Source organism: Rhodovulum adriaticum (genome assembly GCF_004345735.1).
Taxonomy (GTDB): domain Bacteria; phylum Pseudomonadota; class Alphaproteobacteria; order Rhodobacterales; family Rhodobacteraceae; genus Rhodovulum; species Rhodovulum adriaticum.
This window is the reverse complement of the sequence record NZ_SLXL01000010.1, coordinates 1-56,064: the sequence shown is the minus strand read 5'-3', so window position 1 is coordinate 56,064 and position 56,064 is coordinate 1. Positions and strand designations below refer to the sequence as shown.

Annotated in this window: 50 protein-coding genes, 1 tRNA gene, 3 pseudogenes and 1 riboswitch (1 of these 55 only partly in view); of the genes and pseudogenes, 26 read left to right on the top strand and 28 right to left on the bottom strand. The window is 66.0% G+C overall.

Going from position 1 to position 56,064, the window contains the following annotated elements:
- Positions 1-570 carry the 3' portion of a ketol-acid reductoisomerase gene (gene ilvC / locus EV656_RS12480; protein ID WP_132604585.1) on the top strand. The gene continues 453 nt to the left of window position 1, outside the view, so only the last 570 of its 1,023 coding nucleotides appear in the window; the start codon falls outside the window, past its left edge; its stop codon occupies positions 568-570.
- Positions 571-652: 82 nt separating this feature from the next.
- A complete protein-coding gene (locus EV656_RS12475; RefSeq protein ID WP_242468985.1) occupies positions 653-1,567 on the top strand; it encodes a DMT family transporter in 915 nt (304 codons plus the stop codon).
- Between the two features lie 102 nt (positions 1,568-1,669).
- On the opposite strand, the gene glmM is transcribed toward EV656_RS12475, so the two are convergent.
- The 7 genes from glmM to EV656_RS12440 form a co-directional block, all read right to left on the bottom strand.
- On the bottom strand, positions 1,670-3,022 hold the full coding sequence (glmM, locus tag EV656_RS12470) for a phosphoglucosamine mutase (RefSeq protein WP_132604582.1): 1,353 nt from the start codon (positions 3,020-3,022) through the stop codon (positions 1,670-1,672).
- Positions 3,015-4,031: a dihydropteroate synthase gene (gene folP, locus EV656_RS12465; protein WP_132604579.1), complete on the bottom strand. Its 1,017-nt coding sequence runs from the start codon at positions 4,029-4,031 to the stop codon at positions 3,015-3,017. The genes glmM and folP overlap by 8 nt, the downstream gene beginning before the upstream one ends.
- Before the next feature lie 39 nt (positions 4,032-4,070).
- Positions 4,071-5,021: a dihydroneopterin aldolase gene (locus EV656_RS12460; protein WP_132604576.1), complete on the bottom strand. Its 951-nt coding sequence runs from the start codon at positions 5,019-5,021 to the stop codon at positions 4,071-4,073.
- 99 nt (positions 5,022-5,120) lie between these two features.
- Positions 5,121-5,789 (bottom strand): cell wall hydrolase, encoded by a 669-nt coding sequence (locus tag EV656_RS12455; RefSeq protein WP_132604573.1) that lies wholly within the window; start codon positions 5,787-5,789, stop codon positions 5,121-5,123.
- A 120-nt stretch (positions 5,790-5,909) separates the two neighbouring features.
- Entirely contained in the window at positions 5,910-8,489 is a 2,580-nt protein-coding gene (locus EV656_RS12450) for a putative PEP-binding protein (RefSeq protein ID WP_132604570.1), read from the bottom strand.
- A gap of 47 nt (positions 8,490-8,536) precedes the next feature.
- A complete protein-coding gene (glyS, locus tag EV656_RS12445; protein WP_132604567.1) occupies positions 8,537-10,789 on the bottom strand; it encodes a glycine--tRNA ligase subunit beta in 2,253 nt (750 codons plus the stop codon).
- A gap of 1 nt (position 10,790) precedes the next feature.
- Positions 10,791-11,735 carry a glycine--tRNA ligase subunit alpha gene (locus EV656_RS12440; protein ID WP_132604564.1) on the bottom strand — a complete coding sequence of 315 codons (945 nt, stop codon included), beginning with the start codon at positions 11,733-11,735 and terminating at the stop codon, positions 10,791-10,793.
- Positions 11,736-11,917: 182 nt separating this feature from the next.
- Here EV656_RS12440 and EV656_RS12435 point away from each other — a divergent pair, with 182 nt between their 5' ends.
- Positions 11,918-13,690, top strand: coding sequence for a serine protease (locus EV656_RS12435; protein ID WP_132604561.1), 1,773 nt, complete (start codon positions 11,918-11,920; stop codon positions 13,688-13,690).
- Positions 13,691-13,735: 45 nt separating this feature from the next.
- Here the strand turns inward: EV656_RS12435 and EV656_RS12430 are convergent, their stop codons facing one another.
- The 3 genes from EV656_RS12430 to metZ all read right to left on the bottom strand — a co-directional run bounded on the left by EV656_RS12430 (position 13,736) and on the right by metZ (position 17,587).
- Entirely contained in the window at positions 13,736-15,184 is a 1,449-nt protein-coding gene (locus EV656_RS12430; RefSeq protein WP_132604558.1) for a TrkH family potassium uptake protein, read from the bottom strand.
- Between the two features lie 41 nt (positions 15,185-15,225).
- Positions 15,226-16,326 (bottom strand): GTP cyclohydrolase FolE2, encoded by a 1,101-nt coding sequence (gene folE2 / locus EV656_RS12425; protein WP_132604555.1) that lies wholly within the window; start codon positions 16,324-16,326, stop codon positions 15,226-15,228.
- An 88-nt stretch (positions 16,327-16,414) separates the two neighbouring features.
- A complete protein-coding gene (gene metZ, locus EV656_RS12420) occupies positions 16,415-17,587 on the bottom strand; it encodes an O-succinylhomoserine sulfhydrylase (protein ID WP_132604552.1) in 1,173 nt (390 codons plus the stop codon).
- Positions 17,588-17,630: 43 nt separating this feature from the next.
- Positions 17,631-17,709, bottom strand: a riboswitch (SAM riboswitch).
- Positions 17,710-17,792: 83 nt separating this feature from the next.
- On the opposite strand from metZ, the gene EV656_RS12415 reads away from it, so the two are divergent.
- Entirely contained in the window at positions 17,793-18,494 is a 702-nt protein-coding gene (locus EV656_RS12415) for a glutathione S-transferase N-terminal domain-containing protein (RefSeq protein ID WP_132604549.1), read from the top strand.
- On the opposite strand, the gene EV656_RS12410 is transcribed toward EV656_RS12415, so the two are convergent.
- Both EV656_RS12410 and EV656_RS12405 read right to left on the bottom strand, forming a co-directional pair.
- Entirely contained in the window at positions 18,491-19,777 is a 1,287-nt protein-coding gene (locus EV656_RS12410; protein WP_132604546.1) for a homoserine dehydrogenase, read from the bottom strand. The genes EV656_RS12415 and EV656_RS12410 overlap by 4 nt on opposite strands.
- Positions 19,778-19,857: 80 nt before the next feature.
- A complete protein-coding gene (locus EV656_RS12405) occupies positions 19,858-20,115 on the bottom strand; it encodes a hypothetical protein (protein ID WP_132604543.1) in 258 nt (85 codons plus the stop codon).
- A 109-nt stretch (positions 20,116-20,224) separates the two neighbouring features.
- Between EV656_RS12405 and EV656_RS12400 the strand changes: the two genes are divergently transcribed.
- The gene (locus EV656_RS12400; RefSeq protein ID WP_132604540.1) at positions 20,225-20,812 is read left to right on the top strand and encodes a TetR/AcrR family transcriptional regulator; all 588 of its coding nucleotides are present in this window, start codon (positions 20,225-20,227) and stop codon (positions 20,810-20,812) included.
- A gap of 3 nt (positions 20,813-20,815) precedes the next feature.
- On the opposite strand, the gene purD is transcribed toward EV656_RS12400, so the two are convergent.
- Positions 20,816-22,078: a phosphoribosylamine--glycine ligase gene (gene purD, locus EV656_RS12395; RefSeq protein WP_132604537.1), complete on the bottom strand. Its 1,263-nt coding sequence runs from the start codon at positions 22,076-22,078 to the stop codon at positions 20,816-20,818.
- A gap of 71 nt (positions 22,079-22,149) precedes the next feature.
- On the opposite strand from purD, the gene xseA reads away from it, so the two are divergent.
- Positions 22,150-23,697, top strand: coding sequence for an exodeoxyribonuclease VII large subunit (gene xseA, locus EV656_RS12390; protein WP_132604533.1), 1,548 nt, complete (start codon positions 22,150-22,152; stop codon positions 23,695-23,697).
- Positions 23,698-23,829: 132 nt separating this feature from the next.
- On the opposite strand, the gene EV656_RS12385 is transcribed toward xseA, so the two are convergent.
- The 3 genes from EV656_RS12385 to EV656_RS12375 form a co-directional block, all read right to left on the bottom strand.
- Positions 23,830-25,101, bottom strand: coding sequence for an NAD(P)/FAD-dependent oxidoreductase (locus EV656_RS12385; protein ID WP_132604530.1), 1,272 nt, complete (start codon positions 25,099-25,101; stop codon positions 23,830-23,832).
- 172 nt (positions 25,102-25,273) lie between these two features.
- A complete protein-coding gene (locus EV656_RS12380) occupies positions 25,274-26,803 on the bottom strand; it encodes a cryptochrome/photolyase family protein (RefSeq protein ID WP_132604527.1) in 1,530 nt (509 codons plus the stop codon).
- Positions 26,797-27,462 carry an SDR family NAD(P)-dependent oxidoreductase gene (locus EV656_RS12375; protein WP_132604524.1) on the bottom strand — a complete coding sequence of 222 codons (666 nt, stop codon included), beginning with the start codon at positions 27,460-27,462 and terminating at the stop codon, positions 26,797-26,799. The genes EV656_RS12380 and EV656_RS12375 overlap by 7 nt, the downstream gene beginning before the upstream one ends.
- Positions 27,463-27,761: 299 nt before the next feature.
- Here EV656_RS12375 and EV656_RS12370 point away from each other — a divergent pair, with 299 nt between their 5' ends.
- The 7 genes from EV656_RS12370 to EV656_RS12340 all read left to right on the top strand — a co-directional run bounded on the left by EV656_RS12370 (position 27,762) and on the right by EV656_RS12340 (position 36,109).
- The gene (locus tag EV656_RS12370) at positions 27,762-29,321 is read left to right on the top strand and encodes a 2-isopropylmalate synthase (RefSeq protein WP_132604522.1); all 1,560 of its coding nucleotides are present in this window, start codon (positions 27,762-27,764) and stop codon (positions 29,319-29,321) included.
- Positions 29,322-29,573: 252 nt separating this feature from the next.
- The gene (locus EV656_RS12365) at positions 29,574-30,611 is read left to right on the top strand and encodes a rod shape-determining protein (protein ID WP_132604520.1); all 1,038 of its coding nucleotides are present in this window, start codon (positions 29,574-29,576) and stop codon (positions 30,609-30,611) included.
- A gap of 40 nt (positions 30,612-30,651) precedes the next feature.
- Positions 30,652-31,560 carry a rod shape-determining protein MreC gene (gene mreC, locus EV656_RS12360; RefSeq protein ID WP_132604518.1) on the top strand — a complete coding sequence of 303 codons (909 nt, stop codon included), beginning with the start codon at positions 30,652-30,654 and terminating at the stop codon, positions 31,558-31,560.
- Positions 31,553-32,092 (top strand): rod shape-determining protein MreD, encoded by a 540-nt coding sequence (locus EV656_RS12355; RefSeq protein ID WP_132604515.1) that lies wholly within the window; start codon positions 31,553-31,555, stop codon positions 32,090-32,092. The genes mreC and EV656_RS12355 overlap by 8 nt, the downstream gene beginning before the upstream one ends.
- On the top strand, positions 32,089-34,035 hold the full coding sequence (gene mrdA, locus EV656_RS12350) for a penicillin-binding protein 2 (RefSeq protein ID WP_132604512.1): 1,947 nt from the start codon (positions 32,089-32,091) through the stop codon (positions 34,033-34,035). Before EV656_RS12355 ends, mrdA begins: the two co-directional genes overlap by 4 nt.
- Positions 34,032-35,177, top strand: coding sequence for a rod shape-determining protein RodA (gene rodA / locus EV656_RS12345; protein ID WP_132604509.1), 1,146 nt, complete (start codon positions 34,032-34,034; stop codon positions 35,175-35,177). Before mrdA ends, rodA begins: the two co-directional genes overlap by 4 nt.
- Positions 35,177-36,109: a 2-hydroxyacid dehydrogenase gene (locus EV656_RS12340; protein ID WP_132604506.1), complete on the top strand. Its 933-nt coding sequence runs from the start codon at positions 35,177-35,179 to the stop codon at positions 36,107-36,109. The genes rodA and EV656_RS12340 overlap by 1 nt, the downstream gene beginning before the upstream one ends.
- A 110-nt stretch (positions 36,110-36,219) precedes the next feature.
- Here EV656_RS12340 and EV656_RS12335 read toward each other — a convergent pair whose 3' ends face one another.
- On the bottom strand, positions 36,220-37,002 hold the full coding sequence (locus tag EV656_RS12335; RefSeq protein ID WP_132604503.1) for an SseB family protein: 783 nt from the start codon (positions 37,000-37,002) through the stop codon (positions 36,220-36,222).
- Positions 36,999-37,589 (bottom strand): uracil-DNA glycosylase family protein, encoded by a 591-nt coding sequence (locus tag EV656_RS12330; RefSeq protein ID WP_132604500.1) that lies wholly within the window; start codon positions 37,587-37,589, stop codon positions 36,999-37,001. Before EV656_RS12330 ends, EV656_RS12335 begins: the two co-directional genes overlap by 4 nt.
- A gap of 100 nt (positions 37,590-37,689) precedes the next feature.
- On the opposite strand from EV656_RS12330, the gene EV656_RS12325 reads away from it, so the two are divergent.
- From EV656_RS12325 to EV656_RS12295, 7 genes are all read left to right on the top strand, one after another.
- Positions 37,690-38,967, top strand: coding sequence for a Na+/H+ antiporter NhaA (locus EV656_RS12325; protein WP_132604497.1), 1,278 nt, complete (start codon positions 37,690-37,692; stop codon positions 38,965-38,967).
- A 127-nt stretch (positions 38,968-39,094) separates the two neighbouring features.
- Positions 39,095-39,754, top strand: a complete 660-nt coding sequence (locus EV656_RS12320; RefSeq protein WP_132604494.1) for an ABC transporter ATP-binding protein — start codon at positions 39,095-39,097, stop codon at positions 39,752-39,754.
- The gene (locus tag EV656_RS12315) at positions 39,732-41,435 is read left to right on the top strand and encodes a KpsE/RkpR family capsule polysaccharide export protein (protein WP_132604491.1); all 1,704 of its coding nucleotides are present in this window, start codon (positions 39,732-39,734) and stop codon (positions 41,433-41,435) included. Before EV656_RS12320 ends, EV656_RS12315 begins: the two co-directional genes overlap by 23 nt.
- Before the next feature lies 1 nt (position 41,436).
- Positions 41,437-42,270, top strand: a complete 834-nt coding sequence (kdsA, locus tag EV656_RS12310; RefSeq protein ID WP_132604488.1) for a 3-deoxy-8-phosphooctulonate synthase — start codon at positions 41,437-41,439, stop codon at positions 42,268-42,270.
- 81 nt (positions 42,271-42,351) lie between these two features.
- Positions 42,352-42,426, top strand: a tRNA-Gln gene (locus tag EV656_RS12305).
- A 121-nt stretch (positions 42,427-42,547) separates the two neighbouring features.
- Positions 42,548-44,446, top strand: a complete 1,899-nt coding sequence (locus EV656_RS12300; protein WP_132604485.1) for a site-specific integrase — start codon at positions 42,548-42,550, stop codon at positions 44,444-44,446.
- A gap of 518 nt (positions 44,447-44,964) precedes the next feature.
- Positions 44,965-46,773 (top strand): DUF927 domain-containing protein, encoded by a 1,809-nt coding sequence (locus tag EV656_RS12295; protein WP_132604482.1) that lies wholly within the window; start codon positions 44,965-44,967, stop codon positions 46,771-46,773.
- A 167-nt stretch (positions 46,774-46,940) separates the two neighbouring features.
- Here the strand turns inward: EV656_RS12295 and EV656_RS16590 are convergent, their stop codons facing one another.
- On the bottom strand, positions 46,941-47,084 hold the full coding sequence (locus EV656_RS16590; protein WP_165919007.1) for a hypothetical protein: 144 nt from the start codon (positions 47,082-47,084) through the stop codon (positions 46,941-46,943).
- Between the two features lie 13 nt (positions 47,085-47,097).
- Here EV656_RS16590 and EV656_RS12290 point away from each other — a divergent pair, with 13 nt between their 5' ends.
- Complete coding sequence (locus EV656_RS12290; protein WP_165919006.1) at positions 47,098-47,349, top strand: helix-turn-helix domain-containing protein; 252 nt, start codon at positions 47,098-47,100, stop codon at positions 47,347-47,349.
- Complete coding sequence (locus tag EV656_RS12285) at positions 47,346-47,627, top strand: HipA N-terminal domain-containing protein (protein WP_132604476.1); 282 nt, start codon at positions 47,346-47,348, stop codon at positions 47,625-47,627. The genes EV656_RS12290 and EV656_RS12285 overlap by 4 nt, the downstream gene beginning before the upstream one ends.
- Before the next feature lie 421 nt (positions 47,628-48,048).
- Here the strand turns inward: EV656_RS12285 and EV656_RS12275 are convergent.
- The 5 genes and pseudogenes from EV656_RS12275 to EV656_RS12245 all read right to left on the bottom strand — a co-directional run.
- Positions 48,049-48,156 (bottom strand): annotated as a pseudogene (locus tag EV656_RS12275) (transposase domain-containing protein); the annotation flags it as partial.
- A gap of 223 nt (positions 48,157-48,379) precedes the next feature.
- The gene (locus tag EV656_RS12270; protein ID WP_274610534.1) at positions 48,380-48,931 is read right to left on the bottom strand and encodes an ATP-binding protein; all 552 of its coding nucleotides are present in this window, start codon (positions 48,929-48,931) and stop codon (positions 48,380-48,382) included.
- Positions 48,932-49,189: 258 nt separating this feature from the next.
- Positions 49,190-50,470 (bottom strand): type II toxin-antitoxin system HipA family toxin, encoded by a 1,281-nt coding sequence (locus tag EV656_RS12255; RefSeq protein ID WP_132604473.1) that lies wholly within the window; start codon positions 50,468-50,470, stop codon positions 49,190-49,192.
- Entirely contained in the window at positions 50,470-50,784 is a 315-nt protein-coding gene (locus EV656_RS16960; protein WP_425057182.1) for a helix-turn-helix domain-containing protein, read from the bottom strand. Before EV656_RS16960 ends, EV656_RS12255 begins: the two co-directional genes overlap by 1 nt.
- A gap of 443 nt (positions 50,785-51,227) precedes the next feature.
- A pseudogene (locus EV656_RS12245) lies at positions 51,228-51,521 on the bottom strand (transposase domain-containing protein); the annotation flags it as partial.
- Between the two features lie 273 nt (positions 51,522-51,794).
- On the opposite strand from EV656_RS12245, the gene EV656_RS12240 reads away from it, so the two are divergent.
- The 4 genes and pseudogenes from EV656_RS12240 (at position 51,795) to EV656_RS12225 (ending at position 53,326) form a co-directional block, all read left to right on the top strand.
- On the top strand, positions 51,795-52,103 hold the full coding sequence (locus tag EV656_RS12240) for a type II toxin -antitoxin system TacA 1-like antitoxin (protein ID WP_132604470.1): 309 nt from the start codon (positions 51,795-51,797) through the stop codon (positions 52,101-52,103).
- Positions 52,093-52,638: a GNAT family N-acetyltransferase gene (locus EV656_RS12235; protein WP_132604467.1), complete on the top strand. Its 546-nt coding sequence runs from the start codon at positions 52,093-52,095 to the stop codon at positions 52,636-52,638. The genes EV656_RS12240 and EV656_RS12235 overlap by 11 nt, the downstream gene beginning before the upstream one ends.
- Positions 52,639-52,745: 107 nt before the next feature.
- Positions 52,746-52,970: pseudogene (locus EV656_RS12230) on the top strand (type II toxin-antitoxin system RelE family toxin); the annotation flags it as partial.
- Between the two features lie 20 nt (positions 52,971-52,990).
- Entirely contained in the window at positions 52,991-53,326 is a 336-nt protein-coding gene (locus EV656_RS12225; RefSeq protein WP_243695704.1) for a helix-turn-helix transcriptional regulator, read from the top strand.
- Positions 53,327-53,499: 173 nt separating this feature from the next.
- Here the strand turns inward: EV656_RS12225 and EV656_RS12220 are convergent, their stop codons facing one another.
- From EV656_RS12220 to EV656_RS12205, 4 genes are all read right to left on the bottom strand, one after another.
- A complete protein-coding gene (locus EV656_RS12220) occupies positions 53,500-53,808 on the bottom strand; it encodes a type II toxin-antitoxin system TacA family antitoxin (RefSeq protein WP_132604458.1) in 309 nt (102 codons plus the stop codon).
- A 327-nt stretch (positions 53,809-54,135) separates the two neighbouring features.
- On the bottom strand, positions 54,136-54,825 hold the full coding sequence (locus tag EV656_RS12215) for an RES family NAD+ phosphorylase (RefSeq protein ID WP_425057181.1): 690 nt from the start codon (positions 54,823-54,825) through the stop codon (positions 54,136-54,138).
- Positions 54,822-55,235, bottom strand: a complete 414-nt coding sequence (locus tag EV656_RS12210) for an MbcA/ParS/Xre antitoxin family protein (RefSeq protein ID WP_132604455.1) — start codon at positions 55,233-55,235, stop codon at positions 54,822-54,824. The genes EV656_RS12215 and EV656_RS12210 overlap by 4 nt, the downstream gene beginning before the upstream one ends.
- A gap of 76 nt (positions 55,236-55,311) precedes the next feature.
- Positions 55,312-56,064 (bottom strand): BrxR family transcriptional regulator (locus EV656_RS12205; protein WP_132604452.1); only part of this gene is annotated, 753 nt, incomplete at its 5' end.

Sequence of the window (56,064 nt, the reverse complement as noted above, 5' to 3'; positions counted from 1 at the left end):
GCCGTGCACCAGGACGCCACCGGCAAGGCGCTGGAACTGGGCCTGTCCTATTGCTCCGCCATCGGCGGCGGCCGCTCCGGCATCATTGAAACCAACTTCCGCGAGGAATGCGAAACCGACCTGTTCGGCGAACAGGCGGTCCTGTGCGGCGGCCTAGTGGAACTGATCCGCATGGGCTTCGAAACCCTGGTCGAGGCGGGCTATGCCCCCGAGATGGCCTATTTCGAGTGCCTGCACGAGGTGAAGCTGATCGTGGACCTGATCTACGAAGGCGGCATCGCCAACATGAACTACTCGATCTCGAACACCGCCGAGTATGGCGAGTATGTGTCGGGTCCGCGCATCCTGCCCTACGAGGAAACCAAGGCCCGGATGAAGGCGGTTCTGACCGACATCCAGACTGGCAAGTTCGTGCGCGACTTCATGCAGGAAAACGCCGTCGGCCAGCCCTATTTCAAGGGCACGCGCCGCCTGAACGACGAACACCAGATCGAACAGGTCGGCGAAAAACTGCGCGGCATGATGCCGTGGATTTCCGCCGGCAAGATGGTGGACAAGGAAAAGAACTAAGCCTCTCTTTTCCATCACGTTTCGGATTGACCCCGGCCCGGCGCCGGGGTCATTTCGTTTCATCCCTATCGACGAGTCCCCGATGCAAAGCCCCCCCGATATCCGCCCCGCCGACTGGGCCATGGTCGCCACGCTGGGCCTGGTCTGGGGCGCCACCTTCATGGTGATCGAGATTGCGCTGCGCGGTATCACGCCCTTCTGGCTGGCCGCCGGGCGCATCGGCTTTGCCGCGGCGCTGACCGGGGCGATCTGGGCAATCCGTGGCGGGCGGCTTTACACTGGGGCGGCGCGGGCCTGGCCGTCGATCCTGGCCATCGGCGCGCTCAGTTCTGCGGTGCCCTTCATGCTGCTCAGCTGGGGGCAGCAGCATGTCACCAGCGGGTTTGCCGGCGTATCCATGGCGGCGGTGGCGTTGATGGTCCTGCCGCTGGCGCATTTTTTCGTCCCCGGCGAGCGGATGAGCCTGCGGCGCACCCTGGGCTTTGCCATCGGATTCGTGGGTGTGGTGGTGCTGATCGGCGGGCAGGCCTTTGAAAGTACGGGCGCCCGGCTAGAGGTCTTTGGCCGTCTTGCCTGCCTGGCGGCGGCGGCGTGCTATGCTGCGGGCTCGATCCTGACGCGCCGCCTGCCGCCGGTGGATCCGGTCGCGCTGGCGGCGGTGCTGCTGTTCATCGGAACGGCGGTGGTGGTGCCGGTGGCCTGGGCGGTGGAGGGGCCGCCGCCCCTGCCCGACACGCAGACGCTGGCCGCGCTGGCAATTCTGGGGCTGCTGCCCACGGCGGGGGCGAACTTCCTGCGCATCCTGGTGATCCGCAGCGCCGGTCCCACCTTTATGAGCCTGACGAATTACCAAGTGCCGGTCTGGTCGGTGATCTTTGGCGCCGTCCTGCTGGGCGAGCCGTTGCCGCCCGCCCTGTTGGCCGCGCTGGCCCTGATCCTGGCAGGCGTCGCGCTGAGCCAATGGGGCGCGCTGCGGCGGCTGTTCCGGTTGGGGTGACGCGGCGCGAGTTGCAGAAATCGAACCACTCGCGAAAACACCACATCCGAAATCGGCGCATTAGACGCCAACCCTTACCTGAAAACAGCACGAAACACGCAATCACGCCGCGTGGCTGACACCCTCAACCGCTGCCACGATGCTGTCCACCACCTCGACCAGCAGCGCGTCGTCCTCGCATTCGGCCATCACGCGGATCACCGGCTCTGTCCCGGATTTGCGGATCAACAGGCGCCCCTGCCCGGCCAGACGGGCCTCGGCGGCGGCAATCGCCTGCTGGACCGGCCCGGTTTCCAAGGGGGTGCTGCCAGGCCCGTAGCGCACGTTCTTCAGCAGTTGCGGCACCCGTTCGAACCGCCGCGCCAGGGCCGAGGCCGGTTGCCCGGTTTCGACCATGGCCGCCAGGAATTGCAGCCCGGCCAGCATGCCGTCGCCAGTTGTGGCGTAATCGGTCATCACGATATGGCCGGACTGTTCGCCGCCCAGGTTCCACCCGCCCGCGCGCATCGCCTCAACCACATAACGGTCGCCCACGCCGGTACGTTCCAGCCGCAGGCCCTGCGCCTGCAGGTGCCGTTCCAGCCCCAGGTTGGACATCACCGTCGCCACCAACGTCCCGTCGCGCAACCGCCCCTCGGCGGCCCAGCGTTCGGCGAACAGCGCCATGATCTGGTCGCCGTCGGCCACGGTGCCAGTTTCGTCGATCAGGATCGCGCGGTCCGCATCCCCGTCCAGCGCGATCGCCACATCGGCGCCATGGGCGCGCACGGCCTCGGCGGCGGCCTGCGGCCGGGTCGATCCGCACCCGTCATTGATATTGTCGCCGTTGGGGCTGACCCCCAGCGGGATCACCTCGGCCCCCAGTTCCCACAACACCTCGGGGGCAACGCGGTAGGCCGCGCCATTGGCGCAATCCAGGACCACCTTCAGCCCGTCCAGTCGGCGCCCGGCAGGAAAGGTCGTCTTGGCGTATTCGCCGTACCGCCACAGCCCGTCGTCGATCCGACGCGCCCGGCCGATATTGTCCGGATGCGACAAGCGGATCTCACCTTCCAGGATCGCCTCGATCTCGGCCTCGGCCTCGTCGCTCAGCTTGAACCCCTCGGGGCCGAAAAACTTGATCCCGTTGTCGTGATGCGGGTTATGGCTGGCCGAGATCATGATCCCCACATCCGCCCGCATCGAGCGGGTCAGAAACCCCACCGCCGGCGTCGGCACCGGCCCCAGCAGCAGCACATTCATCCCGGTCGAGGTCAGCCCGGCCGTCAACGCGTTTTCCAGCATGTAGCCCGAGCGCCGGGTATCCTTGCCGATCACCACCCGGTGCCCTGTGGACCCGTCGCGGCGGAAATAGCGCCCCGCCGCCGCGCCAAGGCGCAGCGCCAGTTCGGCCGTCATCGGAAAGCTGTTGGCCTGCCCGCGCACGCCGTCGGTTCCGAAAATCTTCCTAGCCATGGCTATCTACTCCCTTCAATGCAAGATCGACGCGCAAGGCCTGCCGGGTTTCGGCCGCGTCGTGCACGCGCAGGATCTGCACGCCCTGCGCCATCGCCGCCAACGCCACCGCGATAGAGCCGGGCGCGCGGCGCGCGGCATCTTCCTCGCCGGATACCATTCCAATAAAACTCTTGCGCGACGCGCCCAGCAAAATCGGGCACCCCAATCCGTGAAACAGGCTGAGGCCGCGCAGAAGGGCCAGATTATGGCCCACCGTCTTGCCAAACCCGATGCCGGGATCGACCACGATATGCGAACGCGGGATGCCGGCGGCCTGTGCCCGCGCGATCCGCTCGGCCAGGGCGTCGTAAATGTCCAGCAGCACGTTGTCGTAACGCGGATCGGCCTGCATCGTTTCCGGCGTCCCCTGCGCATGCATCACGCAGACCGGCACCCCCGCCCGGGCGACCAGCCCCGCAAGCGCCGGATCGAAATCGAACCCCGACACATCGTTGACCAGCCCCGCCCCAGCGGCCAGCGCCGCCTCGGCCACGGGGGCCTTGCGTGTGTCGATGGAGATCGGACAGGTCAGACCGGCGGCGCGCAACGCCTCGATCACCGGGGCGGTGCGGGCGATTTCATCGGTCAGCGGCACCTCGGCCGCGCCGGGCCGGGTGGATTCCCCCCCGATATCAAGGATGTCAGAGGCCACCGCCAGGGCACGCCCCTGGGCCAGCGCCGCCTCGGGCCGGTCGAACCGGCCCCCGTCGGAAAAGCTGTCGGGCGTGACGTTCAGGATGCCCATGATCCGCGGGCGGTCCATGGTCAGCCCCGCCACCGCCGGACGCGGCGCGGTCAGCGCGGCGCGCTCCTCGAACGGGATGGAATGTGCGGGAATGATACGCGGCGGCCCGTCCCGGCTCAGCTCCTCGGCCCGGGTGAACCAGGCCCAGCCACCGGCAATCGGCAGGGCATCGGAGGGGCGGGCGGGATCGTTCTGAACAATCGGACGGAAGTAACGACGCATGGGGGTTGCTTGACCGGAATTCTTGGTATTGGCAAGGGCTCAGGACCGGCTGTCCACACCCACGGGCGTGAAATGAGCAAGCTTCAGCCCATCGACCCGCGGCAAGGGCTGATCCCCCACGACCAGCATCTCGGCGGCCTCCAGCCCGCGCGCGAACCATGCCGACAGCGCCAGCGCGTCGCGCGGGCTGGCCGAGGGGCCGTCCACCGCATCCAGCACGATCTTGGACGGGGCCCAGACGGTGGCCTGCCCGTGTTTCATCGCCCAGTCGATTTCGGTGCGGCTGCCGCGCACCACGCAGCGCGGATCGCGGCCAGCCAGCACCCAGGCGTTCTGCTCTATCGCCAGCAGATCGATGCGGCGTTGCGCCGGCGGCACCGCCGATTGCGGCGCCGGCGTGTCGGCCGCCCCCACACAGATCACCAGCGGATGCGGCCCGGCCAGCCAGCGATCCAGCCAGCCCGACAGATCCGGCGCGGCGATGGCGGCATTGGACAGGAATACGACCAGCGGATGATGCGCAGCCTCGGCCAGGGGATCGATTGCTACAACCGGGCGGGGCATGTCAGCGGCCCGGTCGCGCACGATTTCCACCCCCAACGCACCGGGGCCGCGGTCCAGCTTCTCGATCCGGACGAAGGCACGCATCGCCTGCGGTTCGGCAAGGATGCGTTCGGCGATGCGTTCGGCCAGGGTTTCCAGCAGGTTCAGCCGTTCCGAGGACAGTTCATCCTCGATCGCCTCGGTGATCGTGTCGTAGGACAGGACACGGTCCACATCGTCGTCCAGCGGCGCGGGATGCGGGCGCACCTCGACCACCACGTTAAAGCGCACGCGCTGTGTCGTGCCCCGTTCGGGCTGAAAGGCGCCGATCTCGACCTCGACCACGTGGTCGCGCAGCGAAATGCGGTCGCGCAGCGGGCGCGCGGGGGCCAGCGTCGCGGCCCGTTCCGACGGGTGGGCGAAGGCCAGGCGAATATCGTCACTCATGGGGATCTCCGGGCGGTCGTTCCCGCCCTTGATAGGCAGCGCCGGTCACACTGACCGGCCGCAGGCGGCAGGACAGCGGCCACAAGCGACAGCAAACGCTCAGCGCGCGCGGCTGGCCTGGCGATAGAAATGATGCACACCGATGGTCGCCGTGCGCGGCAGACGGCTGGCCCAGCGGGGATTCACGGCGATGGTGTGATAGTGGGTGGCCCCGCCGGTCAGGCGGCGCGGCGCCCCATCCAGCATGAAGCGCGCGATCTTGCCCAGGCGCACATACGTGGCCTTTTCGCGGATGACCTCGGCCTTGCCGTCGCAGTTATAGGAAAACTGGCATTGATGGCGCTTGCCCGTTCCCTGGTTGACCACGCCACAGACCGTATCGGGATAGTCGGGCGAGGACACGCGGTTCAGGATCACCTCGGCCACGGCGAACTGGCCCTGCACGCTTTCGCCGCGGGCCTCGAAATACAGCGCCTCGGTCAGGCATTCCCATTGCTTGCCGCCCTTGGCCGCGGGGCGCGCATCCAACCAGGCGGTGGAATAGGTCGGCGCATCGAAGGGGCGCGGCGCCGCGGCCAGCCGCGCCAGGCGACGGTCGCCCAGGCGTTGCAGCGCGACGCGTTCGGTGGTCAGCAGGCGGGTCAGGTTGTCGCCCAGGATCACGGTGGGATCGTTGGATTGCGAACCACGCATCTCGGCCGGGGCCGGGCTAACGGCAATCAAAGACAGCGCAAGCGCGCCCGCAAGGCGCGTCAGGGAAAAGGCCATGGAGTCCTCACCAGATCAGACCGCCGCGGCGGCGTCCAGCCACGACCCATACGCCCAAATCCCCGCAGAGTCCAGACATGTGACAGTAATGCAACATTCCGCCGCGCCCGGCGGCCCGCTTCAGTCGTGGAAAAGCGGTTTCCCGAGGGTCAACTGCGCAGCGGCCAGCCGCGCCACGGGCACCCGGAAGGGCGAACATGAAACGTAATCGAACCCGGCCCGGCGGCAGAAATCAATCGATTCGGCATTGCCCCCGTGTTCGCCGCAGATCGACAGGGTCACGTCGGGCCGCGCGCGACGGCCGCGTTCGGCCCCGATGGTCAGCAATTCGCCCACCCCGTCGGTGTCCAGCGTGTGAAAGGGATCCTCTACGAAAACACCCTGCTTGACATAGGATCCCATGAAACGCCCCGCATCGTCGCGCGACAGGCCATAGGTCATCTGCGTCAGGTCGTTGGTCCCAAAGCTGAGGAAGGCCGAATGCTGGGCGATCTCGTCGGCGCGCAGCGCGGCGCGCGGGGTTTCCACCATCACGCCCAGGCGGTAATCGAAATCGACGCCGCGTTCGGTCCGCACCGCGGCGGCCAGCGCGTCGATCCGGGTCTTGACCAGTTCGACCTCGCGCATGGCCGAGACCAGCGGGATCATGATTTCGGGCACCACCGGCGCGCCGTCGCGGCTGACCTCGATCGTCGCTTCAAAGATCGCGCGCGCCTGCATGTCATAAATCTCGGGCACCTTGATGCCCAGACGCACCCCGCGCATACCCAGCATCGGGTTGAATTCCGACAACGCCTGAACCCGGCGCGACACGTCCGACAGCGGCAGGTCCAGCGCCTCTGCCAGTTCGCGCACACCCTCGCGCGATTGGGGCAGGAATTCGTGCAGCGGCGGGTCGAACAGGCGAATGCAGACCGGCAGGCCCTGCATGATCTCGAAAAGCTGTTTGAAATCCTCGCGCTGCATCGGCAACAGCCGCTCCAGCACCGAGGCGCGATCCTCTGGCCCGGCGGCAAAGATCATCTCGCGCATGACGGTCAGCCGGTCGGCCTCGAAGAACATGTGCTCGGTCCGGCACAGGCCGATCCCGTCAGCCCCGAAACGGCGCGCGGTCTGGGCATCGGCGGGCGTGTCGGCATTGGCCCGGATGCCGATGTCACAGGCGGTCTCGGCCCAGCTCATCAGCGCCTGAAAGGCGTCGTCCAGCGCCGGGTTCAGCATCTTGCCCTCGCCCAACAGAACCTGGCCGTTGGTGCCGTCCAGGGTGACGATGTCGCCCTCGTGCAGCTTGTGCCCATCAGCGGTAATCAGCACCCCGTCCCGGCGGTGCAGGCGCATGTCGGACATCCCCACCACGCAGGGCACCCCCAGCCCCCGCGCGATCACCGCCGCGTGGCTGGTCATGCCGCCGCGTTCGGTCATCACGCCGGCGGCGGCGTGCATGCCGCGAATATCCTCGGGCGTGGTTTCGCGGCGCACCAGGATGCAGGGTTCGCCCCGCGCGGCACTGGCCTGCGCCGCGGCCGAGCCGAAGACCAGCCGCCCCACCGCCGCACCGGGGCTGGCCGCGATACCGTGCGCGATGGCATGGCGCGGATCGGAGGGGTCCACCTGGCTGTGCAGCAACTCGCTGACGGCGCGGGGTTCGATCCGCAACAGCGCCTCTTCGCGGGGAATGATCCCCTCGTCGGCCAGCATCACCGCGATGCGCACCGCGCCACGCGCGCTGCGCGCCACACGCACCGCATCCAGCACGTGCAAATACCCGTTTTCCAGCGTGAATTCGATCTGCATTTCCTCGCGCAGATTGATCCGGCAGGTTTCGCCATACCGCTTGAGCTGGGCAAAGACCTCTGGCGCGCGCTCTTCCAGCGAGGGGCCGCGCGGATCGCGCCCCAGGTAAAGCGTGCCAGGCCGCGCGCGGGTGGCGGCGCGGCCCTGGCTTTGCCCCAGATAGCGCCCGGTGACCTGGCGCTTGCCGGTCTTGCCATCGACGAACTGGATCAGGCCCGACCCGCTTTCGCCCGGCCCCAGCCCCAGTGCCATCGCCTGCACCACCAGCCCCAGCCCGGCATCGGCAGGCGCGCCGCGCGCCTGGCGCAACAGCCGGGCGGTCGTGCCCTCCCACGCGCGGGCCATGGAGCGCAGCACCTCTGACAACTGGCGCGCGGGCTCTTGCGGAAAGGGTTCGTCGGTTTCCTCGGTGTAGGCCTCCAGCGCGGCGGCCAGCGCGTCGGCGCTGTCGCCCTCTTCTTCGAACATGTCGGGGTCCAGCCGGGCCACATGCACCGCATAGGCCTGAACGAAAGACAGGTAGAGCGCGTTCGCCGCTGCCGCGCCATGGCTTTCGACCAGTGCCGCGTGGCGCGCGTCGTTCATGCCGATATTCAGGATAGAGGCCGGCCCGCCCCAATCGGGATCCTGCGAACTGGGCCGGACCGAGACCAGCGGCGCCCGCCCGAACAGCCCCAGCAAGGCGGCGATGTCGGGCATTTCACCCTGTGCGATCCGGTGCACCGCGCCAAAGGACAGGGCCACGGTACGCGGCACCGGCAGGCCCAGGCGGATCAGCCGTTGCAGGCATTTCGCCCGCCCGCCATGGCGCGCGGGCACGATGTCCGCGCCGGGCGTGATCTGGGTAAAGTCAACGAACTCAGACTGTTTCTGCACCGCAGCGTCCCCTTGCCTGCCCTGCAGCATACGCCCGTTGCGACATCTGGCAAGCGTGCCGTGGCGTGTCGCGCCGCTCAGCCCTCGATGCGGGTCAGATCGGCGACGCGCAGGCAGGTTTCACGGATACGATACAGCAGGTTCAGACGGTTGCGGCGCACGATATCATTGTCGGTGTTGATCTGCACCGCCTCGAAGAATGCGTCGATCGGCGCGCGCAGGCTGGCCATGGCCGCCATGGCGGCGGTGAAATCCTCGGCCTGCAACGCCGGGGCAATGGCCGCATCCGCACCGTCCAGCGCGGCGAACAGCGCGGTTTCGGTGGCATCCTCGGCGAATTTCACGTCCGCGCCGAAACGGTATTCGACGCCGTCCTTTTCCTCGGCCTGGGAAAGGATATTGTTGGCCCGCTTGAACCCCTGCACCAGGTTTTCGCCATCCTCGGTTGCCAGCGCCGCGTTCAGCGCCTCTGCCCGCTTGACCAGCAGGCGCAGGTCATCGGCCTGCGGCATCGCCAGGCAGGCGTCGATCACGTCGTGGCGAATACCCGCGCCGCGCAGGTGGACCTTCAGCCGGTCATGGAAGAAGGCCAGCAGATCGTCGCTCATCTCGGGCAGGCTCTTGCGCAGGCGCGCCAGCCAGGTGCCCTCTTCGATCTCGACCGGCTCGTCCTTATGGGTCAGCTTGTCGATGACCGCATGGAAGGCAGCGCCGAAAACGCCGTGGCGGGCGATCTCGTCCACCAGATGTTCCAGGAAGAAGCGGTCGCGCTCTTCGGCGGTGTCCAGGTTCAGCGCCAGCACATGGGTCAAAAGCTGCATGTCGATCAGCCGTTCTAGGCCGATACGCAGGTCGTGCTCAAGGATGATGCGGATAATGCCCAACGCCGCGCGGCGCAGGGCAAAGGGATCCTTGGAGCCGGTCGGCTTTTCGTCGATGGCCCAGAAGCCGGCCAGCGTGTCCAGCTTGTCGGCCAGCGCCACGGCGACAGACACCGGCGCCTGCGGCAGGTCGTCGGCCGGGCCAAGCGGCTTGTAATGCATTTCGCAGGCCTCGGCGACCTCAGCCGGCAGGCCGGCGGCCTGGGCATAGTAGCGGCCCATGATGCCCTGCAACTCGGGGAATTCGTAGACCATTTCCGAGGCCAGGTCGGCCTTGGCCACCCGCGCCGCCTGCTCTGCCAGGTCCGGGTCGGCGCCCACCATCGGCGCGATCTCACGCGCCAGGGTGGCGATACGATCGATGCGCAGGGCCTGGCTGCCCAATTCGCTCTGAAAGGTGACGTGGGACAGGCTGTCCAGCCATTCCTCCATCCCGTCTTGCGCAATCTTCAGGTCGTTGCCCCAGAAAAACGCCGCATCCGACAGGCGCGCGGCTAGCACTTTTCCGTTGCCGTGCAGGATCGTTTCGCCGTCATCGGGGGTTTCGCGGTTCGCAACTGTCACGAATCGAACAATCCGCCCGGTTTTCGGGTCGCGCACCGAAAAGAACTTCTGATGCTCTTTCATAGAGGTCTGCAAGACCTCTGGCGGCAGGTCCAGAAACGCCTCGCCGATCTTGCCCATCAGCACGACGGGCCATTCCACCAGACCCGCGACCTCGGTCAAAAGGCCCTTGTCCTCGACCACCTCCAGCCCGCTGGCAAAGGCGGCGTTGGTGGCGGCGTGCCAGATATGCTCGGCCCGTTCGTCTTGGTCCAGCACCACCTTGGCGCGCTTCAGCTTGGCGGCGTAATCCTCGAAGGACACAACGGAAAACGGATCGGGCGCCATGAAGCGGTGGCCGCGCGTGGTATCGCCCGCGCGGATGCCGTCCACGTCCATCGGGACGATTTCGGCGCCGTTTTCATCGCTGAGGATACACAGGATCGAATGCAGGGGCCGCACCCAGCGCAAGCTGCCCGTGCCCCAGCGCATCGACTTGGGCCAGGGGAAATTGCGGATCGTGGCCTCCAGCACCTCGGCGACGATCTCGGCCGCGGGGCGGCCGGGCTTGTCGATCACGGCGAACCAGACCTGGCCCTTCTTGGTGTCGCGCGCCTCCAACTGATCGCGGGTCAGCCCGGTAGAGCGCAGGAACCCCTCCAGCGCCTTTTCGGGGGCGTCCACCTTCGGCCCCTTGCGCTCTTCGCGCAGATCGGGGCTGCGGGCCGTCAGACCGTCCACCGCCAGCACCAGGCGGCGCGGCGTGGAAAACGCCTGGGCCGCGGCATAGGTCAACCCGGCCTCGACCAGACCGTCGGTCACACGCTTTTTCAGTGCCTCACGGGCACCGGCCTGCATGCGCGCCGGGATTTCCTCGGAAAAAAGTTCGATCAACAGGTCGGGCATGTCAGACCCCCTCGGCCGCGGCGTCCGCCGTCCAGCCCCCGGCATTGGTTTCCACGAAGGCGTCCGCGCAGCGTTTCGCCAGCGCGCGCACCCGCCCGATATAGGCCTGCCGCTCGGTCACCGAGATCACGCCGCGCGCGTCCAGCAGGTTGAAGAAGTGGCTGGCCTTGATGCACTGGTCATAGGCCGGGTGCACCATGATGATCCGCTTGCCGCTGCGCGGATCGTCCTGCGGATGATCCAGGATGCGGACGCATTCGGCCTCGGCCGCCTCGAAGAACTGGAACAACTTGTCGGTGTCGGCCACGTCGAAATTCCAGCGCGAGTATTCCTCTTCGGTCTGGCGGAACACGTCACCATAGCTCAGCGGGATCGGCGCGTCGGGGTCGTTGAACGGCATCTCCATCACGTGATCGATGCCCAGCACATACATCGCCAGACGCTCCAGCCCATAGGTCAGCTCGCCGGAAACGGGATGGCAGTCATGGCCGCCGACCTGCTGGAAATAGGTGAACTGGCTGACCTCCATCCCGTCGCACCAGACCTCCCAGCCCAGGCCCCAGGCGCCCAGCGTCGGGCTTTCCCAGTCATCCTCGACAAAGCGGATGTCGTGGTAGTCGAAATCGATACCGATGGCGGCAAGCGAGCCGAGATAAAGCTCTTGCAGATCCGGCGGGCTGGGTTTGATCAGCACCTGGTACTGGTAGTAGTGCTGCAACCGGTTGGGGTTCTCGCCATAGCGCCCGTCGGTCGGGCGGCGCGAGGGCTGGACATAGGCGGCGGCCCAGGGGCGAGAGCCCAGCGAACGCAGCGTGGTCGCCGGGTGGAAGGTGCCCGCGCCCACCTCCATGTCGTAGGGTTGCAGGACGGCGCAGCCCTTGGCCGCCCAATAGCCCTGCAACCTCAGGATGATTTCCTGAAAACTCCGCGGCTTGTCCACAGTCATCGCGCGATGGCCCCTCGTGCCGGTGAAACCAGCGCCTCAATAGGCAAGCCCGGCCCCGGGGTCAATCAAGCCAGCGGGAACGGGGCCACTAAGGGCGTGCAATGCAGTGGCACTTTGCTACCTTGCAAGTCAGATTCGCGGAAAATTCCGCGCGATAACATCATCCAAGGGGACTGAACCCTATGAAGAGACTGTTCGTTATCCTGTTCTTGACGATTGCCGCCACGATGCCCGCCAAGGCCCAGGATCAGGCCTTTCTACAGATCGAGGCGCATGCCAGCCTGCAAGAGGCACAGGACCGCGCCCGCGCCTATTCCGGCGTCTTTCCGAACATCGTGGCCTATCGCGTTGCCACGGGGTGGTACGCGCTGGCCATCGGCCCCTATTCGCAAGACCAGGCAGAGACCGAGATCGGGCGCCTGCGGGCCGAAGGCCTGATCCCGCGCGACAGTTTCATCGGCTATGGACGCGATTTCCGCGAACAGGTCTGGCCGACCCAAGCGCCGCGCCCGGCCCAGGCCATGCCCGCACAGACCCCCTTTGCCCCGATCCCCGCGCAGCAGGTGATGCCCGCCACAGACCCCGAACCGGCCCCGGCCATCGACACCACGCCGCCGCCCCCGCCCGAGGAAACCCTGGCCGAGGCCCGGCGCTCGGAATACGGGCTCAGCCGGGATGAGCGGGCGCAGCTGCAAATCGCGCTGCAATGGCAAGGCTATTACAACGCGGGCATCGACGCGGCCTTTGGTCCGGGCACCCGCAGCGCCATGGCCGCCTGGCAAACCGACCGCGGCTATGAGGCCACGGGCGTTCTGACCACCCGCCAGCGCGCCCAACTGCTGGACGAGTACGAGACCCAGATTGCCAGCCTGGGCATGCGCGAGATCGAAGAACCCGAGGCAGGAATTCGCATCGACATGCCTCTGGGCCTGGTGCAGTTCGACCGCTACGAGCCGCCCTTCGTGCATTACAAGTCCCGCGACGGCAGCGGCGTGCGCGCCCTGCTGATCAGCCAGCGCGGCGATCAGGGCACGCTCTATGGTCTGTACGACATCATGCAGACCCTCAAGATCGTGCCGGTAGAGGGCGAGCGGAACCGGACCACGCGCGACTTTACCCTCACCGGCCGGAATGAACGTATCGCCTCGCATACCTATGCCACGCTGACCGGCGGCATGATCAAGGGGTTTGCCCTGATCTGGGAACCGCAGGCCGACGAAAAGCTGATGCAGCGTGCCGTTGCGATGATGCGCGACAGCCTGGACTCGGTGCCGAACGTGGCGCTTGACGAAACCCTGGGCGAGGCGACCGAGGCACAGCGCGCCGACATGATGTCGGGTCTGGAAATCCGCACGCCCGAAAGCACCCATACCGGGTTCTTCGTCGATGGCGAGGGCACCGTGCTGACCACGCTGGAGGGGCTGTCGCGCTGCGACCGCATCACTATCGGCCCCGACCTGAACGCAAGCCTTGGGGCCACCGACCCGCAGCTTGGCCTGGCCCTGCTGCAGCCCTCGGTGCGGCTGGCCCCGGTGGCCTACGCGGCGTTCCAGTTGGCCGTGCCCCGGCTGGGGGCGGATATCGCAGTTTCGGGCTTCTCCTATGGCAACGTGCTGGATCTGCCGGTTCTGACCTTCGGCACCATGGCCGACCTGCGCGGCCTGAACGGCGAGGACAGCCTGAACCGGCTGGAAATCGAGGCGCTGGAGGGCGACATGGGCGGCCCCGTTCTGGACGCCAGCGGCGCGGTGCTGGGCATCCTGCTGCCCCCGCCCGGCGGTACGCGCCAACTGCCCGAGGCGGTCCGCTATGCCGCCGACGCCGAGGCGATCGCCGGTTTCCTGACGGCCAACGGCATCACCCCCGGCGCCGCCCAGGCCAACGGCGCGCTGCCCCCCGCGGTTCTCAGCCGCCGCGCGGCGGACATGACCGTGCCGGTGTCCTGCTGGAACTGACGCATCGGGCGGGGCGCAATCAACCGCGCCCTGCCCGCCCCCGCCTTACGCGCGCCAGAACTGGACGGTCAGGATCGCGTAGACCACCAGCAATTCCAGCCGCCCGATCAGCATCGCACCGGACAGGATCCACTTTGCCGGGTCGTTCAGCCCCGCGAAGTTGCCCGCCGGGCCGATCTGCTCGCCCAGACCGGGGCCGATATTGGCCAGCGCCGCCGCCGCACCCGACAGCGATGTCGTGGCATCCAGCCCGGTTGCCCCCAACAGAACCGATGTCGTCCCCAGCGTCACGACGAAGAACACGAAAAACGACATGACCGACGACAACACGTCGTCATCCACCGGCCGCCCCTGATAGCGCGGCTGGAACATGCCGTGCGGCGCGTAGATCGACTTGATCTGCACGCGGATGGCGGAAAACAGCAATTGGTAGCGGAATACCTTGATCGAACAGGCGGTCGATCCCGCACAACCGCCGATCAGCCCGATGAAGAAGAACAGAACGACCGGAAAAGCGCCCCACAGCATGTAATCCGTGCTGGCATAGCCGGTGCCGGTCAGGATCGACACGACATTGAACAGCGCCTTGCGGAACGCGTCCTCGTCCGCGCCGCCGGCGCGTGCCATCTGCCAGCCGGCCATCACCAAAACCAGCACAACAGCGATCCCCAGGAACACCCGGATCTGGCTGTCGCGCAGCAACGGTTGCGCAGTGCCCGCGACCAGTTGCACGTAACGGACGAAAGGCAGCGCCGCCAGCAGCATGAACACCACCGCCACGTACTCCACCCCGGGCCCAAAGGCGCCGAAGGACGCGTCGTAATTGGCAAAGCCACCCGTGGCGACCGTGGTCATCGCGTGCACCGTCGCGTCGAAGGGCGTCATGCCCACCGCCAGGTAGGACATCCCGCAAATCACAGTCAGCGCGATATAGATGACCGAGATGCGCTGCGCGATCTGCGTGGCCCGCGGCAGGATCTTGCCAAAGGTATCGAACCCCTCGGAACGGAAGATCTGCATCCCCCCGATCCGGAGTTCCGGCAAGAACACCATGGCCACGACGATGATGCCCACGCCGCCGAACCATTGCAGCACGCCCCGCCACAGCAATATGCCGGGCGGCTGGTCCTCCAGCCCGCTCATCACCGTGGCGCCGGTGGTGGTCAGGCCCGACATCGCCTCGAAAAAGGCATCGACCGGGCGCATCTCGGGGGCGCCCAGCACAAAGGGCAAGGCCGCAAAGACCGGCAGAACCAGCCACACGCCCGAGGTCAGGAAAAAGGTCTGCTGAACCGACAGGCGGTCCTCTTCCCCGTTGGCGCAGGCTATCGCGACCAGCGCCCCGGTGATGCCCGTCAGGACCGCGGCCTCCAGAAAGGACTCCCAGTTCGGATTGCCGGCCGCCAGGTCGAACCCCATCGGCAGCAGCATGGTCGCCCCCAAAACGGCGACCAGCAGGCCGATCACATATCCGACGGGGCGCAGGTCAAACATGGCCTAACGCTTGGCCCTGCCCGCACGCCCTGTCAAGCGGCTCAGCCGGCGTGGATCAGCGTCGCGAACAGCTTGGGGTCCAGGCTGTCGGCGGCGAATGTCTCGCCCTCGGTCAGCACGCTGATCGCGTCATGGCTGTGCAGGCTTTCCTGATGGCTGGCCAGCACCCGGAAATCGCCGATGCGCGGATCGCGTTGCAGCCCCTCGGCAAACAGCCGCGCCGCATCCTCGACAAAGATCGGGTTGGCGGCGTTCAGCTCGGCAAAGGCCTGCTCATCCTCGCGCTTCACCATCACCTGGGTTTCGGTGGGCACAGCGGCGCGGCAGATCTCGATCAGATCCTCGAACCACAGGCACTCGGCCTCGGGGTCCAGCGCCACGGAAATCCGCGCGACGGAGCGCTGCGAATGGGGCGTGGCCAGTTGCCCCCGCGCCTGGCGGGCATGTTCGGACAACTCCAGCGAGCACGGGCAGGTCGAGCTGTAGACGTAATCCAGATGCATGATCTTGCGCGCGACACCGGCCTGTTCCACCAGTTCCAGCGCGATATCGTAATACTGATATCCCGACAGCCCCGACCGCAGCGACCCCACCTTCATCGGGAAGGAGAAGCGCATCGCGATCCGCGCGTCCAGGCTGTCCAGGTCGGCCTTGTAGCTGTCCAGCGCCGCCTCGATTACCTCAAAGCTGAAGGTGCGTTCCGCATGGGCATAAAAGCTGCGCATGATGCGCGACATGTTGATGCCCTTCTTCTCGGCCTCCAGGCTGACGCTGCCGGTGACAGAGGTTTCCAGGGTCAGATCGCCATTGTCGCGGGTGTGAAACCGGATCGGCAGGCGGAAATTGGAAATGCCCACATGCTGGATTGCCCGGCGCGCGCCCCGGATCAGGCTGGACGGCCCGTTCTGCAGGTCGGGCAGCGTGTCCTTGTAGGCGGCATCGGCCTTGAAATCGGCCGGATAGCTGCGGCTGAGCGCGGGGTAATCGGACACCGGCCCCGGCATCAGCCCCTCTACCGCGGGGTCCAGGGTGTTGCGCTCAGCCGCGCTGGCGCCGGCTGCCCACTGACGCAGGACGGCCAGCGCGTGTTCTGCCTCGTCGCGGGTCGGCTGGCGGTCGATCTCGCGGTTATGCATGTTCATCGGGGCGCTCTCCTTCGCAACCTCGGGCCGGACCCCAAAGATGGGCGCGTGCGAAAGAAAGTCCAATTCTTTTGCATCCCGCCGCCGATCACAGCATGTCGAGCGCGCCCCGCAGATCGGCGATCAGATCGGCCGGTTCTTCCAGCCCCACGCTGAGGCGCAGCAGCCCCGGCGTGATCCCAAGCGCCGCCTGACGATCCGCGGACAGGCGTTGGTGCGTCGTAGTGGCCGGGTGGGTGGCAATACTTTTCGCGTCCCCAAGGTTGTTGGAAATCTTCCATATTTCCAGCGCATTAAGAACACCAAAGGCCGCATCCTGCCCGCCCTCAACCTCAATGGACAGGACCGTGCCGCCCTCTGGGAATTGCGGATAGCCCGGATCGCCGGGCAGACCGGGATAGATCAGGCGCGACAGACGCGGATGGGGGACCAGCGCCTCGGCAATGGCGCGGGCGGCTGCGGCCTGGGCGCGCACGCGCAACTCCAGCGTTTCCAGTCCCTTCAGCATCACCCAGGCGTTGAACGGGCTCATCGCGCCGCCGGTGTGTTTCATGTAGGTCTCTACGGGGCCGCGAATATCGGCCTCGCGCCCCAGGATCAGCCCGCCCAGGCAGCGGCCCTGCCCGTCGATATGCTTGGTCGCGGAATAGACCACCAGATCGGCGCCCTGCTCGATCGCGCGGGAAAAGACCGGGGTGGCAAAGACATTGTCCACGATCACACGGGCGCCCGCGGCATGGGCGATGTCCGCCACGGCGGCGGCGTCGATCACCTCAAGCGTGGGGTTGGACACGGTTTCGAAGAACACCGCCGCCGTGCCGGGCGTGACCGCCGCGCGCCACTGATCCAGATCGGTGCCATCGACAAAGGCGACCTCGACCCCGAAGCGCGGCAGGATATCCTCAAGAATATACAGGCAAGATCCGAACAGCGCCCGGGCCGCGACCACGCGGTCGCCCGCCTTCAGCATCGCGGTCAGCGCGCCGTTCACGGCCGCCATGCCCGATGCGGTGGCAAAGGCGGCCTCGGCCCCCTCCAGCGCGGCGATGCGATCCTCCAGCATCGCGACGGTCGGGTTGCCGTAACGGGCATAGATGAATTCATCCGGCCCGGACTGGCGGAACCGCGCCTCGGCGGCCTCGGCGGACGGGTAGGCAAAGCCCTGGGTCAGGAACAGCGCCTCGGACATTTCCCCGTATCCGCTGCGACGTGTTCCGCCATGCACCGCCTGCGTGCGTTTCGACCAGTTCCCTTTGCCCATCGCGCCCTCCCGCGCATGAAAAAGCCCCCACCGTCACGGACGCCGGGGGCAAGCCCTGACCCTTTTAGCGGTTTGTTTAACGTGGCCCGCAATCCGGTGAACAAATCGCCACGCCGTTTGGCTACGCCCCGGCTGCACCGGCGTCAAGACATCTTGCCGCGGGGCGGGATCGCCCCACCCTTGCATCAACAGCAACGGAGGCCCCATGCAACCGATCGAATTCCACTACTGGCCCACCCCCAACGGATGGAAGATCGCCATCGCGCTGGAGGAGATGGGCCTGCCTTACGACCTGCACATGGTCGATATCGGCGCAGGCGACCAGTTCGCCCCCGAGTTCCTGAAGATCAGCCCCAACAACCGGATGCCGGCTATCGTGGACCCGGACGGACCGGGGGGCGGGCCGGTCTCGGTCTTCGAATCCGGCGCGATCCTGCTGTACCTGGTGCGCAAAACCGGGCGGTTTATCGGCGAAACCGAGCGCGACCGGATCGCGGTCGAGGAATGGCTGATGTGGCAAATGGGCGGCGTCGGGCCGATGGCCGGACAGGCGCATCATTTCCTGCACTACGCCACCGATCTGGACCCGCCGCAGGTGCTGCCCTATGCGCAGGACCGCTATCGCGCCGAGGTCGCGCGGCTTTACGGTGTGCTGGACCGGCGACTAGCCGATAATACCTATGTCGCGGGGGACTTCTATTCCATAGCGGACATGGCGATCTGGCCCTGGGCGTCACTCTGGGAACGGCAGGAACAGACGCTGGACGACAAACCGCACCTGGCCCGCTGGCTGGACGCGGTAGGCACGCGCCCGGCGGTGCAGCGGGGCCGCGCCCTGGCTGCCGAACGGCGGCAGAACATCGGCACCGACCGGCAGGCGCAAGCGGTGCTGTTCCGGCGGGATTAGACCTGCTCGATCCGCAGGGCCACCGGGTCGCCGGCCACGACGCCCGTTGCGGCAAAACCCGCGCGGGCATGATCCAGCGCATCGCGCGTGGTCTTGTGGGTGACGATCAGCACCGGCGCGGTCGGGTCGGTGTGCCGATACTGGCGCATGCGGTCGATGGAAATGCCCGCCTCGCCCAGAACGGTGGCCACCTTGGCCAGCGCGCCGGGGCGGTCCTCCAGCTCCATCCGCAGGTAATAGGGCGCGGCGGCGCTGGCGCGTGCGGCGCGGGCCGGTTCCAGCGCAGCAGCCGGCGCCCCGAAGGTCGACACCCGGAAGCCCCGCGCAATGTCCATCACGTCGCCCATCACGGCGCTGGCGGTCGGCCCCTCGCCCGCGCCTGCACCGCGCAGGAAAACCTGGCCCACGGCGTCGCCTTCCAGAACCACCATGTTGGTCGGCCCCTCCAGCGTGCCCAGGGGCGAGGATGCGGGCACCAGGCAGGGCGACATGCGCTGTTCCAGTCCGCGGCCGGTCATCTGCGCAACGCCCAACAGCTTGATCCGAAAGCCCATATCGGCGGCATGGCGGATATCGTCGATGGAAATCCGCTCGATCCCCTCCAGTTCCACACCGGCGAAATCGACCCGCGTTCCAAAGGCGATAGAGGCCAGCAGCGCCAGCTTGTGGCCCGCGTCGATCCCGCCGACATCCAGCGTGGGGTCGGCCTCAAGGTAACCCAGGGCGTTGGCCTCGTCGAAAACGGTTTCATAGGGCAGGCCCTCGCCCTCCATCCGGGTCAGGATGTAGTTGCAGGTGCCGTTCATCACGCCCATCACGCGTTCGATGCTGTTGCCGGCCAGCCCCTCGGTCAGGGCCTTGACCACGGGGATGCCGCCTGCGACCGCGGCCTCGAACCGGATGACGCGGCCCGCCTCTTCGGCGGCCTCGGCCAGGGCCTGGCCGTGGATGGCCAGCATCGCCTTGTTGGCGGTGACCACATCCTTGCCCGAGGCGATGGCGGCCTCTGTCGCGGCCTTGGCCGGGCCGTCCGACCCGCCCATCAGTTCCACCAGCACGTCCACGTCATCACGACGGGCCAGCGCCACCGGATCGTCCTCCCAGTCATAGGCGGACAGGTCCACGCCGCGATCCTTGTCACGGGTGCGGGCGGAAACGGCGGTGATGACCACCGGTCGCCCGCTGCGTTGGGCCAGCAGGTTGGCACGCGACTGCACGATCTTGACGACACCGGCGCCAACGGTGCCAAGCCCGGCAATGCCGAGGCGCAGGGGGGTGGTCATGGGCGATGCTCCCGGGTCAGGTCTGGGTTCGCGGGTTGTTAGCGCGAAGGGCGGGCCGGTGCAACGCGGCGCGCGCGCCGCTAGAAATCGCGCGCCCGCAATTGCGCCGCCCGGTAGCGCAGCGCCGCCGCACGCCCCGCCAGCGCGGTTCCCGCCTCGGCACCCTCTTCGATGGGCGTATCCGGCAGTCGGGCCAGCGCCTGGTCCAGCGGCGCGATCCGGGGATAGGGCGGCGGCACGTCATAGGCGGGGGCTGCGGCATCGACCTCGGGGAACTGGCTGCAGGCGGCCAGCGCTAGGGCCGGTACCGCCCAGATCCATCTGCCCTGCCCTGCCATGCGCTGCCCCCCGATGCGGCCCGCGCGAACCATAGCCCCGCGCCCCGCCCCGGGGCAAGCACCGCGCACGGGGGATTGAAATGAACGCCCGTTCATATAACCATGGGGCATGGCACGCACCTCCGGCTCGCATTCCGACATCACCGGCCCGCGCCTGCGCGACGCAGCACAACGGCTGTTCGCCCAGCATGGCTATGCGGCGGTCTCGATGCGGCAGATCGCGGCAGAGGTGGGGGTACAGGCCGGCGCGCTTTACAATTACATCCCCGACAAGCAGGGGTTGCTGTTCAACCTGATGAAGGCCCATCTGGACGACCTATTGGCCGCCTGGCAGGCCGAGCCCAAGGGCGAAACCCCGCTGGAGGCGCTGGAAAGCTTTACCCGCTTTCACATCCGGTTCCACCTGGACCGGCCCGACGCGGTGTTCATCGCCTATATGGAATTGCGCAACCTGGAGCCCGCGAATTTCGCGGTGATCGAGGGGCTGCGCAAACGCTACGAAACCGTGCTGGAGGATATCCTGCGCGCGGGCAAGGATGCGGGGGTCTTTACCCTGCCCGACACGAAACTGGCCACGCTGGCCGTGATCGCCATGCTGACCGGGGTCACGACATGGTATCGCGACACCGGGCGGCTGTCCCGCGACCGGGTCGAGCGGATCTACTGGAACATGGTGCGCAAGGCGGTGGGCGCCTGACCCCTACAGCGCCCGCCACCCGATATCGCGGCGATAGAACCCCTGCGGCCAGTCGATCGCATCGACCATCCCATAGGCGCGGTCGCGCGCCTGGGCCAGGCTTTCGCCCCGCGCGGTGACGTTCAGCACGCGCCCGCCGGATGCGGTGATCCGGCCGTCCACCTCTTTGGTGCCGGCGTGGAACACCATGTTCATGCTGTCCTCGGGCAGGGTATCCAGCCCACCGATCACGCTGCCCTTGTCATAGGCGCCGGGATAGCCCTGCGCGGCCATCACCACGGTCATCGCGTGATCGTCGGCCCAGTTCACGCGGGCCTCGGCCAGACGACCCTCGGCGCAGGCAATCAGCAGGTCCAGCACCTGCCCGCCCAGCCGCATCATCAGCACCTGGCATTCCGGGTCGCCGAAACGCACATTGTATTCCACCAGCCGCGGCTGGCCGTTCTGGATCATCAGGCCCACATACAGCACCCCGCGATAGGGTGTGCCGCGGCGGGCCATCTCGGCCATGGTGGGTTTTACGATCTCCGCCAAGGCCTTGTCGCAGACCGCGTCCGTCATCACCGGGGCCGGGGAATAGGCGCCCATGCCGCCCGTATTGGGGCCGGTATCCCCCTCGCCCACCCGCTTGTGATCCTGCGCGGTGCCGATGGGCAGCACGTTTTCCCCGTCGCACAGCACGAAGAAGGAGGCCTCTTCGCCCTCCATGAATTCCTCGATCACCACCTCGGCGCCCGCACCGCCGAAAGCGCCGCCGAACATGTCGTCGATGGCGGCCTCGGCCTCTTCGACCGTGCCCGCCACGATCACGCCCTTGCCCGCGGCCAGCCCGTCGGCCTTAACCACGATGGGCGCGCCCTGTGCCCGGACATGGGCCTTGGCGGCCTCGGCATCCTTGAAATGACCATAGGCCGCGGTGGGCGCATCGCAGGCGGCGCAGATCTCCTTGGTAAAGCTTTTCGAGCTTTCCAGCGCCGCAGCCGCCTGGCTGGGTCCGAAACACAGCACCCCCGCCGCCGCCAGCCGGTCGGCCACGCCCGCGGCCAGCGGCGCCTCTGGCCCGATCACAACGAAATCGACAGCGTTTTCCTCGGCAAAGCTGGCCACCGCGCCGCCATCCTCGATATCCAGCGCGGCGCATTCGGCCATCTGCGCGATTCCGGCATTGCCCGGCGCCACGATCAGCCGGTCGCATTTCGGGTTCTGCTGGATCGCCCAGGCCAGCGCATGCTCGCGCCCGCCGCCCCCGAGAATGAGGATATTCATGTGCCGCCCCCGCTTGGCCTTCGGTTCGCGGCGTTCTAGGCTGTGCCCCGCCCCATGACAAGCGAGTGTCCATGTCCGACCTGATCGCCGATGACGGCCCAACGCCCAACGCCCCCGAATTCACCGTCTCGGAAATCTCGGGCGCGGTGAAACGCACGGTTGAGGGCGCCTTTTCCCATGTCCGCGTGCGCGGCGAGGTGGGGCGCGTGTCGCGACCGCGGTCGGGCCATGTCTATCTGGACCTCAAGGACGAGCGGAACGTTCTGGCCGCCATCATCTGGAAGGGCGTGGCCAGCCGCCTGGCCACCCAGCCCGAAGAGGGGATGGAGGTCATCGCCACGGGCCGCCTGACCACCTATGGCGGTCAGTCGCGCTATCAGATGGTGATCGAGGATATCGCGCCGGCTGGCGTCGGTGCGCTGATGGCGATGCTGGAAAAGCGCAAGGCCCAGCTTGCCGCCGAGGGCCTGTTCGCGCCCGAACGCAAGCAGACCCTGCCCTATCTGCCGCAGGTGATCGGGGTGGTGACCTCGCCCTCGGGCGCGGTGATCCGGGACATCCTGCACCGCCTGCGCGACCGGTTTCCGCGCAAGGTGCTGATCTGGCCCGTCGCGGTGCAGGGCGCCAATTGCGCGCCCGAGGTCGCCCGCGCGATTCGCGGCTTCAACGCGTTGACCCCGGGCGGCGCCCTGCCCCGGCCCGACCTGCTGATCGTGGCGCGCGGCGGCGGCAGCCTGGAGGATCTTTGGGGCTTCAACGAGGAAATCGTCGTGCGCGCGGCTGCCGAGTCCGCCATTCCGCTGATTTCCGCCGTCGGCCACGAAACCGACACCACGCTGATCGATTTTGCCGCCGACCGCCGCGCGCCCACCCCCACCGCCGCGGCCGAAATGGCGGTGCCCGTGCGGATGGAGTTGCTGGCAACGCTGGACGCGCTGGAGGCCCGGCGCAGCGGCGCGCTGTCCCGGCTGTTACAGCACCGCCGCCAGCGGCTGGCCGACCTGTCGCGCGCCCTGTCCCGGCCCGAAACGCTGGTGGAAAGCGCCGCACAACGGCTGGACCGCGCCGCCGACCGCCTGCCCGCCGCGCTGCGCGCGCGCATCGCCCAGGAAAAACTGCGCCTGTCCGAGGCCTCGGCTGCGCTGCGCCCGGCGACGCTGCGCCGCCGCATCGCAGAGGAACAGCGGCGACTGGACGACCGGGCCGGACGGATTGCCCCTGCCCTGAACCGCCTGCTGCGCCAGCGCCGGGCCGATCTGGACACCCGCACCGCCCGCCTGCGCCCCGAGGTGATCGCGCGGCGGATCGAGGAACAGCGCACCCGGCTGGCAGAGCTGGACCGGCGCGCGCAGACCGCCCTTGCCGCCGGGATGGACCGACGCCGCACACGGTTGGATGCGCTGGAACGTATGCGCGCAGGGCTGAGCTATGAGGAAACCCTGCGCCGGGGCTTTGCCGTGGTGTGGTCGGGCGACAAGGTGATGACCACGCGGACGGCGGCGGAAACGGCAACGGGTCTGGAAATCCAGTTCCAGGACGGGCGGCTGGCCCTGGGGGGACAGCGGACCAAGGCCGGGCGCAAGACGGACGAGCCGCCCGAACAGGGCAGCCTGTTCTGAGGGCGGTGGGTTTCACCCCCCCTACGCCGGGCGGGTCGGGACCGCCTGCCGCCGCTTGTTCAACGTGCCCTCAAAAGGGAGGCGCCCGCCCCCCGGGCATGAACCGTTTTGCCGGACCGTGGGGCCGACCGCCTAGCGCTGCAACTTGGTGATCTTCAGCGTCTTCATGATGAACTTTTCATAGAACGGTTCGGAAATCCCGGTTCGCACCTTGCGCATGAAATACCATTCAAACGCCAGCTTGGCCCAGTGCACCCACCGCCCCTTGGACGCCCAGGCCACGTTGCGCGGCGGGTTCTGCGGCATCGCCAGGAAGGCCGCGCCACGGTCGCCGAAATCGGCCAGGCACAGCGCGTTCCAGGTCGGTTGCTCGAACGGTGCTCCGCCCTTGATGACGGCGGGCAGGTTATGGGCGGTGGCGGTCACCATGCTTTCGATCATGAAGCCGGTTTTCGGCACGCCGGTCGGCACCGGGGTCGCCACCGGGGGCGCGATTGCAATGCAGACGCCAATGGCAAAGATGTTGGGGTATTTCGGGTTACGCTGATATTCGTCGGTCAGGATGAAGCCGCGCGGGTTTACCAGCCCCTCGATGTCGCGCACCGCCGGAATGCCACGGAACGCCGGCAGCAGCATGGAATACTTGAACGGCAGTTCGTGCTTCTTCTTCTCGGCCCCGTCTTCGTTGACCTCGGTCACATGGGCCATGCCGTCATCGAAGCGGTCGACCTTGGCATTGGTAATCCAGTTGATATCGCGGTCGCGCAACAGCGATTCCAGCATGCCCTTAGTATCGCCCACGCCCCCCAGGCCCAGATGCCCGATATAGGGTTCCGAGGTGACGAAGGTCATCGGCACCTTGTGGCGGATCTTGCGCTTGCGCAGGTCGGTGTCGATGGTCAGCGCGTATTCATAGGCCGGGCCGAAGCACGAGGCCCCCTGCGCGGCCCCCACCACGATCGGGCCGGGATTGGCGCAGAACACTTCCCACTTGTCGCCAGACTCGGCGGCGTGTTCGATGGAACAGACGGAATGGGTGTATCTGTCCGGGCCGAACCCCTCGATCTCGTCAAAGGCCAGCTCGGGGCCGGTGGCGATCACGAGATAGTCGTAGGCAACCTCGCGCCCGCTGTCCAACTCGATCTTGTTGTGGTCGGGATGCAGGCGCTTGGCCCCGTCGCAGATGAATTCGATCCCGCGCCGGGCCATCACCGGGGCCAGATCGACGGTGATTTCATCCTTCTTGCGCCAGCCGACACCCGCCCAGGGGTTCGAGGGCGTGAACTGGAAATAGGGCTTGTTCGAGATCACGGTGATCTTGTCGCCCGCCTCCAGCGTTTCCTTCAGTTCATAGGCTTGCAGCGTGCCCCCCAGACCTGCGCCCAGAACAACGACATGTGCCATCGGATTTTCCTCCCGCTTGCTGCGGCCGGCCTGTCACAAGGTGCCCTTGCGTCAGTTTCGAACCGGGTCCGCCCCGACATATTCAATTTTTAGAATGCACTTGTATACCGGAATTTCCAAGACATATTTACGCGCGCTGGAAGGGGCCGGAAGAATAATACTTATCAATTAGTTATATTTTTTCACCCCGATCCAACCGGGACAGAAAGGCCTCTGCCCCCTCCAGAACGGCAGCCTGGCGCGCTGCGTCCATGCGGTCCCAGGTGCGGTACATCTGGCCCATGCGCGGGTTGTCCTCGAATCGGGTGCGGTGGCGATTCAGGAAGTGCCAGTAGAGCAGATTGAAGGGGCACGCGCCGTCGCCCGTCTTCTTGCTGACCGAGTAGCGGCACCCCCGGCAATAATCGGACATCCGGTTAATATAGGCCCCGGACGAAACATAGGGCTTCGACCCCACCACGCCGCCATCGGCGAATTGGCTCATGCCAACGGTATTGGGGGCCTCTACCCATTCATAGGCATCGGCATAAACCGCCAGATACCATTCGTGCAGCGCGGTCGGGTCGATCCCCGCCAACAGGGCGAAATTACCCGTCACCATCAGCCGCTGGATATGGTGGGCGTAGGCCTCGTCCCTGGTCTGGGCGACGGCATGGGACAGGCAGTTCATGTCCGTATCCGCCCCCCAGTAAAGCGCGGGCAAAGGGCGGTCATGACCCAGCGCATTACGACGGGGATACTCCGGCCCCTCGCGGAAATAGATGCCGCGCACGAATTCCCGCCAACCGATGATCTGGCGAATGAAACCCTCGACCGCGTTCAGGGGGGCGCGGCCCGCGTGATATTCGGCCTCTGCCCGGCGGCAGATGCCCAGCGGGTCCAGCAGCCCCGCATTCATGTAGGGCGAGATCACGGCATGATAGAGGAACCTGTCACCGGCCAGCATCGCATCCTGATAATCGCCAAAGCTGGGCAGGCTGTGGCGCATAAAATGGTCCAGCGCCTGTTCGGCCTGATCCGCATCGGTGGCGAACCAGAATGGGCGCAGCGTGCCGAACCTGTCGGGAAGCCGGGCTTCCACGAGGTCCAGAACATCGGCCACCGTTTCGTCCGGATCGAACTGCAACGGCCCCTGCCGGAACAGGTCATCGGCTGCGGGCTTGCGGTTCTCGGAATCATAATTCCACTTGCCGCCCGCGGGTTTGTCCCCTTCCATCAGCAGGCCGGTCTTGCGCCGTATCTGGCGATAGAAATACTCCATCCGCAGGGATTTGCGCCCCTCGGCCCAGGCGTCGAATTCGGCGTGAGAGCACAGGAACCGGTCGTCGGGATGCTGCGTGACAGGGATCGGCGCGGCCTCCAGCGCGCCGATCAGCCGCCATTCGCCCGGCTCGGTCGCGATCACCTGTTGCGCGCCGGTTTCCCCGGCCCGGCGCAACAGCTCGCCCACGATGCTGTGGCTGTTGCCGGGATCGTCCAGCCGGGTATAGGCCACGCGCCAGCCATCCGCCGTCAGCCGGGCCGCGAATTTACGCATCGCGGCAAAGGTAAAGGCGATCTTCTTGGGGTGGTGCCGCACATAGGACGCCTCTGCCATCACCTCGGCCATGACGATGGTATCGCGGGCCGGATCGGCGTTGCGCAAGGCCGACAGCCCCGGCGACAGCTGGTCGCCCAGCACCAGAACCAACCGGCTCACCATGCCACCCGCTTGCCCGCCCAGTCGAAGAAGCCGCCGGTTTCGGCGGGTGTCAGCCCGTCGATCACCCCCAGCAGGTTCTTTGCGGCCTGGTCCGGCGCCACCGTCCTGTGCCGCCCGGCGTAAGCGGCGGTAAACGGCGTGGCGACCGTGCCCGGATGCAACGCCACGCAGATCGCCTGGCGGTGCGTGCGGGCCAGTTCGATGGCTGCCGTGTGCAGCCCCTGATTCAGCGCGGCCTTGGCCATACGATAGGCATACCAGCCGCCCATCCGGTTATCCCCAATGGAGCCCACCCGCGCCGACAGCGCGGCAAAGACCGAACGCCGGTCGCGCGGCATCAGGCGCACCGCGTGTTTCAACACCAGTAGCGGCCCGATGGCGTTGACCGCGAACTGGTCGGCCAGCGCCGCCGGGTCGACGGATTTCAGCGCCTTTTCAGGGGGCTGCCCGGCCCCGTCCAGCTTGCCCGTCGCCATGAACACCATGTCGAACGGCGCTTGCAGCGCGCCCAGCGCCGCACGCACGCTGGCCTCGTCGCACAGGTCCAGCCCGTCGGCGCTGCGCGACAGCGTTTCCACCGCAACGCCCCGCATGCGCAATTCAGCCACGACAGCAGCGCCGATCCCGCCCGTGCCGCCGATCACCAATGCCCGTTCCATTCCGCCTCCTGTTTCCGAGGCACAGCTAGGGCCCGCCCGCCGCACGGCCAATCCTTCCCCCCCTGCGGCCGCGGAACGCGCCCAGAATGGGGTTTCCCTTCGGACTTGCAGCCCCTATAGTACGCCGTGATGGAACGCCAAGGACATATCGCCCCCGCACCGCGCGCCCTGCGCGTGCTGCCCCTTGGCCTGCTGCTGCTCCTTAGCCGCCTCTGAGCGTGCCGTTTTGGCGCGACCGCTCAGAGGATCGTGCACCGCGCCATCGCCCCACGGCTGAGGATATCAAGAGAGTATCAAACATGACCGACAAGACCGAACAGGACCGCGTCCTGATCTTCGACACCACCCTGCGCGATGGCGAGCAAAGCCCCGGCGCGACCATGACCCATGACGAAAAGCTGGAAATCGCCGCCATGCTGGACGAAATGGGCGTCGATATCATCGAGGCCGGCTTTCCCATCGCATCCGAGGGCGACTTCGAGGCCGTGCGCGACATCGCCAAGCAGTCGAAGAACTCGGTGATCTGCGGCCTGGCCCGCGCGCAACTGCCCGATATCGACCGCGCGTGGGAGGCCGTTCAACACGCCCCGCGCCCGCGCATCCACACCTTCATCGGCACCTCGCCCCTGCACCGCGACATCACCAAGCTGACGCAGGACGAGATGGTGGAGCGGATCGAGGCAACCGTGACCCATGCCCGCAACCTGTGCGACAATGTGCAGTGGTCACCGATGGACGCGACGCGGACGGAACACGATTACCTGTGCCGTGTCGTTGAAACCGCGATCAAATGCGGCGCGACCACGATCAACATCCCCGACACCGTGGGCTATACCGCCCCGCGCGAAAGCGCCGATCTGATCGCGATGCTGCTGGAACGCGTGCCCGGCGCGGATGAAATCATATTCGCAACCCATTGCCACAACGACCTGGGCATGGCGACCGCCAACGCCCTGGCCGCGGTGGAGGCCGGCGCCCGCCAGATCGAATGCACGATCAACGGGCTGGGCGAACGCGCGGGCAACACCGCGCTGGAAGAGGTGGTGATGGCGCTGAAGGTGCGCAACGACATCATGCCATTCACCACCGGCATCGACACCACCCGCATCATGGGGATCAGCCGCAAGGTGGCGGCGGTGTCGGGCTTTGCGGTGCAATACAACAAGGCCATCGTCGGCAAGAACGCCTTTGCCCATGAATCGGGCATCCACCAGGATGGCGTACTGAAGAACGCCGAAACCTTCGAGATCATGCGCCCCGAGGATATCGGCCTGACCGCCACCAACCTGGTGATGGGCAAGCATTCGGGCCGCGCGGCCCTGCGCGCCAAGCTGAAGGATCTGGGCTTTGATCTGGGTGACAACCAGCTGAAGGACGTGTTCGTCCGGTTCAAGGCCCTGGCCGACCGCAAGAAAGAGATCTACGACGACGACCTGATCGCCCTGATGCGCGACAGCACCGCGGATGAGGGCAACGGTCGGCTGCAGGTGAAATTCCTGCGCGTGATCTGCGGCACCGAGGCGCCGCAATCGGCGGACCTGACCCTGACGATCGACGGGGTGGACCACCAGGTGACCGCCCAGGGCGATGGGCCGGTGGATGCCACCTTCAACGCGGTCAAGGCGCTGTTCCCGCACGGGGCGCATCTGCAACTCTACCAGGTGCACGCGGTCACCGGCGGCACCGACGCGCAGGCCACCGTCAGCGTCCGGATGGAGGAGGACGGCAAGATCGTGACCGGCCAATCGTCGGATACCGACACGGTCGTTGCCTCGGCCAAGGCGTATGTCGCGGCCCTGAATCGCCTGCTGGTCCGCCGCGAAAAGGGCAAGCCGGACGAAACCGCTGCGGCGGTGTAGATCGGCGCAACCGCGAACAGCGCCGAGATCGCAATCGGCGATTGCTTGAAAAGTGCAATTCCGGGGCGGCCACGCCCCGGAATTCTGACCTGAAGCAGATATCCATATTCGAATGGTGCAATCGGCAAGAACCCGCGCCGCGGCGCTTGCATGCGCCCTTTACCGCCCCGGCGCCAAGCGCCTATAAGGGCCACCGTCCCGCACGGCGGAATCGCGGGTCATCAATTTACAGGAATGCGGGTGGCGCAAGTTATGACAGGATTTGGCGGTCTGTTCTCGTCGGACATGGCGATCGACCTCGGAACGGCGAACACGCTGGTCTACGTCAAGGGCCGCGGCGTGATCCTGAACGAACCCTCGGTGGTTGCCTTTCACGTCAAGGACGGGCGCAAGCAGGTGCTGGCCGTGGGCGAGGATGCCAAGCTGATGCTGGGGCGCACCCCCGGCAGCATCGAGGCCATCCGCCCGATGCGCGAAGGCGTCATCGCCGATTTCGACGTGGCCGAAGAGATGATCAAGTATTTCATCCGCAAGGTCCACAAGCGCACCACCTTTACCAAGCCCAAGATCATCGTCTGCGTGCCCCACGGCGCGACCCCGGTGGAAAAACGCGCCATTCGCCAGTCGGTTCTGTCCGCGGGCGCCCGGCGCGCGGGGCTGATCGCCGAACCCATCGCGGCGGCCATCGGCGCGGGCATGCCGATCACCGACCCGACGGGCAGCATGGTCGTCGATATCGGCGGCGGTACCACCGAGGTTGCGGTGCTGTCGCTTGGCGACATCGTCTATGCGCGCTCGGTCCGCGTCGGCGGCGACCGCATGGACGAGGCGATCATCAACTACCTGCGCCGCCAGCAGAACCTGCTGATCGGCGAGGCCACCGCCGAACGTATCAAGACCTCGATCGGCACGGCGCGCATGCCCGATGACGGGCGCGGCGCCTGCATGCAGATCCGCGGTCGCGACCTGCTGAACGGCGTGCCCAAGGAAATCGAGATCAACCAGGCCCAGGTGGCCGAGGCACTGGCCGAGCCCGTCCAGCAAATCTGCGAGGCGGTGATGACCGCGCTGGAGGCCACGCCGCCCGACCTGGCCGCCGACATCGTGGACCGCGGCGTGATGCTGACCGGGGGCGGCGCCCTGCTGGGAGAGCTGGACCTGGCGCTGCGCGAACAGACGGGGCTGGGCATCTCGGTCGCCGACGAATCACTGAATTGTGTGGCCCTGGGGACGGGCAAGGCGCTGGAATATGAAAAACAGCTCCGGCATGTGATAGACTACGACAGTTGATCCGCCGCCACCCCATGGCCGCGCGCAAGGCGAGGCACCCTTGGCCGCAGACCGCAACAGTTCCATCGACTACGCCCGCCCGATCAGGCGGCTCCTGATTGCGGGGCTGGTTCTGTTCCTGCTGGCGCTGTTCGCGTTCTGGCGCATCGACAGCCCCCGCGTGGAACGGATGCGCATGCAGATCGTGGACCGCGTCGTGCCCGGCTTCGACTGGGCGCTGGTGCCGGTCACCAAGACGTGGGAGCTGATCGAAGGCTTTCAGTCCTACGCCCGGCTGGCCGAGCAGAACCAGGAATTGCGCCGCGAACTGCGCCAGATGAAGGCCTGGAAAGAGGCCGCGCTGCAGCTGGAACAGGAAAACGCCAAGCTGCTGGATCTGAACAAGGTGCGGCTGGACCCCAAGCTGACCTATGTCACCGGGGTGGTGATGGCCGATAGCGGCTCTCCTTTCCGGCAGTCGGTGCTGCTGAACGTGGGCGCGCGTGACGGGATCGTGGACGGCTGGGCGACAACAGACGGCCTGGGGCTGGTCGGGCGCATCTCGGGCGTGGGGCGGACCACCTCGCGGGTGATCCTGCTGACCGATCCCAACAGCCGGGTGCCGGTGACGATCCAGCCCTCGGGCCAGCGCGCGGTGCTGGCCGGCGACAACTCTACCAACCCGGCGCTGGACTTCGTCGAGGATCCGGCGCTGGTGCAGCCGGGTGACCGCGTGGTGTCCTCGGGCGATGGCGGGGTCTTTCCCGCGGGCCTGCTGGTCGGGCATGTGGCCCTTGGCCGGGACCGGCAATTGCGCGTGCGCCTGTCGGCGGAATACGACCGGCTGGAATTCCTGCGGGTGCTGCGCAGCCACGCGGGCGAGGTGCTGCACGACCCCGGCGCGCTGATCGCCCCTGCCCCCATCGGCCCAGTGCCCGTCGACAGCACCGCAGAGGCCCGCGATGATTGATCCCGTCGCGCTGGACCGGGGCTTTTACCGGCTGCTTTATGCCGGGCTGGCGGGCGCGCTGATATTCCTGCTGATCCTGCCGATCGACACGATGCCCGGCGGGCTGCCCGGTCCCGACCTGATGCTGTGCCTGACCATCGCCTGGCTGCACCGGCGGCCCGACTACCTGCCGCCCTGGCTGATTGCCGGGGTGTTCCTGATGCTGGACATCATGCTGATGCGCCCGCCGGGCCTGCTGACAGCGCTGGTGCTGCTTGGCTCGGAATTCCTGCGGGCACGTCAGCAAGTATCTGTCGAAACCCCCTTTGGCCCGGAATGGCTGATGGCGACGGCGGTCATCGTGGCGGTGTTCGTGCTGCAGGGGCTGGCCTTTGCCCTGTTCGCGGTGCCCGGCGGATCGCTTGGCGCCTCGCTGGTCTGCGCGGTTCTGAGCGTGCTGGCCTACCCGGGCGTTGTGCTGATCTCACGCTTTGGATTAGGTGTGCGCCGCATCACGCCGGGCGATCTGGACCCGCGGGGGCTGGCGCGATGAAACGGCCCATACGCGATACCGGGGAATTGCCGCGCCGCCTGACCCGGCGCGCGCTGGTGCTGGGCGGATTGCAGGCAGGCTTTGCCGGGGTGCTGGCCCTGCGGATGCGGCATCTGCAGGTCACCCAGGCCGATACCTTTCGCCTGCTGGCCGAGGAAAACCGCATCAACATCCGCCTAATCCCCCCGGCACGCGGGCTGATCTATGACCGCGCCGGCCGCATCCTGGCAGAGAACGAACAGAACTACCGGATCGTCCTGGTGCGCGAGGATGCCGGCGACCCCGAAAAGGCGCTGGCCCGGCTGACCCGCCTGGTGCCCCTGGACGCGGGCACCGTCGAACGCGCACTGAAGGAAATCCAGCGCCACAGCCCGTTCATCCCGGTGACCGTGGCCGACCGCCTGCACTGGGAGGATGTCGCCCGCGTCGCCGTGAACGCGCCGATCCTGCCCGGCATCGCCCCCGAGGTGGGGCTGTCCCGCCTCTATCCGATGGGGCAGGATTTCGCGCATGTGGTGGGCTATGTCGGCCCGGTTTCCGATTACGACCTGTCCCGGCTGGAGGATCCTGACCCGCTGTTGCAGATCCCGCGCTTCCAGATCGGCAAAACCGGGGTGGAATCCAAGCGAGAGCACAGGCTGCGCGGCAAGGCCGGCACCCGCCGGATCGAGGTCAACGCCGTGGGCCGTGTGATCCGGGAACTGGACCGGATCGACGGGCAACCCGGCGCCGACCTGCAATTGACCGTGGATGCGGGGCTGCAGAACTTCATGCAGGCCCGCCTGGGCGAGGAAAGCGCCGCCGCCGTGGTCATGGATCTGGAACGCGGCGATCTGCTGGGCATCGCATCGGCCCCCAGCTTCGACCCGAACAAGTTTGTGCGGGGGATTTCGGTGGCCGATTACAAGGCGCTGACCGAAACGCCCTACCGGCCCCTGTCGAACAAGGCGGTGCAGGGCGCCTATCCGCCGGGGTCAACCTTCAAGATGATCACCGCGCTGGCGGCCCTTGAGGACGGGCTGATCGACCCTGAGGAAACCGTCTACTGCCCCGGCCACATGGAGGTCGGCGGGCGCCGCTTCCATTGCTGGCGGCGCGGCGGGCACGGTCACGTGAACCTGCTGCAAAGCCTGGAACAGTCCTGCGACGTCTATTACTACGAACTCGCCCAGCGGGTCGGGATCGAGAAGATCACCGCCATGGCGCGCAAGTTCGGACTGGGCGAACGCCATGACGTGCCGCTGTCTGCGGTGGTCTCGGGCCTGACGCCCAACAAGGCATGGAAGCGGGAAAACCGAGGCGCCGAATGGGTGGTGGGCGACACGCTGAACGCCTCCATCGGGCAGGGCTATGTGCTGGCCTCGCCGCTGCAACTGGCGGTGATGAGCGCGCGCATCGCCACCGGCCGGGCACTGACCCCCCGGCTGGTCAAATCCGTGGATGGCATCGAACAGCCCCATGACCCCGGCGCGCCGCTGGATGTCGATCCCGCGAACCTGGCGCAGATCCGCGCGGCGATGGGGGCCGTTGTCAACAACCGGCGCGGCACCGCCTTTCGTGCGCGCGTGGTGGCCGAAGGGCTGGAACTGGCGGGCAAGACCGGCACCAGCCAGGTACGCAACATCACCGCCGCCGAACGGGCGGCCGGGGTCGTCAACAACGAAGACCTGCCCTGGGAACGGCGCGACCATGCGCTGTTCGTGGCCTTCGCCCCGCTGGAGGCCCCGCGGATCGCCGTTTCCGTCGTGGTCGAGCATGGCGGCGGCGGGTCCACCGTCGCCGCGCCCATTGCCCGCGACATCACCCTGCGCGCGCTTTACGGCGATCTGCCCCCCATGTCGGCCTATCCCGAACGGCAGCGCTGGCAGGTGGAACAGGATCTGCGCAAGCTGCCGCTGCGCCGCTTCGACACCGCGCCCTCCAGCGGCAGGAGCCGGGCATGAGCTATCTTGAATACAACCTCAAGACCATGCCCACCGGCCTGCGTAAGATGCTGTATGTGAACTGGGCGCTGGTGCTGCTGCTGTGCGCCGTGGCCGGGGTGGGGTTCCTGATGCTGACCTCGGTCGCCGGCGGCAGCATGGACCGCTGGGCCGAGCCGCAGATGAAACGCTTTGCCCTGGGGCTGGCGGCGATGTTCTTCGTCGGGTTCGTCCCGATCTGGTTCTGGCGCAACACGGCCGCGCTGGCCTATGCGCTATCGGTCGGCCTGCTGATCGCGGTGGAATTCTTCGGCACGGTCGGGATGGGCGCGCAGCGCTGGATCGACCTGGGCTTCATGCGGCTGCAACCCTCGGAGCTGACCAAGATCACGCTGGTGATGGTGTTGGCGGCCTATTACGACTGGCTGGACATTCGCAGCGTTTCCCGGCCGCAATTCGTGGCGGTGCCGCTGCTGCTGATCCTGATCCCGACCTTCCTGGTGCTGAAACAGCCCGACCTGGGCACCGCGCTGCTGCTGGTGGCGGGCGGCGGGATCGTGATGTTCCTGGCGGGCGTGCACTGGCTGTATTTCGCAGTGGTCATAACCATGGGCGGCGGGCTGGTGGCGGCGGTGTTCCTGACTCGGGGCACCGGCTGGCAATTGCTGAAGGATTACCAGTATCGCCGGATCGACACCTTCCTGGATCCGGGGTCCGACCCGCTGGGGGCGGGCTATCACATCACCCAGTCCAAGATCGCCCTGGGATCGGGGGGCTGGACCGGGCGCGGGTTCATGCAGGGCACGCAATCACGTCTGAACTTTCTGCCCGAAAAACACACCGATTTCATCTTTACCACCCTGGCCGAGGAGTTCGGCTTTGTCGGCGGTATCTCGCTGCTCAGCCTTTATGTGCTGATCGTGGCGTTTTGCGTGGCCTCTGCCCTGCAGAACCGGGATCGTTTTGCCTCTCTGCTGACGCTGGGGATCGCGGCGACCTTTTTCCTGTTCTTCGCGCTGAACATGGCGATGGTCATGGGGCTGGCCCCGGTGGTGGGGGTGCCGCTGCCGCTGGTGTCCTATGGCGGGTCGGCCATGCTGGTGTTGATGGTGGCCTTCGGGCTGGTACAAAGCGCGCATATCCACAGGCCAAGGGGGCGCTGATGCTGACGATCCTGTTTTCCGCACCGCCCGCGCGCTGGCCGCAATATCAGGCGCCCTTGACCGCCGCCCTGCAAGAGGCCGGGATCGCAGCCCGCATCGTAACCGAAACCGAGGCGCCAGAAACGGTGGATTACGTCGTCTACGCGCCAAATGGCGGGCTGTCGGATTTCACCCCCTTCACCGGGTGCCGGGCGGTGCTGTCGCTGTGGGCCGGGGTGGAGAACATCGTAACCAACGACACCCTGACCCAGCCGCTGTGCCGGATGGTGGATGCGGGGCTGGAGGAAGGGATGCGCGAATGGGTGGCGGGCCACGTCCTGCGCCACCATCTGGGGATGGATGCGCATATCGTGAACCCCGCCCATCGCTGGGATCAGGTCGCGCCCCCGCTGGCGCGGGACCGGACCGTGGCCCTGCTGGGTCTGGGCGCGTTGGGACAGGCCGCCGCCAGCGCGCTGGTGGCCCTGGGCTTCGACGTGCAGGGGTGGAGCCGCACGCAGCGCGAAGTACCGGGCGTGACCTGCCATCACGGGGCCGAAGGGCTGCGCGCGGTGCTGGAACGGGCCGAGATCGCGGTGCTGTTGCTGCCGCTGACGGCCCAGACCGAAAACCTGATGAATGCCGAACGGCTGGGCTGGATGCCCGCGGGCGCGGTGCTGATCAATCCCGGCCGCGGCGCGCTGATCGACGATACCGCGCTGCTGGCCGCGCTGGACGCCGGGCGGATCGGGCATGCCACGCTGGACGTGTTCCGCAGCGAACCCCTGCCAGCGGATCACCCGTTCTGGACCCACCCGCGGGTGACGGTAACCCCGCATATCGCGTCCGAAACCCGCCCCGCCAGCGCCGCCCGCGTGATCGCCGAGAATATCCGCAGGTCCGAGGCGGGCGAGCCGCTGCTGCATCTGGTCGACCGCGCACGGGGGTATTGAGGGCGGCTCCCGCCCCCGGTCGGCGCGGGGCAGGCCCGCTTGTCCGGCGTTGGGCCGGGCCGCGGGCGCTGACGCGCCCGCGGATGGGTATTTGGACCAAGAAGAAGGGATCAGCGCAGGCGCGGGGGGGCGCCGGGATCGCGCAAGGGAACAGGTTCCACCGGGGCCGGATCGGGCAGGTCGATGCGCAGGCCGACCGTTGCGATCCGGTTCAGGACCGGATCATCGCCCGCGCGGAAGGCGACATCCAGTGCGCCCCTGTCCAGCCCGCTGAACCGCAGGGCCTGGGCCACCGCCTGGGCAAGCGCCTCCTCGGCCCCCGGTGCGGGGTCGGCCAGGATCAGCAGCAGCCCCTGCCCGCCCCCCTGGTATCGGATGCCGGTCAGCCAGGCGGCCCCGGCCAGGCCCGCCATTGCCGCCAGGCAGGTGTCGAGCGCGGCCAGCAGGTCCCGGGGCAGATCGGCGGGGGGGCACAGCGCCTGTGGCTGCAGGGCCACGGGCGCGGGGGCAGGGGCGGCCAGCGTTTCGGCCCACCAGGCCACGGCCGAGGCGGGCAAAAGTTCGGCGTGATCCGTGCCCGGATTGACCGCCACACCCAGCCCCTGGGCCGCCAGCAACGGGGCAAGCGCCCGGCCCGGCAGCGCGGCATAGGGCGCGGGCGCGCCGGTGAAATCGGTCAGTCGGCTTTCGCGGTCGAAGGCCAGGACGAGGGGGCCCGCCTCTTCGGGGGTGAAGACGCTGGGGGCGATGCGGTCGTCCTTTGCCTCGCGCTCCAGCAGCAGGAAAAGTTCGGTCCCGGCCAGCCGACCGTAATAGCGCAGCCGGGGCGCGGGGTCGTCGGGCGCGGCCTGCATGGCCGCCTGGGCGATGTCGAGCGCGGTTTGTCGGGTCACGCGAGCACCTCTTTCACACGGGCGCGCAGCAGCGGCAGAAGCTCTGCCTCGAACCAGGGGTTGCGCCTTAGCCATGCGGTATTGCGCCAGGAGGGATGCGGCAAGGGGAAAACCGCCGGCGCATGGTCGCGCCAGGCGGCAACCGTTTCCGTTACCCCGCCGCGCGCCGCCACCCCAAGGTGCCAGCGCTGCGCGTATCCGCCGATCAGCAGCGTCAGCGGCACCACGCCCAGATGCGCCATCACCCGGTCGTGCCAGGTTTGCGCGCACAGCCGCGGGGGTGGCAGGTCCGCGCCGCGCGCGTCATAGCCCGGAAAACAGAACGCCATGGGCAGCACCGCGAGGCGGGTCCGGTCATAGAAGATATCCGGGCCGATCCCCATCCAGTCGCGCAACCGGTCGCCAGAGGGGTCGAAGAACGGCTTGCCCGCCTTGTGCACCCGCATCCCCGGCGCCTGGCCGCAGACCAGGATGCGCGCGCCGGGCGCGAACCACGGCACCGGGCGCGGGGCGTGGGCGGTGGCCGTTTCTGCGAAACGGTCGGCGCACAGGCGGCAGGCGGCGATTTCCCGGATCAGGTCGGACATCGCCCCGCTTTAGGCCGGATCGCGCGACGGCGCAAACCCGGGCCGGTTGCCGGGCGCGGGCCGATGCCCTATCCAGACGGCCAAGCGGGAGGACCCTTGGATGTATCGTGTGTGGAACGCCCTAGGCCATAATGCGGCGCTGTTGCTGGCCGGTATCGGAATGGGGCTGGCCTGGGCCGCCCTGGCGCCCGGCACCTACAACAACGCGGTGGAATTCGTCCTGCTGGAGGGCGTCGGGATCGGCCACCCGCACGAGGTGGCGGGCGAGGTCCGGCGCGTCCTGACGGTAGAGTTCCTGGTTAACGGCATGCTGATGTCGGTGATCTTCGCCGTGGCGTTCAAGGAACTCTGGGAGGCGCTGATCCTGAAACGCGGGGCGTTGCGCGGGCGCAAGGCGGCAGCGCCGCTGCTGGCCACGGCGGGCGGGATGATCGGGCCGGTCGCGGTCTATCTGGGGCTGGTGGCGTTCCTGGGGCCGGATGCCTGGGCGGCACTGGCACGGGGCTGGACGGTGCCCATGGCCACGGATATCGCGCTGGCCTTCGTCGTGGGGCGGGCGGTGTTCGGTACGGGGCACCCGGCGGTGCGCGTGTTGCTGCTGCTGGCAATCACCGACGACCTGGTTGCCATGGCCCTGCTGACGGTGCTGCACCCTGCGGGCACGGTGCAACCGGCCTGGCTGCTGGTGCCGCTGGCCGCCGGGGCCGGGGCGTTCGGCCTGTTCAACTGGCTGCCGCGACACCTGGACCGGGGGCACCCGGCCCAGCCCAACACGGCCTGGGTGCGGCGGCGCCTGTCGCTTTGGCCCTATGCGGTGGCCGGGGCGATCAGCTGGTACGGCGTGCAGCAAAGCGGGTTGAACCCGGCCCTGGGGCTGTTGCCGGTGGTGCCTGCCCTGCCCCATGCGGACCGGGCCTTCGGGCTGTTTTCCGAGGCGGAGCGGTATCTGAACGACCTGCTGAACCATGCCGAGCACCTGCTGCGGCGCCCCGTCGGTGCGATCCTGTTCCTGTTCGGCCTGTGCAACGCCGGGGTAGATCTGGGCGCGGCGGGGCCGGTCAGCCTGTTTGTGCTGGCAGCCCTGCTGCTGGGCAAGCCGCTGGGCGTGGTGCTGTTCGGCGGGCCTGTCGCCCGTGCCCTGCGGCTGCCCGTGCCGCCGGGAATGCGCCCGCGCGAATTGGCGGTAATCGGGCTGGTCGCCGGGATCGGCCTGACCGTGCCGCTGCTGGCCGCGGGCAGCGCGTTCGATGCGGGGCCGGTCCTGGACGGGATCGATGCGGCGGACGGGGCGCGGATCGGTCTGCTGCTCAGCCTTGGTGCGGCACCGCTGGCCCTGTTGGCCGCGCGGCTGATGGGGGTTCGGCGGCGGCCGGGTTAGGGGCGCCAAGCGCCTGTTGCGCACCCCCATCTCGACATAATATGGCCCAAGTACATCTTTAGGTTCCAAACACGAACCAGTCCGTTTCCAGCCCGGACAGGCAGGGCGGACATGAGCGGGGACAATCATGCTGGAGTTCAACGGCGTCAGCAAAAGCTTCTGGACCGGAAAGCAACGCAAGGTGATCCTTGATCGTGTTTCGTTCCGGGTGGAGCTGGGCAATTCGCTGGGCATCCTGGCCCCCAACGGGACCGGCAAGACGACGCTGATCAACATGATGGCCGGGCTGGAAAAACCCGACGAGGGCAAGGTGACTCGCGCCTGCCGGATCTCTTTCCCGCTGGGTTTCATGGGCGGCGTCGTCAACAAGCATAGCGGCACCGAGAACGCCCGCTATATCGCGCGGCTTTACGGGCTGGATCCCGACTACGTCGAGGCCTTTTCCCGTTGGCTGTGCGGGATCGAGGAGTATTTCGACATGCCCGTGGGCACCTACAGTTCGGGGATGCGCGCGCGGTTCAACTTTTCGCTGCTGCTGGCGCTGGATTTCGATATATACCTCATCGACGAGGGGATGCCGTCGACCACGGACGTGGCGTTCAACCGCAAGGCCGGCGCGATCCTGCGCGAACGGCTGGAGGGCGCGACCGTCGTGATCGCCTCGCACCAGCCCGCAACGCTGGAAAAATTCTGTCGCACGGCCGCTGTGCTGCGCGACGGGCAGATGTTCATGTTCGACAGCCTCGAAGAGGCCAGGGCGCTTTATGACTACCAAACCCAAGGCTAGGAAATTCCGCATCCGCCGCAACACCTCTTTGCGGACGGGCCTGGACCCTGTCGGGACGGTCGGCGCCAACGGTGCGGCAACCGCCCCCGCGGCAGACCAACGCCCGCCAGAGCCCGAGGACGGTTTCGGCAGCGCCCCCTTCCCCACCGCGCGCGCCGCCAACCCGGAACCCCGCACCGCAGAGGGCACAGTGACAGCACCGATGCCAACCGGCGTCCAGTCCCAGCCCGGACCCGACACCCCGCGCAGCGCGGATCAGGATATCGACGCGATCCGGCGCGAGGGCCTGACAGGCAGGCAATTGCGCATGGCCCGGCGTATCGCCCAGAAACACGGGCTGGCGCCGACCTCGGATTACGACGCGGTGCGCCTGCTGCGCGCCAAGGGGATCGACCCGTTCCAGCGCGCCAACATGCTGGAACTGGTCCAAAGCGAGGCCCCCGGCCGCGCCAGCGAAATCGGCAGCCTGCCCGCCCTGCCCCGCACCGAGAAACAGGATTTGGCGGTGCCCGCGCTGGCCGCCCCCGCCGAATCCCGCCTGCGCGAGGTGCGCGACATCCAACGCGACATCGCGCGGCGCCGGCGGCGCGGCCTGGCCCTGCTGTTCGCGCGGCTTTCGGTCTTTGTGCTGCTGCCCACGCTGCTGGCGGGCTATTACTACTACACCATCGCCACGCCGATGTACGCGACCAAGTCGGAATTCGTCATCCAGCAGGCCGAAGCAACCGGCGGCGGCGGCCTGGGCAGCCTGTTCCAGGGCACCGGGCTGGCCATGCAGCAGGATTCCATCGCGGTGCAAAGCTATCTGCAATCGCGCGACGCGATGCTGCGGCTGGATCAGGACCGCGGCTTTCGCGCGCATTTCAGCCAGGACTGGATCGACCCGCTGCGGCAATTGCAGCCCGACAGCACGTCAGAGGCGGCCTACAAACTGTACAAGAAGGCGGTCAAGATCGGCTACGATCCCACCGAGGGCATCCTCAAGATGGAGGTCATCGCCGCAGACCCCGAAACCAGCGCAGCCTTTTCCAACGCGCTGATCTCTTACGCCGAAGAACGCGTCGACGGGCTGACACAGCGCCTGCGCGAGGATCAGATGGCCGGGGCGCGCGCAAGCTATCAAGAGGCCGAGGAAAAGGTCGCCGCCGCCCAGCAACGCGTGCTGGAATTGCAGGAAAAGCTGGGCGTGCTGGACCCGGCCAGCGAAACCGGCGCGCTGATGGGGCAGATCACCACGTTCGAAACGCAACTGCGCGAAAAGCGCCTGCAACTGCAACAGCTCTTGGACAACCCGCGCCCCAACAGCGCGCGGGTCGATGGTGTAAAGGGCGACATCCGCCGGCTGGAACAACTGGTCGCGGAATTGCGCGCCTCGATGACCGAGGGCGGCGGCGGCGCCGACTCTCTGGCCCGGATTTCCGCCGAACTGCGGATCGCCGAGGCAGACCTGACCAACCGGCAACTGCTGCTGCAACAGGCCCTGCAACAGATGGAAACCGCCCGGATCGAGGCCAACCGCCAGGTACGGTACCTGTCGCTGGGTGTCAGCCCCGTGGCCCCGGACGAACCCACCTATCCCCGCGCCTTTGAAAACACGGTGCTGGCGTTCCTGATCTTTGCCGGGATATACCTGATGATCTCTCTTACCGTTTCCGTCCTCCGCGAACAGGTATCTGCCTGACATGACAGACATAGAAATCGGCGGCCTGACCGTCGGCAATACCCGCCCGCTGACCGTGATCGCCGGTCCCTGCCAACTGGAAAGCGCCGAACATGCGCTGATGATCGGCCGCGCGATGCGCGACGCCTGCGCGGCGGCGGGCGCGGGCTATATCTTCAAGGCCAGCTTCGACAAGGCCAACCGCACCTCGCTGAGCGGCAAGCGCGGCGTGGGGCTGGAACACGGGCTGGAAATCCTGGCCGAGGTTAAGGACAGCCTGGACGTGCCCGTGCTGACCGATGTCCACACCCCCGAACAATGCGCCCCCGTGGCCGCGATCGCCGATGTTCTGCAAATCCCCGCCTTTCTGTGCCGGCAGACCGACCTGCTGCTGGCGGCAGGCGAAACCGGGGCGGCCGTCAACGTCAAGAAGGGTCAGTTCCTAGCGCCCTGGGACATGCCCAACGTGGTGGCCAAGATCGAATCGACCGGCAACCGCCGCCTGCTGCTGACCGAGCGCGGCTCCAGCTTCGGCTACAATACGCTGGTGGCCGACATGCGCAGCCTGCCGATCATGGCGCGCACCGGCTATCCGGTGGTAATGGATGCCACCCATTCGGTGCAGCAACCCGGCGGCCTGGGCGGGGCCAGCGGCGGGCAACGCGAATTCGCCCCCGTGATGGCGCGCGCCGCCGTCGCACTGGGAATTGCAGCCGTCTTTATCGAAACGCACGAGGCGCCGGATACAGCGCCCTCGGACGGGCCGAACATGATCCCGCTGGACCGGATGCCCGCCTTGGTGCAGACGCTGATGGGCTTTGACCGGCTCGCGAAAGCGGCCCCGCTGGAGCTGTGAACCAAGCGCGAAAAAGGCACGATTTTTCGCCAGATGGGGCTTGAAGCCCGCGCACACTCGGCGTATCTACGCGCGCACCGTTGGGGTGTAGCCAAGTGGTAAGGCAGCGGTTTTTGGTACCGTGTATCGTAGGTTCGAATCCTACCACCCCAGCCAAATCCCACATTAAGTCATTGATATAGAACGAAAATAGACAGACCGGCACCGGTGCCTGAACCGATGTGTCATACACGGCTGTCATACAGGGTGGACCTGCCTCGATCTTGAGGTGGCCCCGATGACGATCGCTGCACATGTTTTCCGCCGCGGTGCGGTCTATACTTGGCGTCGGCGTATTCCGCGCACCTGTAGGCAATCGACGAAAACCGCATATATACAAGTCAGCTTGATGACCCGTGAACCGGAGCTTGCCCGACGGCTCGCTGGCATCCTTCATGGTGAAAGTGTCCATCTCTTCGATCTCATGCGTTCAGACCGTCTGACCCCGGAAGAAACCCGTAAATGGCTCGAACATGTTGTTCGGGAGGAAATCGCACGCATCGAGCGACGAAAGCTCGTGGAACTGGAAAGCTCGAATCTCGGCAATCGTGCAGAAAGCAAGCTACTGGACGACCTCGCCGCCCAGTGCTTCCGCCTGTTAGCCGAGCACGGCAAGAGCGCGACTTTCGATCCGCAGACCGACCAAATCCTGGCGGAGAAGGAGTATTCCCCCGAAACTCTACACCGCGCACAAGAGATGATGGACCTCTACAAGCGCGACTTCCAGTCGGTGAGCCGACACGCCAAGACCTGTGCGATCGCGCGCGATGTGCTCGGTGACAAAGAGATTAGTGCACTGCGCTATGTGGAATTGCGCCAATTGTTTATGAAAGGCAAGGTGATCGCCATCGAAGCAGTAGCACAGGCGGCCAACCAGGACGTGGCACCAGCAGTTGCGGCCACCCGGGATGAAATTGTGAGGGCGCGCGGTCCAGCCTTTGATCTTTTTTCGCCATCGACGCTGCCTGCCTCTTCCGAGGCCCCTACCTCACCGCAGAGTGCTTGCAAGCCCGAGACGCGCCCACAAGCGCCAGGCCAGGTAGAAATCCCCTATGATCCCGACCCGAAGGAGATCTGCAAACGCCTCGTGAAAAACAAGGAGAAGGAGGTCGATTCGAAAGGCTTGAACCAGCTTGTCCAAGTGGTCGACGTTTTCACCGAGATTACCGGTCTCGCAGACATCCGAGAGCTCCGCCAACACCATCTCTCACTTTATGTCGAAACCTTGGCACAACTGCCCAAGGCATATCGGAAAAGCCCAGCAGATCGCAAAAAACCGCTGTCCGAGATCTTAGCGGAAGCCGCAAAATTGCCGCCTGAGAAAAAGGGCATGGCAACGAACACGATCAATCGAAACCTGACCTTCATCGGGATGCTGCTTCAGAAGGCAAGCTCGGAAGGCCATGATCTTGACAGTCGTCTTGACATTACAGCACTGCGCAAACGCCGGACGCGGCGGCAAAGGGACGAGCGAAACCCCTTTACTCGGGACGAAATCCAAGCGCTCTTCGAAAGCCCTCTCTGGACCGGCTGCCAGGGTCCGAGTCGGCGCCGTGTGCCCGGCAACCGCATCATCCCCGACGGCCGATACTGGGTCCCCCTGATCTGCGCGCTGTCAGGTGCACGCCGCGAAGAGATCGCTGGTATGACAACAAGCGACATCAAGAACGTCGAGGGCACTTGGTGCTTCGACATTCGTCCAAATAAGAATCGGTGTGTCAAGAACCTCCAGTCCGAACGGCTCGTTCCAATCCACTCCCAATTGATCGAGCTCGGCCTTCTTGAGCACCGAAGCCGAAAGAAAAACGACCTTTTTCCGGAGCTTCGGCCGAAAAGCAAATCAACCAGATTTGGCGACCAACTCGACCATACGTTCCGCATGGTCTTGCAGGATCGGATCAGGGACCGTGACCGCAAGACGTTCCACTCACTACGCCATTATGTCAGTGACGTATTGAAGAACGATCCAACGATTAAGACCGAGTACAAAGACGATATACTTGGCCATGCCGGCAAAGGTACTGGTGCACGCTGCTATGGCGGCAGAACGGAACTAAAGAATCTGGTACGGACCATCGAGAAACTGCCAAGGATCGCCGCTCTGGAGCCGCAGGTGGGGAAGACGGGCAAACGCTAGCGCCGCCACGAGCTCGGGGCACGCCCGCGATATTGGCTACAGTTCGCCTACCATGGCCTGCAGCCCCTAGACAAAGAAGAAACCCATCGCATGAGGGCCGGGACCTGCTGCCCCGAGCCTAAGATCTGCGACAGGCAGAGCGTGACCTTCCCCTGCGAGTAGGGCCGTTTAAAACTGGAACCTTCCGGTTGGGTTTGAGTGTTGAGCGGCAGCCTGGAGAACCGCCAACTCCGGGAGGAGAGGAACGCGCCAAGAATAGCTCCCGCGCCAGTGCCCGCCTATGCGGGCCTGTGCGGGGCGTCCAACACCCTTTACCGTTAGAGCAAAACGCCTGCCATTGGACAGCTGGACTGTTGGACATCTCGACTAGCATCGTCGATCTCAGGATTAAATTGGCTTCAAACGGGGGTTTATCCACAGAAAACCGACGGCCGAGGCATTTCGGGTGTTTCCCTTAGCCCTCTAGCGCCACTAGCTGAAGAGGCGAAACCAATACTCGCACGGAACGGCCCCTCACTATGGCAAACCTCGAAGACCTCGGCATTTTCCCGCCACCCGATGACCTTCCCACGTGTCAGCCCAATGACAGGACGGACCAAGGAAACCCCTATTCCATCCCAGGCCTGCCCCCCGGTTACCGGGCGCAGGCGTGGGGCGGCATAGTCAAAGTCGACAAGAAGGGCCGAGAGGAAATGATCTGCGGACCACTTCAGGTCGCAAGTTACCAAAGATCACGCACTGGCGCGCTTACCACCTATCTGATCCGCTATATCGACCGAGACTGTCTCCCGCACACGCTGCTTATCAAGGCATCAGACATTCATAATGCAGGTGCCGGTGTCTGTACGCGGCTTGTCGATGGCGGATTGGAAATCTTCTGCCCTGTGCCGAAGATGCTGGCCTTCCTGCGGGCATGGCGGCCCAACAGGCACGGCGAAATCACGGATGAATTTGGTTGGGTCGACACCGTGTCAGGCCCCTGTTTCGCGCTGAGCGACAAGACTGTCCTTGCCCCGGCCCATCGCAAGGAGCCCCTTTACATCTTGGGCGATCACCAGGTTGAACCCCGCGCGTCGGGTGAACTTGCCGCCTGGAAAGAGCTCGTCGCCCAACCGTCCGAGCATAACCCGCTCATGCTGTTCGCGATTTCCGCCGCATTGGCCGGACCACTGCTGGGGATGCTTGGCCTGAGCAGCGGTGGCTTCAACCTCCACGGCCGTAGCAGTAGCGGGAAGACCACGGCACTCATGGCCGCGATGAGCGTCTGGAACGATCCAGCACTTTTGCCGCGCTGGCATGCCAGCCCCGCGGGGATGGAACTCTACGCAGCCCGGTCCCGCGACACTTCTCTCATCCTTGACGATATCCCCTGCGGCGACCCGCGTGCACTCTCGGAACTGGTTTACCTCGCCGGGAACGGCGCAGGAAAGCTGAGGGGAAACTCCAACATGAGCTTGCGCGCGGTCAAGCACTGGCGCACGGTCACGCTGACCACTTCTGAGCACGCCCTGACCGATATCTTCGCGCGGCGCGGCGAGGACATCCACGAGGGCGTGACCGTCCGGCTTGCCGACATCCCCGCCGGGGTTTGGCGGCATGGGGCCTTCCAGGAGATCGGCGCCAGCGCTTCGGCGAACGACTTCAGCGTCGCAATGAAATCCGCCGCGCAACAGCACTTTGGTCATGCCGGGCCGACTTTCGTCCGGACCTTGCTGAAGCTGAGGCCGGTGAGCGGCAAGAACCACCTTGCTAAACTGCACCTTCACGCGCGCGAGGATCTAAAAAAGGCACTCCAGGTCACGCGCACACTAGAAGGCCCCGAACTGCGGGTCCTGGACCAGCTTGCGGCCGCCTACACTGCGGCGCTCCTTGCGGATCGCCGTGCCATCGTATCCTGGTCGCGTCAGTCGATCCAGACGGCAATGCGCGAGGTGGCGACGCTCTGGTTCGAGGCGAGATGCGCAATCCCAAAAGATCGCGAAACCGACATCGTGGATCGCCTGATCGCTTTTCTCTCCGACTCCCTCGAAACATGCTTCGCCAACCTCGACCGCGGCGAAACGGTCGACCTGGCGCGTCATGACGGATGGCATACCGAAGGTTGGATCGAGATCACGACGGATTGCCTCAAACGCGAGGTCTGCGGTCGGCTTCCTCTGGCGCGGGGCGCGCGCGCGCTAGCAGCCGCGGGCCTGATCATTCCAGACGGCTCGGCCCGCTCGCTCCAACGGCGCCCATCCGCACGCCTGGTGCCGACGCGCAAGCGCGTCTATCGCATCAACCGGGCAAGGCTTGATCTACATGCAAGAACCAACACAAGAGAATGATCAAGAGGGCGGGACAAGTATCCGACTGTCCAACAGTCCAAGACAGGGCAATTACAGCCTCCCAAGCTGGTTTTGAAAGGCTCTGGGATAAATGCACCGAGAAGATCATCGGGTTGCTTTGCGTGTGCATAATGGCGCTGAAAAGGTCGGCCAAGACGAAGCTTCACTCAGAGCTTCAAAGCCATACCATCGATGGCAACGATTGTACTCTTTTCATGTGATTGTGCCTTCCCCGAAGAAAATGCGTGCGATCGTTGCCATTTAATCGGCAGGCTGGTATCTCCAAAGACAATGCAAACGATCGCGATCATTCGGAGCTGCGATATGTCCATTCCCACTGCGCCAGCCATCCCTGTTTACGATCCGGAATCGTTGGGGCATGTCATCCGGAAAACCCGCAAGGCACTGAAAATCACACAGGAGGAACTGTCTCTCCAGACCGGGATCTCGCGCACAACCATTCGCGCGATCGAGCGCGGCAAGGAAAGCGCGCATGTGGGGCTGGTCATGCAGATCTGCCGCGATCTCGGGCTCATGATCGCCCTCACCCCGCCGCGCTCGGACCAGACCCCATGACCGTTCTCGATGTCTATCTGGAGGCCGTGGCACAGCCGATCGGCCAGCTCTCGTCAGATCCTGAGGGCGAGATGACCTTCACCTATCACGCTAAGAACCTGCCGCACGCGATCTCCATTTCCTTGCCAGTGCGCAAGGAACCCTACGGAGATGTCGCCACGCGTGGATTCTTCGCGAACTTGCCGTTCGAGAACGAGATGCGCGACCAGGTGATGCAGCGCCACGGGCTTTCGGAGCGGGACATCGTGGGTCTGCTCTACCATCTCGGCGCCGATTGACAGCCGGCCGATCTGCGCACCGCGGCGGGTCCGCTTGCGGTGGCGGGTAAACTCACCCGGCTCATGCCTCGCTGCGCGAAAACCGGCGGCTGCCGCCCGATACAGACGATCCCTCCCCGCTTGCGGGGTGCAGGGAAAGATTGCGCTGACCCGGCTCGAAGACGGGCGACTGGAGCTTCCAGTGTCCGGGAGCGGAGCGCCGACCACGCATATCCTGAAGGTCCCGCGAGCCGGCCAGATGGGTGCGGTCCAGCGCGAGCACCAGGCTGCGGGGGTGATGGCCGCCATTCAGTCACACCCGATGGTCCAGACCTGCATCCTGGGTGAGGGCGACCTCCAGGGGCTTCTTGTTGCTCGGTTCGATCGGCGGGTCGATGGGGGAAAAGTGCACCGTAAGCGGTGTCCGCAGGTCACCTGTCTTTCAGCTTGACGGCTGGAAATTCCACGGGAGCAACTCGTCCAGGCGGCCTTGCGGATGGCCGGCGACGATGGCTTCGAGGGTGGATTTCAGGTAGGCGAAGGGCTCCACTGCGCAATCCGACGCATCCGGTCAGCGATTCCGACAACATCCGGTCACGCGCTACGATCATCCGGTCACCGCGCGACGTTGCCGCTGAGCGTGGTTTGGTGATGCCGCCTTGAGCCGGCCTGGTCAAGCGTTTCGGTCCTCGCGCCGCGGGAGCCGTGTGCGGGGCCGCGCGCGCCCTGTAACGCTGGCGCGGCCCCGCACACGGCGGTGGGTGTGGCGGATCTCATGTGTCGGCCTTTCGCATGGATGGTCCGTCGAGGGTCAGGCGGTGGGCGTTATGGACGATGCGGTCCAGGATCGCGTCCGCGAAGGTGGGCTCGCCGATGACCTCGTGCCATGCCGCGACGGGAAGCTGGCTGGTGATGGCGATCGAGGCGGTCTGATAGCGGTCTTCGACGATCTCCATCAGGTGGCGCCGCTGCATCGCGGTGAGCCGGTCCGGTCCCCAGTCGTCAAGGATCAGCAGGTCGGTGCGGACGAGCTGGCGGAACATACGCGGGAAGCTCCCGTCGCCCTGCGCTAGTTCGAGATCGGCGAACAGGCGCGGCAGGCGATGATAGAGCACGGTTTTGCCGTCGCGGCAGGCCTTCTGGCCGAGCGCGCAGGCCATGCCATCAGGCAGGGGCCACGAAAGGCCCGCCCGCTCGGCACGCTTGAGATACTCGCTGACCGTCGACTGGCCCACGTTCAGGCTCGCCGCGATCTTCCGGGTCGCCAACCCGGCCGTCTTCAGGCGAAGGGCGTCTGCAATCTTGCGCATCGGCAATCGTCTCATCCTGGGCTCCTTGCTCGTCCTCTCGGACGGCAAACACCGGTGTGTTCCGCTCAACGCCCTGTTGGCGTACCGGGATCGTAAAAGACGCCGCCGAGAGGATGCGCTGGATGATCTGGCCCGCCTCGGTCAGGAATTCGATCAGGGATGAGCATCGTCGCGAACCCCTTCGTGGTGCTTCTGGATGCGAACGTCTTGTTCCCTTTCAGGGTCCGGGACGTGCTTCTGACCTTCGCGCATGAGGGGCTTTTCTAGGGAGGTTCACAATCTCAGGGCATGCTCGACTTCCTCGTTCTCCAGGACCGCCTTCATGGCGTTGAAGTCGACCGATGTCATCTGGAGGGTCGTCCCGATCTCCCGCCATCGCGCCGAAACGATCTCCGCTATGCTGCGAATCATGGCACGCGCCTCATAGCTGGACAGGTCGAAGAACGGCGCTGCATCGAGCGCCGCCATGATGGAGCATTTCGCCCCGTGTATCTCCGAAATAGGGGTCTGCAGGTAGCCGCCGGACCGGTGCTCGGGGTTGATGTCGAAGGCCGGCGAGAGCCGCCATCCCCTTGCAGCCCGCAGGAAGCCGTGATTGCGCAAGTGGTCGTCGGTGTTTCGAACCAGGATGCTGAAGCACAGGCGTCGGTAGAGTTCCTGTATGTCGCTCGCGGGATCCGCACCATGAGTCCTCAGCTGCATGGCGATATCCTCGTAGGACCAGGCCTTGCTGTCATCTTCCGCCACGAAGCTCTGCGCGGAGATGTAGGGCACGCGCGCCGCATAGCCCTCGCCGGTCCGGTCGAAACGCCTGACGCGGATCATGGGGAAATGCGGGGCATCGTTGAGGACATGTGCCTCGGCGACGCGGATGCCTGCAAGCTCAGCGAGGCGCAGCGCCATGACCTCAGCGCGCGACATGGCATAGGTGTCGTTCTGCTTTGGCAGCTTCACAATCCAGAGCGCGCCATCCTCGTCCATCGCGTTGACCTTCGGTCGAGCACCGCCGAGAGATCCCACCGCGTCGCGCAAGATGTCCCCACCGACCAGCACGCCGCGTTTCTCAACATAAGCGTCGGGATCTGCCTCGAAATCCCGGGCCGCCAGGATCACGTCCTGCATGCTGTGCAGCATCGGCACGCGGGTCTCTCCCTTCCTCGTGCGCGGTTCGGCCAAGGCCTGGCCTTCTAGACCCGGAGCATCGAAGTAGCGAAGCGCTCCGATGCGCAGGAAATCGTCCGTTCCGATCAGGTAGTCGATATCGGCCAGATGGGCTCCCGCGCTAGTCTTGTTAATGATCCGGCGACCCCAGGAGTCAGGAGCCCCATCCTCGACCGGGCTCGGCAGGGAGGAAATGTGCCGCTCCTTCTTGAAGAAGAAGGGCGCATTCCGCAGCGGCAGGAAGGGTGAGAGCGCGAAGGCGCGCGGGTTATCGAGCCATGCCTGAGCGTAGCGGAACATCGAGGTCTCCCGCTGCGCGTCCTGGTCGGCGATCAGCGTTCCGACGGGAACGCCCGAGGCGCCGAGGCGGACATCAATGTCGCGGCGCGCCATCACCAGCCCTCTGGCTCGGCGCTCTCTGACCGAGGGGGTCCGGCAGGTGTTCTCCGCGTGGACGCCGGACGGGAGCGGGCGATGCGCTTGGGGACCGTATCCTCTGCAGTTAGGAGACCTACATCGTCCGTCGCTCGGTCGACCAGGCCCTCGAGGCGGTCCATAAGCCCCAACGCGTGCAGGGCCATCGCGAGAGTGTTGAGTGAGACGCCAGGATCGCCCTGCTCGAGCCGCCGCAGGGTGCTGCGATCGACGCCCATGCGCTCGGCCATGTCGATCGTCGACAGAGACCTGACGCGTCGGGCCAGTGCCATATCGCGGCCGAGCTTTATCATCGCCCGGTGCACCCGAGGGTGCACGGCGCTTCCTTTCGTAACCTTCGGCGCTGTTTTTGTCATGGTGTCCACATGTCCCATTATTGGATATAATGGCGTATCTGCGCTTCACTCATGCCGTGCCCCTTCCGTTTTTGCAAGAGTGCGCTAACAAGTATATGGAGCGCATATGCAGCATAATCATCATATAAGATGCTTTTGTGCCTCATTTCAGGTCGGTTTAACCACGTCCGGGCTCAGTCCGTCGGGCCGAAGCCGGCTAACTGATTCCGGGCCCCTGATCGCCCTCGCGCTCGCAGGGGATCTGGACGTCCTTACCGTATGCGACGGCCACGCCCCATTGATTTGGCACTTGCGCGGTGTCGCGGCGGGATGAAGCGGAGGGTGGCCGGTAGCTCGTCAGGGACTACGAGACGAGTTCCCTATGCCTCCTGGCCCTGCTGGGCGTAGGCCCAAGGCATCAGAGCCTCGATGTCTTGGGCGAGATGGCCGTTGGCGAGTTTCGTGAACAGATCGCGCAAATACGCATAGGGTTCGACGCTGTTCATCTTGCAGGTACCGATCAGGCTGGTGAAGCGGGCCCAGTTGCGGCCTCCTTCGTCGTGGCCGGCGAAGAGCGCGTTGCGGCGGTTCATGGCCGGGCTGCGGATGGCGTTTTCAACAAGGTTGGAGTCGATGTCGGCGCGCCCATCGTCCAGTAACAGGCGGAACGCGAATGGCCGACCGGGTATCAGGCTTTGCGCCGGGCAGGATCCCGCGGCCTGGTCTGCCCTTCGGTCCGGGCTCCGGCGCCATTCCGGAGACCTGCCCGGTCAGCCCAGGTCGTCCTTGCGGAATAGCGACGGAAAGCTATTCAAGCTTGGCGCCACATGCTTTGATAAGGGGCGGTGGTTGTTAAAGGCTCGAACGATGACGATGGCCCCGACCAATAATGATCGTTGATATGTACGGCGTTTTGCCGTACATGAAAAACTCTAAGGAGGCTGGCCATGCTCGCCATCGAGACTGTGAGCCCGACCCCGGGCAAGATGGAAGCGCGCAAGGAATTGCGCATGCACCGCGCAGATGAAGAACGCATCAAGGCGGCTGCTGCTGCAACCGGCCTGCAGGAAGCTGACTTCATTCGCCAAGCGGCCCTTCTGCGCGCACAGGAGGTGGAACAACGCATGTCCCTCTCTGTCTTGCCTGTCGAGGCATTCGATGCATTCAAGGCAGCCGTCGAGGCGCCCGGTCAGGTCGTGCCCGGGTTGGCTCGTGCCGCGGAAGCGTCGAAGGGCCTCCTGAAGGATGCCGGCTGAGACCGCGGCGGACGTCCCCGCTCTGACAATCGCAAAATTCGACAAGGCGCTGCATGATCGCAACGCCTTTTCTTGCGGCTTTGGACCCATCGACAACTTTCTGAAGTTGTCGCTCTCGGAGCAGATCAAGACCGGAATGGTCGCTGCGTGGATTGCCACAGCCGGCGACGATCCTGCCGTGCTGGGCTTTTACACTCTCGGCGCAATGGCCGTCCGAGCGGGGCTCGGCGCCAAGAAGTGGCAACGCGCTGGCATTCCAGACATCCCTGTCATCTATATTCGAGCGGTTGCGGTGCGTGAAGACATGCAGGGCAAAGGGCTCGGAACCGCCCTCGTCGTGAACGCCATGCGGCGCTGCCTCGGGATCGCCGATCAGATGGGCGCTGCGGCCATCGTCCTTGATGTGCTCAAGGACGATCACCTCGACCGTCGCTGGAACTTCTACGAAGAGCTTGGTTTCCGGCCGCTCGGCGAGCCCGAGAACCCGCAGCGCGTCTTCATTCCGATGGCGAACGTGCGCGCGACGCTTGGCTAAAGAGTTGTTCGGCATCAATCCTCCCCTCCAAGCTCGCCACGCTTGTCGCCTGAGGCGACATTGCGCTTGACGCAACGCCAGATGTAGCTTAAAGCTACACGAAGGCCGCGATCCGGGTTTTGCGCCGGATGCCCGCCAACACGGCCATACTGATCCGGTCCAAGATTGAGGCCTACGCGAGGGACTCGGCTTCACAGAGCAACAACGTGAGGCCCCTCAAGGGGCGAGAGGGGGTCCGGCTGCGGGTCGGGGACTGGCGCGTAATCATGGATGATCAGGGCAATGTCCTGGCGGTTCTCGATATTGGTCCACGTGGTGGCATTTATGACTGAAAGGGACTGACATTAACGAGGTGGTGACGATCCCGCGCGAGGAATACGATCGCCTGCGGGCGGCGGCCGAAGACCTTGCCGATCTGCAGAGCTACGATCGGGCAAAGGGGGCCTTGGCCGAAGGAGCGGATGAACTGCTTCCTGCTGACTACGCGAACCGGCTGCTGGACGGTGAAAACCCTCTCCGCGTTTACCGGGATCTGCGTGGCCTGACCCAGGCCATGCTCGCCGAGAAAGCCGGGGTCAATCGCGTCACCGTGGCCGAGATCGAAACGGGCCGAAAACAGGGTTCGGTCGCCAGCTTGCGTGCCCTCGCGGACGCCCTCGACGTCACGCTGGACGATTTGACGGAGTAGTCCCGGTCCGGAGCAGACCTTGGCGCCAGGTGCAGATCAGAGCCGTTGCGCATCCGGCTACAATCCCATCTTCTCGCGAAGGGCATCGGCGGCCCCCATCGGCATGAACATCCTCATCGGGTAGGCCGGGAGGCTCTGAAACTGAAACCGCTCATAGTCGGCCTAAGCTTCCGTCAACGCGACGCCACGCGGGCCTTGTAACGCTCCGCCGCCCTCAACAGCGGCTCCCCGGGCTCCGAGGGCGCGTCAAGCGCCGCAAAAAAGGCGGCGTGATCGACCGCCTGGAGGCGGGTGTGCTCATGCGCCTCGATGATCCGCTCCGCCTCACGAAGGGCGGCGCTCATCGTGAAGGTGGAAACGTCCACGCCCGACAGCGCTGCGGCGCGCTGGATGGTCGCCTTGATCGGCGCTTTCGTGCGGAAATGCATCCGCTCCGTGCTCTTGCCGGAGAAGGCCCGGATCTCGTCCGTGAAGGAAAGCATAGGGCGCGCCTCCTTGGGCTGGACAGTTTACAGGATGATCATGTGCGCCACTTGTGCGCACAAATCAATAGAGGTGTCCAATAGAGGTGTCGTTGCGCCACCTCATCAGATCCGCTCCGTCTGGATCGCGGCCCCAAGGATCCGGGCCGCGCTTGCCTCGTCCGGCTCCATGGCCGCCCTGAATGTGATGCCTGTTGCCGGCAGTTTTCGATAACCTAGTGGTTGAAAGGGGGCGAAAGAATCCCCCGCCCCGAAAAACCTGTGAATAGAGATGCCGCAGCCGCGCGATCACGGCCCCATTGCCGATGCGCGATCCGTCTTCCAGGGTCATGAGACGCGCCACACCTCCCCGCTGTTCAACTGCTTGACGTAATCCACCGCCTCGCCGTTCCAGTGATAGGCGAAATGCGCTCCTTGGGTCGGGATCGGGATCACGTCGGGCCAGAAGACAGCGATGCACCGGCCCTCGGGATAGCGGATGCTGGGCCAGGTGATACCGTTCGACCCGGCCGCGCGCCGCTCGGCCCCGAAGACCTGGGAAGCGCGGTAATCGTCCGGATCCAACAGGTCGGCGCGGCCGGCGACGTCATCCAGATCGGCATCGACGGACCCGATCAGTTCGCGGAATTGCGACGTCCAGCCAGGCGCCTCGTTCGTGGAGTGCATGAAGCGGGCGTGGTGGTGGATGGTTTCGGCAATGGCGACCTCGGTGCGGTCGCCCGCATAGTAGAGGCCGAAACTGCCGTCCGAGAACCGCCCCGGCCGCAGAGGCGAGCAATGGACGAAGGGCGCCATGACCCAACTCGCACCGGGGCCGGTCACGCGGCGGGCGACGGGCACCTTGGAGAGATCACCGATGCTCTCGCGGATGCGCGGATTGAACTTGGCCTCGGCCGAGGCCAGCGCCTCCCAATCGGCGGGGTCGGCAATGTCTTCGAACAGGTCGATGGGCGGGTGGATCGAGCGGATGATGCGGACAGTGCGAGGCCATGTCACGCGGCGGACAGGGATATTCACCAGGCACCCCGCTCGGCATCCAGATAGGCCCGCAGATCGATCAGGTCGGTGATCTCGCCGCGCATCATGATGTCGAGCGCGCTCTGCCCGCCGAAGGCCTCGTTGGGCTTGCGGATCCACGCATAGCCACGTGCGGGGTCGGTGAAAAGGTACCGCAGGGCCTTGTGAATGCCCATCAGGATCGCCATGCGCGCACGGAGGTCACGATCGATGCGACCGATATCGCCGGCCTTCCAGCGCGCCCAGGTACGCTGGGCCATGCCCCCCAAGAGCACGCGCGCCTCGCTATCCGCAAGGCCCCAGGCGCGGAACAGGTTGAGGGTGGTGCGTGCCAGCGCTGCCGCCTCCTCGTCGGTGATGACGGGAAGGTCGGGGCGCGCGGCGATCGGATGGATTGTGGCGAACTGCATGGCCTGCCTCCTTTGGCATGAAATTATATTTTATGTGCCAAAAGGCAAGGACAATCCCTTACCCATGCGAAATGCTTCACGCCCCAAGCGCCGCCATCACCTCGCCCCGGTTGACCAACACGATCTGCTGGTCCCGCGGTGCCCGCGCGTCCGGATCCGTGTCCAACCCAAGCCGTTTCAGCGCGTAGTAGAGCAGCGCCCGGCGCACGGAGATCCGCGCCACGCCCGCCTCCATCGCGTAATCCATCTCGAAGACCCGGGTCTGCGCCTCGGAAAGCCCCGGATGCGGCGCAATCACCAGCTCGACCTCCTCCTGCCAGGCCCGGTCCTCGGTGGGGGTGCTTTCCGTAGGGCCGCACTCCCGGGCCTCCAGGATCCGCGAAAGCAGGAAATCCTTGAACACCCCGTCGCGCCAGCAGAAGGCCCGCGCATGCCAGCGGAACCCGTCGAAGGCCAGGGCGTGGGGCTCGATGACCCGCGCGACCGGCTCCGGGCGCGACATCGATTGGTAGACGACCTCCAGCGCCAGCCCACCCGTGATCGCCCCGTAGACCTCGCGCAGAATTTCCGGAACGACGCCGCGCGCCGGCAAAGGCGCACCTGCCACCGCGGGCAAGGGCGCGATCCAGCTCTCGGCCGGGGGCAGCAGCCCCGTCTCCACCGCCTGAAGCTGGTTCAGGAACCCGCCCGCGTCGGGCCGGTAGAAGCGCGGGCGGAAATTCTTGCCCCGCCGGTAGCACTTGGCCTTGCGGTCGTAGACCAGGTTGCTCTTGCGACCATCGAGATAGGTGTTGATGTCGGCCGAGGCCTGCTGCTGGGACAGCCCGAA

What these genes read in the sequence shown, in the direction of transcription:
- EV656_RS12270 (WP_274610534.1), bottom strand. Translation starts at nt 48,931, where the DNA reads ATGAGACGATTGCCGATGCGCAAGATTGCAGACGCCCTTCGCCTGAAG.
- EV656_RS12365 (WP_132604520.1), top strand. Translation starts at nt 29,574, where the DNA reads ATGACAGGATTTGGCGGTCTGTTCTCGTCGGACATGGCGATCGACCTC.
- folE2 (WP_132604555.1), bottom strand. Translation starts at nt 16,326, where the DNA reads ATGAACATGCATAACCGCGAGATCGACCGCCAGCCGACCCGCGACGAG.
- EV656_RS12460 (WP_132604576.1), bottom strand. Translation starts at nt 5,021, where the DNA reads ATGAGTGACGATATTCGCCTGGCCTTCGCCCACCCGTCGGAACGGGCC.
- EV656_RS12290 (WP_165919006.1), top strand. Translation starts at nt 47,098, where the DNA reads ATGTCCATTCCCACTGCGCCAGCCATCCCTGTTTACGATCCGGAATCG.
- EV656_RS12405 (WP_132604543.1), bottom strand. Translation starts at nt 20,115, where the DNA reads ATGGCAGGGCAGGGCAGATGGATCTGGGCGGTACCGGCCCTAGCGCTG.
- purD (WP_132604537.1), bottom strand. Translation starts at nt 22,078, where the DNA reads ATGAATATCCTCATTCTCGGGGGCGGCGGGCGCGAGCATGCGCTGGCC.
- EV656_RS12455 (WP_132604573.1), bottom strand. Translation starts at nt 5,789, where the DNA reads ATGGCCTTTTCCCTGACGCGCCTTGCGGGCGCGCTTGCGCTGTCTTTG.
- EV656_RS12370 (WP_132604522.1), top strand. Translation starts at nt 27,762, where the DNA reads ATGACCGACAAGACCGAACAGGACCGCGTCCTGATCTTCGACACCACC.
- EV656_RS12330 (WP_132604500.1), bottom strand. Translation starts at nt 37,589, where the DNA reads ATGTCCGACCTGATCCGGGAAATCGCCGCCTGCCGCCTGTGCGCCGAC.
- EV656_RS16960 (WP_425057182.1), bottom strand. Translation starts at nt 50,784, where the DNA reads ATGGCACTGGCCCGACGCGTCAGGTCTCTGTCGACGATCGACATGGCC.
- EV656_RS12440 (WP_132604564.1), bottom strand. Translation starts at nt 11,735, where the DNA reads ATGACTGTGGACAAGCCGCGGAGTTTTCAGGAAATCATCCTGAGGTTG.
- EV656_RS12300 (WP_132604485.1), top strand. Translation starts at nt 42,548, where the DNA reads ATGACGATCGCTGCACATGTTTTCCGCCGCGGTGCGGTCTATACTTGG.
- EV656_RS12240 (WP_132604470.1), top strand. Translation starts at nt 51,795, where the DNA reads ATGCTCGCCATCGAGACTGTGAGCCCGACCCCGGGCAAGATGGAAGCG.
- EV656_RS12220 (WP_132604458.1), bottom strand. Translation starts at nt 53,808, where the DNA reads ATGCTTTCCTTCACGGACGAGATCCGGGCCTTCTCCGGCAAGAGCACG.
- EV656_RS12235 (WP_132604467.1), top strand. Translation starts at nt 52,093, where the DNA reads ATGCCGGCTGAGACCGCGGCGGACGTCCCCGCTCTGACAATCGCAAAA.
- EV656_RS12315 (WP_132604491.1), top strand. Translation starts at nt 39,732, where the DNA reads ATGACTACCAAACCCAAGGCTAGGAAATTCCGCATCCGCCGCAACACC.
- rodA (WP_132604509.1), top strand. Translation starts at nt 34,032, where the DNA reads ATGAGCTATCTTGAATACAACCTCAAGACCATGCCCACCGGCCTGCGT.
- EV656_RS12475 (WP_242468985.1), top strand. Translation starts at nt 653, where the DNA reads ATGCAAAGCCCCCCCGATATCCGCCCCGCCGACTGGGCCATGGTCGCC.
- EV656_RS12325 (WP_132604497.1), top strand. Translation starts at nt 37,690, where the DNA reads ATGTATCGTGTGTGGAACGCCCTAGGCCATAATGCGGCGCTGTTGCTG.
- EV656_RS12450 (WP_132604570.1), bottom strand. Translation starts at nt 8,489, where the DNA reads ATGCTGCAGGGCAGGCAAGGGGACGCTGCGGTGCAGAAACAGTCTGAG.
- glmM (WP_132604582.1), bottom strand. Translation starts at nt 3,022, where the DNA reads ATGGCTAGGAAGATTTTCGGAACCGACGGCGTGCGCGGGCAGGCCAAC.
- EV656_RS12355 (WP_132604515.1), top strand. Translation starts at nt 31,553, where the DNA reads ATGATTGATCCCGTCGCGCTGGACCGGGGCTTTTACCGGCTGCTTTAT.
- EV656_RS12430 (WP_132604558.1), bottom strand. Translation starts at nt 15,184, where the DNA reads ATGTTTGACCTGCGCCCCGTCGGATATGTGATCGGCCTGCTGGTCGCC.
- EV656_RS12210 (WP_132604455.1), bottom strand. Translation starts at nt 55,235, where the DNA reads ATGCAGTTCGCCACAATCCATCCGATCGCCGCGCGCCCCGACCTTCCC.
- glyS (WP_132604567.1), bottom strand. Translation starts at nt 10,789, where the DNA reads ATGCCCGACCTGTTGATCGAACTTTTTTCCGAGGAAATCCCGGCGCGC.
- kdsA (WP_132604488.1), top strand. Translation starts at nt 41,437, where the DNA reads ATGACAGACATAGAAATCGGCGGCCTGACCGTCGGCAATACCCGCCCG.
- EV656_RS12295 (WP_132604482.1), top strand. Translation starts at nt 44,965, where the DNA reads ATGGCAAACCTCGAAGACCTCGGCATTTTCCCGCCACCCGATGACCTT.
- EV656_RS12320 (WP_132604494.1), top strand. Translation starts at nt 39,095, where the DNA reads ATGCTGGAGTTCAACGGCGTCAGCAAAAGCTTCTGGACCGGAAAGCAA.
- mrdA (WP_132604512.1), top strand. Translation starts at nt 32,089, where the DNA reads ATGAAACGGCCCATACGCGATACCGGGGAATTGCCGCGCCGCCTGACC.
- EV656_RS12380 (WP_132604527.1), bottom strand. Translation starts at nt 26,803, where the DNA reads ATGGTGAGCCGGTTGGTTCTGGTGCTGGGCGACCAGCTGTCGCCGGGG.
- metZ (WP_132604552.1), bottom strand. Translation starts at nt 17,587, where the DNA reads ATGGGCAAAGGGAACTGGTCGAAACGCACGCAGGCGGTGCATGGCGGA.
- EV656_RS12285 (WP_132604476.1), top strand. Translation starts at nt 47,346, where the DNA reads ATGACCGTTCTCGATGTCTATCTGGAGGCCGTGGCACAGCCGATCGGC.
- EV656_RS12415 (WP_132604549.1), top strand. Translation starts at nt 17,793, where the DNA reads ATGCAACCGATCGAATTCCACTACTGGCCCACCCCCAACGGATGGAAG.
- EV656_RS12385 (WP_132604530.1), bottom strand. Translation starts at nt 25,101, where the DNA reads ATGGCACATGTCGTTGTTCTGGGCGCAGGTCTGGGGGGCACGCTGCAA.
- xseA (WP_132604533.1), top strand. Translation starts at nt 22,150, where the DNA reads ATGTCCGACCTGATCGCCGATGACGGCCCAACGCCCAACGCCCCCGAA.
- EV656_RS12340 (WP_132604506.1), top strand. Translation starts at nt 35,177, where the DNA reads ATGCTGACGATCCTGTTTTCCGCACCGCCCGCGCGCTGGCCGCAATAT.
- EV656_RS12410 (WP_132604546.1), bottom strand. Translation starts at nt 19,777, where the DNA reads ATGACCACCCCCCTGCGCCTCGGCATTGCCGGGCTTGGCACCGTTGGC.
- EV656_RS12400 (WP_132604540.1), top strand. Translation starts at nt 20,225, where the DNA reads ATGGCACGCACCTCCGGCTCGCATTCCGACATCACCGGCCCGCGCCTG.
- EV656_RS12375 (WP_132604524.1), bottom strand. Translation starts at nt 27,462, where the DNA reads ATGGAACGGGCATTGGTGATCGGCGGCACGGGCGGGATCGGCGCTGCT.
- EV656_RS16590 (WP_165919007.1), bottom strand. Translation starts at nt 47,084, where the DNA reads ATGATCGCGATCGTTTGCATTGTCTTTGGAGATACCAGCCTGCCGATT.
- EV656_RS12255 (WP_132604473.1), bottom strand. Translation starts at nt 50,470, where the DNA reads ATGGCGCGCCGCGACATTGATGTCCGCCTCGGCGCCTCGGGCGTTCCC.
- folP (WP_132604579.1), bottom strand. Translation starts at nt 4,031, where the DNA reads ATGCGTCGTTACTTCCGTCCGATTGTTCAGAACGATCCCGCCCGCCCC.
- EV656_RS12435 (WP_132604561.1), top strand. Translation starts at nt 11,918, where the DNA reads ATGAAGAGACTGTTCGTTATCCTGTTCTTGACGATTGCCGCCACGATG.